This is a genomic window from Pseudomonas fluorescens, assembly GCF_001902145.1.
GTDB lineage: Bacteria > Pseudomonadota > Gammaproteobacteria > Pseudomonadales > Pseudomonadaceae > Aquipseudomonas > Aquipseudomonas fluorescens_BV.
In genome coordinates this window covers 230,686-284,762 of the sequence record NZ_MRST01000020.1, presented here as the reverse complement: position 1 = coordinate 284,762, position 54,077 = coordinate 230,686, and the positions used below count along the sequence as shown (strand labels likewise).

Sequence of the window (54,077 nt, the reverse complement as noted above, 5' to 3'; positions counted from 1 at the left end):
TTCGCTCGTGAAGTCTCCAACCGCATGGTGTTTATGGACGCCGGCCAGATTGTGGAAGCCGGCAGCCCGGAAGACATTCTAATAAGCCCACAAAACCCGCGTACCCAAAGCTTTATTTCTGCCGTTCGCACTTAACTAAAAAACTAACGAGAACGCCCCCATGAAAAAAATATTTATCCCTACCTTGCTTGCAGGCCTGATGGCCTCCTCGTGTGTATTCGCAGCCTTGCCGCAAGCCATCAAGGACAAGGGTGAGATCAGCGCGGCCATCGTGCCGAACTACCCGCCGATGGACTTCAAGGACCCGGCCACCAACAAACTCACCGGTTTTGATTTCGACCTGGGCAACGCCCTGGCCGAGCGACTGGGCGTGAAGATCAAATGGCAGGAAACCGGTTTCGAACAAATGCTCAGCGGCCTGACCACCAAGCGCGTCGACATCGTGCTGTCGGGCATGACCGACACCGCCGAGCGCCAGAAGGCCGTGACCTTCATCGACTACTTCACCAGCGGCCCGCAGCTGTACACCCTGGCCAAGCGCGAAGAAATCAAGGAATTGACCGACCTGTGCGGTAAAAAAGTCGGCACCAGCCGCCGCACCACCTGGCCGTCGGAAATTACCGCCTGGAGCAAGGCAAACTGCGAAGCAGCGGGTAAACCGGCAATCGTGGTGATCGGCACCGAAGGCTCGGCAGATGCGCGGGCACAGTTGCAGCAGAACCGCCTGGATGCGGCGATGCAGGGCAGCGAGACCATTCCTTATTTGATGTCGCTGGACAAGGGCAAGTACAAGCCGGTGGGCCTGGCGATTTCCAAGCAATTCACCGGGCTTGGGATTGAGAAGAGCAATACCGAGTTGGTCACGGCGATCAGTGAGGCGTTGCAGGGCATGATTGATGACGGGACCTACGGCAAGATCCTGAAGAAGTGGGATCTGGAACAAGGTGCGGTCGAGAAGATCAGCATAAACGCAGGCCAGTAAACACTGCAAAACCCTGTGGGAGCTGGCTTGCCTGCGATAGCGGTAGATCAGCCAATGACGATGCAAACTGGCCTACCGCTATCGCAGGCAAGCCAGCTCCCACATTGGATCGGTGTTCACATTCAAGTTGTGTTGTCGTGAAGGTATAACAAGGATCCCCACCCCACCGTGGCCACCTACTCCCTGGTAATCCGTCGCTTGATGATCTGCTCGGTGACCATCGTGGTCAGCCGTGCCATGACCAGCCCGTTGCTGGCCCTCTGGCTGAGCACACGCCTGGGCCTCAACCAGCAGGACATCGGCCTGCTGATGGGGGTTGCCGTATTCATCGCCACGCTCCTGGGGTTGTACGGCGGCTACATCATCGACCGGCTGGAAAAGCGCAAGCTGTTGATCCTGGCCATGCTCTCCAGCTCCATAGGTTTTTTGTTGCTGACCTTTGCCAGCAACCTCTACCTCACCACGCTGACCCTTGTTGTGACTGAAGCCGCGTCGGCGCTGTTCCTGATCGGCTCCAAGGCGATTATCAGCGAGAACCTGCCGGTGGGTGAGCGCGCCAAGGTGTTTTCCCTGCGCTACACCTTGACCAATGTCGGCTATGCAACGGGCCCGATGTTGGGCGTGGTGATTGCCGGTCAATTGCCGTGGGCACCGTTTTTGATCGCCAGTGCCATTGCCTTTGGCAGCCTGTTCCTGATGATCGGTATTGCGCCGACTCAACGGGACGAGCGTCATAAACCCCAGAGTTTTCTCAGCACCCTGCGCACCTTGCGCAGCGACCGCACACTGATCCTGTTCACCAGCGGTAGCCTGTTGAGCACCATTGTCCATGGGCGCTACACCCTGTATCTGTCGCAGTTTTTGCTGGTAGCCTACAAACCCGAGCAGGCACTGAAAATTCTGTCTGCGGTGCTCGCCTGCAACGCCATCACCGTGATTGTGATGCAGTACCAAATCGGTCGTTTCCTCAAGCGCGAGCAACTGCGCCATTGGATCGTGCTGGGCACCCTGCTGTTTATTGCCGGGTTGGTCGGCTTCAGCCAGGCGCACAGTCTGCTGACCTGGTGCCTGGCGATGTTCGTGTTCACCCTGGGCGAGATGATCATCTACCCCTCGGAGTTTCTGTTTATCGACACCATCGCGCCGGATGCGCTACGGGGCAGTTATTACGGCGCACAGAACCTGGCCGCGTTTGGCGGGGCCATGAGCCCGGTGATTTGTGGCTATCTGCTGATCAATGCGGCGCCCACCAGCATGTTCTTTGCCTTGGCCGCACTCACGGCCATGGGCGGCACCCTGTGTTTCTTGAGCGGGCGACGCGTGGCAGGTTCTTGCTGATATTTACGCAAGATCCGGCTATTAATAGCCAAACCCCTGACGGACCCGAGCCCCATGAAATTCGACACGGCCTACAGCCTGAGTCTCGACGACAAGGTGTCGATCTACGACGTGCGAGATCTGAATTTCGACGAAACCACCGCCTTCGATTCCGACAAGGACAGCTTCCTGTGCCCCAACGACGCCTGCCGCGCGGCGTTCGATAGCGCCACGTTGAGCACCTTCAACGCCAAGAACGTCAACTACCAGCGCACGCCGCACTTCAAGAACAAACCTGGCACGCGGCATATCGACGGCTGCCGCTATGCCGGCAGCCATAAACCTGCGACGGGTGAAAGTGACGACGAGCGTGAGGAAAGTTTCCCATCGGAATTTGTGCTGACGCGGCGACTGTACGAGCCTAGAACGCCGGTAGTCGGCACCGCTGGAGGCGTCCTGCAGGAGCCGACGAAAGCGCCCGCAAACCGCGCTACCACATCTTCTGGCAGCAATGACTCGATCCCGGACAAAACCAGCGTATTCGCACACCCAGTGGAGTGCTACGTGTCCAACATCGATGACAAGGAAAAGCTCAAGGCCATGCCCTTGAAGATAGGTGAGCACACGGCGACCTACTGGGCATTCTTCAAGAAGATCGAATACCTGCAAGACAACAAGGGTTTGATTTACTGGGGCAAGATCAAGACCATCAAAGACTACACCAGCAGCTTTCGCATCGACTTCGAAAAGAAGGTGTGGCTCGACAAGAAGCCCTATTCGGTAAATGTCTACCTGAGCAAAAAGCTTATCGAAAACTACCGCAAGCGCACGGCATTCCTGGAACAGATCAAGGCGGCGGCCAGCAGCGAACGGCCGCTGTATTGCTTTTTCTATGGGGTCACGCCGCAGCTTGTGCAGGTGCCCAGCCAGAAAAAACCCGAGCAGACGTTCGGGGTATTCAGCGCCAGGATCGAGAACCTGGATCACCTGATTATTCGCGAGGCGCCGGGGCTGGAATCATGAGGGGTTGCACCGCCAGTAGATGAGCGGTAGAAACAACTGTACAAAAACACAGTATAGTTGCACCTCCCCTGTCGAACCTGGAGAAACCCCATGTCCTCTCTGGCAATGAGTTCTTTCGTAGAACAACAGATCGTCCTGCATCAATTCACCACCAAACACTGCGCGCAGGCGCGCGTCATGCTGGGCTGGAGCCGCGAAGAGCTGGCTCGCCAGGCTGGCGTGACGGTGCAAGCCATTGAGCAATTGGAAGGCCACGGCGACGTGGACGATGAAACCCGTTTGATCCTGGCATTCCGCCTGGAAGCCGAAGGGCTGGTGTTTTTCCCGGGATTCGCGCCGGGGTGGGGGATGAGTGCACGCCGGTTTGATACCGTCGCAGCGCAACCTTCTGCGCAAGGCCTCATTTCCCGGTTGATGGGTTCAACCACCGCAACCATCGACTCACAAACGCCTCAACCCAATGGTGCGTAGAGTCCAGGCGTTTCTCCGGGCGCCTCAATGGTTTCAAATGTACCCGTGGCGGTCGATTGAACCCTGGCACAACCTCTGCGAGGCAACTGTCTGCAGAGGCTGATTCAAACTCAAGCTTCAGTAGTCTCAACCACGTCATCTGTACTGGCAGGTGTCGGTGTGAAGGGAGCACCTGGGAGAAAAGCCGGTTTTTGAATGGCCTTTGAGGCTTGTTCATAACCATAGGCGACTGACAGCAAGGTGGCTTCACTGTTCGCGGAGCCAGACACGTAAAGTGCCGTGGGCATGCCTTCCTCATCCATGCCTGACGGAACGGATATGCCTGGGTACCCGGCCGCAGCACTGAAAAAGTAATTGTGGGATTGGAAGTTCGACACCATGGCGTCGAGCTTGTGCTCCTTCATGGGGTCATCAATGACTTTCTGAAATATAGGAAGGATGGCTTCCCACAGCGCATCGCGTTTTTCCTGGGTGGTCTCCAGCTCATTGATCATTTCCAGCAGTTTCTGGTCAGGCTCACCAGGTTTCTGGGTGCGGTTGATAAACGCAATCAGCTCAGAGAGTGATTTGACCGGCAGACCTTCTCGCCCAGCCAGGTAGTCTTCAAGCTGTTGCTTGACCTCCGAGAACAGCGCATCGTTATAAACCTCATAGGCTTGATCGGGGACGCCAGCATCCAACCGCTCCATCGGCACCAGAATCGCCCCCTGGGCCGTCATCACTTCGAGCGCCGCCGCATAGTGCTTGCGGTCTGCCCGCTTGGCTGGGTCCTTGGCCTCCTCTACGGACAGCTCGGGTAAAGGGGTGTAGCCAATTCGCTTGCCCTTCAAGGCATCAGAGCGCAGACCCTGGGTGTAGGCAGTGGTCTCGGTCATCGCGTTAAGCGCTTCTGCTGCATCACAGATATTGCGGGTGAAAGTCCCCACCGCATCCATGCGGGTACTGGTCATGACGCCTTCAGTACTGACCAGGCCCGTCGTTGTTTTCAGGCCAAACACACCGTTGTAGGCGGCGGGGCTGATGATCGATCCGTTGGTTTCCAACCCCAGTGCCACAGGCACATGCCCTTGGGCGACCGCCACTGCCGAACCTGAGCTCGACCCCGCCACCGGCCCTCCGAGTCGATGAGGGTTCAGCGTCTGGCCACCTCGGGAGCTCCAGCCATCGGCAGGTGAAAGTGAGCGAAAGTTGGAGAGCTCACTCATGTTGGTTTTCCCCACAATCACCACTCCGTGCTTCAACAAATTGTCGACAACCTTGGCGGTTTTAGTAGCCGGTGCGCCCACCAAGGCCTTCGAACCTGCACTGGTCTGCATGCGGTCGTTGGTTTCAAAGACATCCTTCAGCGCTATCGGCACGCCATGCAAGTGCCCGCGTACGCGGCCATTGGCACGTTCCTGGTCGCGGGCCTTCGCCTCCCTGATGGCATCCGGGTTGGTTTCCAAAAACGCATTGCCGCCCTGTAGCCCACGATCAATATTGGCAATCTGCTTGAGCGAGTCCCTCAACAGTGACTCTGAGGTAACGCCGCCTCCTTGGCCCATCTCCACTGACATCTGGCAGGCACTCTTGAAACCTTGCACAGGGTTTGAAAGCTCCTGAAGCAGGCCTGTCGCCCATCCACTTACCGAAACTGGTCCGATCATGAAGTTCCCCTCTGTTTAACTGGATGTGAGAGTTATCGGTCGATAACACCGCACCAGTCTAAGAGGCGACACCCCATCACTGTTTCGGGCGAATCCTGCTGCTGCGTCCTACTCTTCCCAGCCCGACGTAGGCTTCAATAACGTCTATGGGCGTAGCTGGCGGTAAGCGCGTACCAGTGCCGCCAAACGATCACCTGCCCAGCGTGCACCGTAAAACCAGATTCTGGAGCCACCCTCCAGGGTTTCACACACCGTGGGGTATCCGCTTCTGGAGGCGTTATGAAAGGCGGCTTCGGGATCCTCCGACACCAAGGCATCCAGGCGAAGGCCCGCCACCAGCTCATCGATTTCACGACAGGCCTGCTGACTGTCGCCGCTACGCTGCATGTCCACCGCTACCCATTGGACACCGGCCTTGCGCAGAGTGTCGAAGACTCGATGCAAGGCCTCACTGTGTTCGACCCGCTCAACGTGATTGCCCTGCACATAGCGCTCGACATAGCCGATCCGATACCCCGTCAACGCCCGCGTGGCGGTGAACGTGGTGTTATTCAACACGAGCGGTACCTCCACCATCACCGGTTCGGTAGGGTCCTCACCGCTGAGGGCGACAAGTGATAGCGCGGGGTCACGCACCGGCCGTATATGGGGCGCCAGGGCGTTATACCCAGGAACGAGCATGGCGCCCGCAGCCTGTTCGGTGCCGAAGACAATAGAAGTGGGTGCTGCATGGGGTGGTGAAGCCGGCACGTCGGCGGCGTTCATTGGCGGGGGTAGCGGCTGGGCTGTGGCACAAGGTACCCCCATCTTCCAAAGCTTCTTACAGTGGCTGTCCATCGAAACATCCTCCCGGAAATAAAATTCCCGCGGGATCATCGCACTCTCATTTGACCTTTGTCGCAGAGCAGAAATTCGCTGAAAAACTCTTTTCCAAGCGGGCTTTCGGCTCAGCCTGCCGCGTGCTCGTTGACCGGTTGAGGCTCCACTTCCAGCCACCAGGCATGCCCGCGTTCGGGCTGGTTCAGGCGGAACGCCTGGCCCATTGCCGGGGTGGTGATCGAGATATTGCGCTCCCAGGCCAGGGCCATGATGCGGTCGAACGGTTCGTGCCAGGCGTGGAAGGCCAGATCGAAGGTGCCGTTGTGAATCGGCAGCAGCCAGCGCCCTTTCAGATCGATATGCGCCTGCAACGTTTGCTCCGGCTGCATGTGCACATGGGGCCAATCGACGTTGTAAGCGCCGGTTTCCATCAGGGTCAGGTCAAACGGCCCGTACTGCTCGCCGATGCGTTTGAAACCGTCGAAATAGCCGGTGTCGCCGCTGAAAAAGATACGTCGCGTAGCGTCGATCATTACCCATGAGCACCACAGGGTTTGATTGCCATCAAACAGGCCGCGCCCGGAAAAGTGTTGCGCCGGCGTGCAGACAAAACGAACGCCATCGACTTCGATGCCCTGCCACCACTCCAACTGGCGCACTTTGCTGGCGTCTACGCCCCATTTGACCAGCGTGTCACCCACGCCCAGGGGCGCCAGGAAGTAGCGGGTCTTTTCGGCCAATTGGACCACCGCTTTGCGGTCGAGATGGTCGTAATGATTGTGGGAAAGGATCACCGCTTCCAGCGCTGGTAGCTCATCAAGACTGATGGGCGGCTGATGAAAACGCTTGGGGCCGGCCCAACTGAATGGCGAGGCGCGTTCGGCAAACACCGGGTCGGTGACCCAGAATTTACCGCGCATTTTCAGCAGCACGGTCGAATGGCCCAGGCGATACACGCTGTGATCAGGTGCGGCCAGTAACTGCTCGCGGGTCAGTGGCTGCACCGGAATCTGCCCCACCGGCCGGGTCGTGCGCGGTTTGTTGAACAGCATGTTCCAGAAAATACGCAGGGTCTTGCCCAAGCTACCGTGTTGCACGGGGGCGTCGTTGCTGAAATGCCCCAGGCCCTGTTCGGCAGGCTTGGGCGCCGAGGGCGCAGGGTCGAGACGGGTTGAAATAGTGGCCATGACGAAGTGACTCCTGCGGTCCGCTCAAGTATTACACTGCACAGTGTAGTTTCTAGATTGCAACAAAATCCGGAGCAAGTAAACTGCCCGGTGTAATTTCATTGTTGAGTCGAATGCCTTCCATGACTGCCCCCAAACGCCTCACCGAGCGTAAACGCGAAGCCATCGTGGCTGCGGCGATTGCCGAATTTCGCGAGAACGGCTTCGAGGTCACCAGCATGGACAAAATCGCCGCCACTGCTGGCGTTTCCAAGCGCACGGTGTACAACCATTTCCCCAGCAAGGAAGAACTGTTCGCCGAAATTCTCCACCAACTGTGGGCCAGCAGCGTTGCCCAGCTGGACGTGATCTATACCAGCGACCGCCCGCTGCGCGACCAGCTGCGCACGTTGCTGGAAGCGAAAATGCAGATGATGTCGGACGCCAACTTCCTCGACCTGGCACGCGTGGCCATTGCTGCCACCATTCATTCACCGGAACGCGCTCAAGACATGGTCAACCGCCTCAGCGCACGAGAAGAAGGCTTTACCCAATGGGTGCGCGCCGCCCAGGAAGACGGCCGCCTCACCTGCACCGACCCGGCGTTCGCCGCCCACCAGATCCAAAGCCTGCTCAAGGCGTTTGCATTCTGGCCGCAGATTACCCTCGGCCAACCCACCCTCGACCCTGCCGCCCAGGCTGGTGTCATCGAATCGGCCATCGACCTGTTCCTGGCCGGCTACGAAGTCAGCACTCCACCCTCACACTAAGACGAGTTATTGCACAGCGTTTTGGCGTATTCCACCCGTTGCGTGGTCGCCCATCCGACCTGAGTTGTCTGATGACACCTCGTCTGAAACGTCATGCGCCGGCCTGCCGCAATAGCATAATGCCGCCATTGGTCGGCTGGTCAAAATAGTCCTGCCTGACGGGCGAACTTCCAGGTCGGTTGATCACTCTGACACCGTTGTTCTACCCCCTCTGCCAGCATCAGGAAGCTGGCAATGAGCAAGTCAACCGTAAGGCCAGGGGCCCTACGGGGTCAGGCGCAAATACATGGACCCCGCATACGCTTGCATGCCCGAGCCCTCCACCATGCTATTCAACGCTCACAAGAAAACCATCAATACCCTGCAACACAGCCTTGCCCAACAGACCAGCCTGCTGGACGCCATCGAGCGCTCCATGGCCGTGATCGAATTCGACCTGCAAGGCACCGTGCTGCGCGCCAATGACAACTTCATCAAGACCATGGGCTACCGCGCCGAACAGATCCTGGGCCAGCCCCATCGGATGTTCTGTACCCCGGCGTTCGCCCGCAGCACGGACTACAACCTGCTGTGGACGCACCTGCGCAACGGCCAATTCCAGTCGGGCACCTATGAACGAGTAGGCGCCAACGGCGCCTCGGTGTGGCTGGAAGCCAGCTATAACCCGGTACGGGATGAAACGGGGAATGTGATCAAAGTGGTGAAATACGCCATGGACGTCACCCCGCGCCTGCAAGCCGAAAGCGAAGCCAACGCCAAGCTCGAAGCCATCGACCGCGCCATGGCGATGATCGAGTTCAACCTCGACGGCACCATCATCACCGCCAACGGCAATTTCCTGCAGCGCATGGGCTACAGCCTGACGCAGATCCAGGGCAAGCAGCACCGCCTGTTTTGCACGCCCGAGCTGGCCAACAGTGCGGCCTACAGCGAGTTCTGGAAGCGCTTGAACCAGGGCGAGCTGTTCAATGGCCAGTTCGAGCGGGTGGACAAACACGGTCAGGTCGTGTGGCTGGAAGCCAACTACAACCCGGTGTACGACGCCAGCGGGCGCCTGTGCAAAGTGGTGAAGTTCGCCTCGGACGTCACCGCCCGCGTGCTACAGCATGCCGCTGACGCACAGAGCGCCGCCCAGGCTTATCACCTGTCGTTGAATACCCAGGAGATGGCGGAAAAAGGCGCCGAGGTGATTCAGAAGACTGCCAGCGGCATGCGCGAAATTGCCGTTGATATCGACACCTCTTCGCAACTGATCGCCAAGCTGGGCGAACGCTCGCAACAGATCACCGCCATCGTCAATACCATTCGCGGCATTGCCGACCAGACCAACCTGCTGGCCCTCAACGCCGCCATCGAAGCCGCCCGCGCCGGCGAGCAGGGCCGTGGCTTCGCCGTGGTGGCCGATGAAGTGCGGCAACTGGCGGCGCGCACCAGCGGCTCCACCGCCGAAATCTCCGGCATGATCGCCATGATCCAGGACGAAACCCGCCAAGCCATCGACAGCATGGACGCCACACGCGACCGCGCCGCCCAAGGTGTGGAACTGGCCAACCAGGCCGGCACGGTGATCCTGCAGATTCGCGAGGGCACCGGCGAGGCAGTACAAGCGGTAAGTGCGTTTGCCAATGAGCGGGGCAATCGCTGAGCCATTGGCGCTGGCTGTCTGGAGGTTAACTTCGCAGCCAGCGCACATGCCGCCCCAGCTCATCAAACAGCGTCACCACCGAGCGTAACGCCCGGCAATCAGGCCGCGTCAACAACCACAGCGCCGTATCGTGCCCTGCCAGCGCAGGGCCCAGCGGTTGCAGGCCATCGCCCATCAGAAAATCCGGCAGCGCCGCCACGCCCAACCCCGCGCGCACTAATTCGGTCACCGACTGCATGCTGTTGCACCGATAACGGGGGCGCACACCCGGCAAATGCTCACGGCGCCAGATGACGGTGGGGTGATCGGGTAAAAAATCGTCCGGCGCGATCCAGGCCAGGTCGGCCCACTCATGGTCTGGGTGCAGGCGCGCATAGTCGGCACTGGCACACACCTGATAGGTCACCGCCCCCAGGCAACGTCCGACAAGATGCGCTGGCGGCGTCTTGGTCAGGCGCAGGGCGATATCCGCATCGCGGCGGCTGAGGTTGGCGAAGTCATTGGAGGTGCTCAGTTCCAGGGTCAACGCCGGGTAGGCCGGCATGAACTGCGCGAGGGCCGGCAGCAGCAAGCCTTGCAACACCGAGTCGGTGCAGGTCAGGCGCACGGTACCGCTGATCACTTCACCGCCCTGCTCCACGCCAATGCGCGCGGCCTCCAGCGCCTGCTCGGCACGCTCGGCCTGTTGTGCCAGGTTGCTCGCCAGGCTGGTGGGCAGATAACCGGCGCGGCTTTTTTCAAACAAGGTCTGGCCCAGCGCCGCCTCCAGCCGCCGCACCGCACGGAACACCGTGGACACATCGACCCGCAGCAGCGCCGCTGCCCGCGCCAGGGTACCGCCGCGCACCAAGGCCAGGATCAACGACAGGTCGGCGTAGTCGATTTGATAGTGCATGGCTGCATTGAACATGTGGGCAAACGCCAATATTGATTGCGTGAGCGCCAATCTATAGTGGGTATCAACCCACCACAAGTCATGGGACGTACATGATGCCAACCCCCGCGCTGCACCTTGCCCTGATCGGTGACTACAACCCTGATGTGACCGCCCACCAGGCGATTCCCATTGCCCTGCAACAGGCCGCCGACGCTCTGGGCCTGAACGTCCAAGTGCAATGGCTCGACACCGACACCCTCGCCTCCACCTCTGCCCTGCACGACTTTGACGGCTTCTGGTGCGTGCCCGGCAGCCCCTATCGCGATGCCGACGGCGCCCTGCGGGCGATACGTTTTGCCCGTGAACAAGGCCGTCCTTTCCTCGGCACTTGCGGCGGCTTTCAACATACCGTGCTGGAATATGCCCGCAACGTGCTTGGCTGGGCCGATGCCCAGCACGGCGAATTAATGCCGGATGCTGAGCGCACCGTCATCACGCCGCTGGATTGCTCCCTGGTGGAAGTGAGCGACACCGTGCGCCTGGCCCCGTACACGCGCATTGCCCACGCCTATGGCCGCCAGGATATCCACGAGGGTTACCGCTGCCGCTACGGCATCAACCCCACCTTCGCCGACGCCCTGCTGGACGCCAACCTGATCCCCACCGGCCACGATTCGGCGGGCGACCTGCGCGCGGTGGAACTGCTCGACCACCCGTTCTTCGTCGCCACCCTGTTCCAGCCCGAACGCGCCGCACTCAAGGGCATCACGCCGCCGCTGGCGATTGCGCTGCTCAAGGCCTGCCAGGAGGTACCGGCATGATCGCCAAGACACCCGCCCCACCCTATTACGCGGTGATTTTCAGCTCGCTGCGCACCGACGCTGACTTAGGTTATGGCGAGGCCGCCACACGCATGCTGGAACTGGCCAGGCAACAACCGGGGTTTCTTGGGGTGGAATCGGCGCGGGAGGATGGGCTGGGGATCACCGTGTCCTACTGGGCCAGTGAGGCGGCGATCCTGGCCTGGAAACAGCAGGCCGAGCATCGGCAGGTGCGTGAGCAAGGGCGGGCCACCTGGTATGCGGCGTTTCACACAAGGGTATGCAAGGTAGAGCGGGCCTACGCCTTCCCCCGTTGAAACACTGAACCCCTGTGGGAGCGGGCTTGCTCGCGAATGCGGTGTGTCAGCCAATAATCCAGAGACTGACACACCGCATTCGCGAGCAAGCCCGCTCCCACATTTGGATCTTCACACGCCAGAAAAGGGTGCGGGTCTAGCTCACCAAACTGCGCAACGCGCTGATCTGCGGGATCTCTACCCGGCGCATATACACGCGTAGCGGCTCGGTGATGTTGATGCGGTCATCGATATTCTGGTCGAGCAACAACTGCAGGCGCGCTCGGCACAGGGTCATGGTGTGGTCGGCGGCCGGCAACCAGACGAACTCGGCCGTGGGGATGATGCCGTCATCAGCCACGTCCATGCCGAATGAGTCTTCGCTGAAACGTACGATGTACTGGCCGGTCTTGCGGTTGAGGCCGACAAATCCCTGGAGTTGGTCGGCGGCTTGGCAGATAAGCTCGGAAGTGATGCGCATGGTAAACCTCACTGAAAAGTCCCACATGGACTGGAAAGATGGTTTACACGCGTGGCGGAAATTACCGCCCTCTGACGGGGCAGCTACCCGTAAGAATACTGCAACACCCTGCAAAAAAGTCGACAAAATTGGCCGGTGCGCACGTTAATGTCGGTTTGGTGATAGCGCCGTTCGCAATCAATTGTTAAAAAGGACACCTTCTCAAAGTTACCTCCACGAAAGGACTTCGCATATGCCTGTCACGTTTTCCAAAAGCGCCTTGCTGCTGGCGTTGATGCTCGGCCTTGGCCAGGCACAGGCTGCCGAGCCGGTCAGCCCGGCTGAATTGGCGACAAACGAAGGCATACCCTACCCTGCCGTGATCGCTCACCGTGGTGCTTCCTACGATGCGCCTGAATCCACCGCCGCTGCCTACAAGGTTGCACGCGACCTGGGCGCCGACTACTTGGAACTGGACCTGCAACGCAGCAAGGACGGCGTGCTGTTCGCCCTGCACGACAACAACCTGCAGCGCACCACCGACGTGGCCTCCAAGTTCCCGGAGCGCAAAGACGCGCCGGCCAACGAGTTCACGTGGAAAGAACTGCAAACTCTCGACGCCGGCAGCTGGTTCAACGCCGCCTACCCGGACCGTGCGCGCCCTGGTTTCGTCGGCCTGAAGATTCAGAGCCTGGACGACATCATCAAGATCGCCGAAGGCAACCCCTCGCACAAACCCGGCCTGTACATCGAGACCAAGGAGCCCAAGCAATTCCCGGGCATCGAAGCCGACCTGAAAAACAAGCTGCTGGACAAAGGCTGGCTGAGCTCCGCCGGCTCCAAGCTGGGCAAGAGCAACACCGGCGTCGGCCAAGGCCGTGGCCGCGTGGTGCTGCAAACCTTCGAGGTAGCCAGCCTGCAAGAGCTGCAGAAAGAAATGCCCAACACCCCGAAAATCCTGCTGTTGTGGGTGGGTGAAGGCAGTATCGAGCCCAAATCCAAAGTGACCTTTGCCGAGTCAGGCGAAACCACCAAGGCCGCCTACTATGCCAAGCAAGAGCCGAAAGACCCCGCCGAGTTCGAAAAGTGGGTCGACCAGGCCAAAAGCCTCGGCGCCATCGGCACCGGCCCGTCGGCAGAGCTGACCGACCACGGTGACCAGAGCTACACCGACCTGGTGAAGCCGGAAATGAACAAGCTGACCCACGACAAGGGCCTGCTGGTGCATGTGTATACGGTGGATGAGCCGGTGGACTTCGAGAAGGTAATGAAGGCCGGCGTCGATGGCATCTTCACCAACCGCGCCGCCGAACTGTTGAAGTTCTACAAGCGCTGGCCGTCGTCCAGCGTGCAAGACCTGCTCAACGACCATAAATACTAAAAGCGCTAGTGTCAGTGAGCCATTAAGGATGAGTTAAGTTGCGCCGGTTAATCTGGCGCCACTTAAACAGCTCAACCTAAGAAGGACACACACGATGAAAACCTTGACTGCCCTGTTCGCTGCTACTGCCCTGACTTTGACTGCCGGCCTGGCCCAGGCTGATGTTCGTCCGGACCAGATTCCTAGCCTGCTCAAGTCCGGTGAAGTGATGGCGTTCGAAAAGCTCAACGCCGCTGCCGTCGCTAAACATGCCGGCGCGACCATCAACGATACCGAGCTGGATCACGAAGCGGGCAAGCTGGTCTACGAAGTGGACCTGACCGACACCACCGGCAAGAAATGGGATGTGAAGCTCGACGCCAAAACCGGTGCGGTGCTGGAAGACAAGCAAGACACCTGAGTTGAACCTTGAAAAACGCGCCACCTTCGGGTGGCGCGTTTTTTATGCCTCCTCAAATCGTCACATAATCGTCATCGCGCCTTGCAATGATTCGCGCAGGGAGCCTGTGAAATGTCCTACAGGCCCTTTCTCTGCGAGTCGCCATGAACCACAGCATCGACCACGGCCATCAGGACTCCGATCTGTTTGGCCTGCTTTACGGTTTTCGTTTTCGCCCCGGCGAGAAAGGCCAGCAAATTGATTCCGCCACCGCCCTCGCCGCCTTGCAGCAACCGCCAGATCCGGAAGAATTCCTGTGGCTGCACCTGAACCTGGCGCACGCCGCCTGCGAGCGTTGGATGCAGGCGCATTTGTCACTGCCAGAAGAGTTTTTTGAAGCCTTGCATGAGGGCTCACGCTCCACGCGCATCGAGCATGTGGACTCGGCCTTGTTGGCCGTGGTCAACGATGTGGTGTTCAACTTCAGCAGCATGGTGTCGTCGGATATTTCCACGCTGTGGGTATGCGCGCGCAGCCGCTTGCTGGTGAGCGCACGCCTGCAGCCGTTGCACTCGGTGGATAAATTGCGCTCGTCGGTGAAGGCCGGCGAACACTTTCGCTCCCCCTTGGAGCTGTTGGTGCACCTGCTGCGCGACCAGGGCGAAGTGCTGACGCAGATCGTGCGTAAAACCAGTATCAGCGTCGACCATATCGAAGATCAGTTGTTGTCTTCGCGCCTGTCCACCAACCGTGCCGAACTGGGTGCCGCCCGCCGCGTGCTGGTGCGCCTGCAACGCCTGCTGGCGCTGGAACCGGGTTCGCTGCTGCGCCTGCTCAATCGCCCGCCCCAATGGCTGCAAAAGGAAGACGTGAAGGAGTTGCGCAAATCCACCGAGGAGTTTGCGCTGATCATCAACGACCTGACCGCCCTGGGCGAACGCATCAAGCTGCTACAGGAAGAGATCGCCGCCAACCTCAATGAGCAGAGCAACCGCACACTCTTTACCCTCACGGTGGTGACGGTGCTGGCGCTGCCGATCAACATCATTGCCGGCTTTTTTGGCATGAATGTGGGTGGGGTGCCGCTGTCTCAAGACCCGGAAGGCTTCTGGATATTGGTGGCGCTGGTCGCCACCTTTACCGTGATTGCCGGGCGGTGGGCCTTTCGCAAATTCTCAAATTGAAGTGAGATCCAAAGGTGGGAGCTGGCTTGCCTGCGATTGCGGTGTATCAGCCAAGCCAGCTCCCACAGGAGTTTGCGTTTATTCCGTGATGGAAGCGTCCAGCCATCGCCCTCACGATGCTGGCGCGGCCTTGATCGCCGGGCGGTGGGCATTCCGCAAATTCTTAAGCTGACCCACCGCTATCGCAGGCAAGCCCCAGGTTTTTTGTAGGAGCGAGCTTGCTCGCGAAAAACTCGCAGGCGCCGCGTTCATTCAGCAAGCACGCGTTATCGTTGACGTTTTTCGCGAGCAAGCTCGCTCCTACAGTAGGCGATGACCGCTTAACTGACTGGTATTGAGGTAAGCCAGCTCCCACAGAAGTTTGCGTTCATTCAGTGATTAAAGAGTCCGGCCATGGCTTTGAGGCGCTTTTTGTACAGCCGCCGCGCCTCCAGAGCCTCCTCCAGGCTCACCGCCACAAACCCCGCCCGCTGGTTGGGCTGCATCTGCCCGATCAAGTCCAGGTCGGCGCTGATCACCGTGCCGATCATCGCGTAGCCACCGCCTGACACCGCATCGCGATGCAGCACAATCGGTTCCAGCCCCGCCGGTACTTGAATCGAGCCAATCGGGTAGCAACTGTCCACGATGTTGGAAGGATCGGAGCCGGCACCGAACGGCTGTTCCCGTGGCTGGAAACTCAACGCGCTGCCGCCCTTGAAGCGATAGCCAATGCGATCGGCCTCGGAGCCGACCGTCCACGGCTCGGTGAAAAAGCTGCTTTTGGCCTCCAAGCTCAAGCGTTCGTAATACAACCCCGGCACCACCCGCAACGTCACATCGCCGCCGACCGAACGCCGCAACGCCATCGGCAAGCTGTTGCCCGCACGCCCCCTACCGCTGGCGGTACCGATCGGCAATTGATCGCCCTCCTGCAAGCGCCGGCCATTGAACCCGCCGAGGGCGCCGAGGGTGTAGGTGGAGCGGCTACCGAGCACCAACGGCACATCGATTCCGCCGGCGACAGCGAGGTAGGTGCGGGCGCCGGCCTTGGGAAACTCGAACCGCAGCACCTGCCCGGCGCGTACGGCAAAGGCGGTGTCCTGGTGCACCACTTCACCGTCCAGGCGCGGCGACATCAAGGCGCCGCTCAAGGCCACCAGCGCGTCCTGCTGGAACTCCAGCTGCGGCCCGATCAACGTGCATTCCAGGCCCGCCGCGCCCACGGGATTGCCCACCAGGTGGTTGGCCGCACTCAACGCGTATTGGTCCAGCGCCCCCGACGGTGGGATGCCCAAGTGGTAATAGCCTTCGCGACCCAGGTCCTGCACGGAGGTGGCGAGGCCAGGTTTAAGGACCTTGATCATGCCAGCGCCTCCTGCAGGGTTTTCGGATAGCCGATGGGGTCGGCGAGAAAGGCATCCAGGGAAAATTCCACCGGGCGAATGCGCAAGTCGAAACGCCCGGCGTCCACCTCGGCGACCGCCCGGTCATAAGCCTCGCGGTCCATCGGCTTGAACTGCACGATATCGCCAGGGCGGAAGAACACCATGTGCTCCTTGAGGTACGCCAACTGCTGCGCCGGGTCGTAGATCGGCGCCGGGGTAACGCCGAACATCTGATAACCGCCCGCGCCACGCACTGAGTAGATACAGCCAAAGCAGCCGCCATGGCCCAGGGTCAATTTCGGCGTGTCGGTGCGTGGCCGCAGGTACTTGGGTACCTGCAATTGCCGCTCGCGTTCGACCATCTGGAACATGAACGGCAAGCCCGCGACAAAGCCGACCATCGACACAAACCACGGCGCCCCACTGTGGGCGGCGATGAACGCGTCCACGTCGGCCAGGCCATTGATGCGTGCCGCGTATTCCAGGTCTGTGCCGCTGGGGTCTTGGTGGCGGTCACGAAAACGCATCAGGGTTTCGTGGGTCCAGGGGTCGTTATAGAGCACCGGGATTTCGATGATGCGCGTGCGCAAGGTGCGCTCGGTCACCGCCTGGGCTTCGGCGCTTTGCACAGCGTCGAGCAACGTGTGGGGGGTAATGCGGTCAGGGTCGAAGCGAATCTGGAACGATGCGTTGGCCAGGCAGACATCCAGTACGCCTTCCAGCGCCAGGCGCTCCACGGCGCGGGTCACCGCCATGCCCTTGAAAAAAGCCTCCAGGGACATGCTGTCGCTGACCTCGGCAAACAGGTGTTCATCACCGCCGAAGCTGTAGCGGATGGGGGACGTTTCAGCCATGTCTGTTCCTCTTGGAATCATTGTAGAAAGGCAGGCAAAAAAGTAAGGGTTGGATCTTATTGGGGTGTTCTGACGTCGATACCCGCCTGGTCCAAGGCTTCACGGGTGGCCTCCACCAGCTCCAGGGCACCGGGCGTGTCACTGTGCAGGCAGATGGAATCGAATTCGATCGCCAGGTCTTCGCCTTCGACGGTACGTACCAGGCCGGTTTGGCAGGCACGCAAGACCCGCGCTGCGACCGTGGCTGGGTCGAGCGCCCGCACCTGGCGGGTAAACACGATGGAGCCACTCAGGTCGTACTCACGGTCGGCATAGAACTCGCGCACCACCGGCTGCCCCAGTTCCTTGGCAATGCGCCAGATCACCGAGTTGGGCATGCAGTACAGCAACAGCGTGGGCTCGATGATTTGCAGGTTTTGCACCAACAGTCGGGCGGCCTCTTCATCGCGGGCCAGGTGCATATAGAGCGCGCCGTGGGGCTTGATGTGTTGCAGGGTCACGCCTTGGGCGCGGGCCATTTCGCGCAGGGCACCGAGCTGATAGAGCATGTCGTCCACCAGTTCCTGGGCCGGTGCGTTGATATGCCGGCGACCGAAACCCACCAGGTCACGAAAGCCTGGGTGCGCGCCGATGGCCACACCCAGTTGCTTGGCGCGCTCGACGGTGCGGCGCATGGTGCCAGGGTCGCCGGCGTGAAAGCCGGTGGCGATATTGGCCGAGCTGATAGAGGCCATCAGTTCTGCGTCGACGCCGTCGCCGATGGTCCAGGGGCCAAAGCCTTCGCCCATGTCTGAATTGAAATCCACTGCCTGCATCGAGGTCGCTCCGCCAAAGGTGATGCCCGCAAAGTAGGCCGGGGCTTGACCCCTTGGGAAGATCTATTATCAGATGGCCCATCTTCTGAAAATCAGATATCGCTCATGTCCCTCACCTTGCGCCAGATTCGCTACTTCGTCGCCACTGCCGAGATCGGCCAGATATCCCAGGCGGCGATTCACTTGAATATTTCCCAATCGGCGGTGACCACGGCGATCAAGGAGCTGGAAGCCATGCTCGGCGTGCAGTTGTTCGTGCGCTCGGCCCAGGGCATGAACCTCACCGACGCCGGCCGGCATTTTCTCAACCGTGCCTATGTGATTGTGCGCAGCGTGGAGGACGCCCTCAACAGCCCGTTGCCGGACTACCGCGCCAGCGGCGTGCTGCGGGTGGCGGCCAGTTACACCGTGCTGGGTTATTTCCTGCCGCACCATTTACAGCGCATGGAGCATTGGCATCCGGACGTAACCATCGAGGTGTTCGAACAGGAGCGCCAGGCCATCGAACAGGGCCTGCTCGACGGCCAGTTCGACATGGCCGTGGTGCTGACCGCCAACCTTACCCACGCGGATATCGTCTCGGAAATTCTGTTCAACTCCGAGCGCCGCTTGTGGCTGCCCAGCCATCACCCGTTGTGCGAACGCGGTGCCGTGAGCCTGGCCGACGTGGCACAAGAACCCTACATCCTGCTCACCGTCGATGAAGCCGAACACAGCGCCATGCGCTACTGGGAACAGGCCGGGCAAACCCCCAAGGTACGGCTGCGCACCAGCTCGGTGGAGGCGGTGCGCAGCATGGTCGCCAACGGCAGCGGCGTGGCGATCCTGTCAGACCTGGTGCACCGGCCCTGGTCCCTGGAAGGCAAACGCATCGAAACCCTGACCGTGACCGACCCGGTCACGCCCATGAGCGTCGGCCTGGCCTGGCACCGCGAACGCGCCTTTACCCCGGCGATGCAAGCGTTCCGGGATTATTTCCACGACGCGTTCCTGGCGCCCCAGCAGTTGTCGGCACGCCGCTAAAGATGGGCTTGCAGGGTGGCGGCCAACCAGTCCATGAACACCCGCACCCGCAAGGGCAAATGCCGCTGGCCGGCATACAACAGCGACACATCCAGGGGCGGTGCCTGGTAATCGGGCAGCACCGCCACCAACTCACCGCTGGCCAACAAGTCGCGTATCCCAAGCTGGGGCACCTGGGTGATGCCAAACCCGCCCAGGCATGCCGAGTGATAGGCATCTGTGCTGTTGACCGTCACCCGGCCGGCCATCGGTAACCGCTGCACCTTGTTACCCACCAAGTACTCAAAGCCTGCCGAGCGTGCGCCCAGTGGCCGCACGTAATGCACCAGTTGGTGATTGGCCAGGTCCGCCAAGGTCTCGGGCACACCATAACGTTGTAGATACGCCGCGCTCGCGCAGTTGACCATCGGCATGCTGCACATCCGTCGCGCTACCACGGGTTGATCGGGCTGGGCGCCGACACGCACCACGCAGTCGAAGCCTTCGGCGATCAGGTCTACCTGACGGTCCGAACAGCTGATTTCCATGTCGATCAGCGGGTGGCGCGCCATGAAGGCGGGCAAGTTCGGCAAGATCACGCTGCGTGCCATGACGTTGGGCATGTCCACCCGAATGCGCCCGGCCAGTTGGGTCTCATCCTGGCGAAACAGGCCCTCGAGCTCTTCCATATGCGCCAGCAGGTCCTTGCTGCGTTCATACAACACACGGCCATCCTGGGTCGCCTGCACCTTGCGCGTGGTGCGTTGCAACAGTCGCGCACCGAGCAGCTCTTCCAGGGCCTGCACATGCTCGGACACGGTGGAGCGCGGCAGGCCGAGGCTTTCACCGGCCTGGGTGAAACTCGACAATTCGGTCACCCGTACGAAGGTGCGCAGCAGCTCTAGCTTGTTCATGGATTGTTCGCCTTATCCGGCCAGTGATTCCGCAATAGCACTGTTTATCACGTTATAGGCGGACAAATACACTCACTCCCACTGACCCCCACTGAGGACTGCACCATGACCCGTAAAATCGCACTCATCACCGGCGCCAGCCGTGGCCTGGGCAAAAGCGCCGCGCTGCACCTGGCTGCGCAAGGTATCGACATCATCGGCACTTACCACAGCGCAGCGGCCGAAGCCCAAGCCGTGGTTGCCCAGGTAGAGGCCTTGGGCGGTCGCGCTGCCATGCTGCAACTGGACGTCAGCCAGAGCGCAACCTTCGATGCATTCGTTGGCCAGATCGGCACCCTGCTCAAGGATGTGTTCGCCCAGGATCATTTCAACTTCCTGATCAACAACGCCGGGGTTGGCACCTATGCAAGCTTCGCCGAAACCACCGAAGCCCAGTTCGACCAGTTGGTGGCGATCCATGTGAAGGCACCGTTTTTCCTCACGCAAAAACTGCTGCCGCTGATCAGCGATGGCGGGCGCATTATCAATATCTCCAGCGGCCTGGCGCGCTTCAGCCTGCCGGGTTATGCCGCCTACGCGTCCATGAAAGGCGCGGTGGAAGTCTTGTCGCGCTACCAGGCTAAAGAGCTGGGCCCACGGGGTATTACCGTGAACACCCTGGCACCGGGCGCGATTGCCACTGACTTCGGCGGCGGCGCGGTACGCGATAACACCGATGTGAATGCGATGGTTGCCAATAACACCGCCCTGGGCCGCGCTGGCTTGCCGGACGACATTGGCGGGGCGATTTCGATCTTGCTGGCCGATGGCAGTCATTGGATCACCGGCCAGCGGATCGAGGCGTCGGGCGGGATGTTCCTCTAAACGGCTGCCCCCTCTGTAGGAGCGAGCTTGCTCGCGAAAAACTCAAGAACGCCGCGTGGTTCCAGGGGCCCCGCGTTATCGTTAGCGATCTTCGCGAGCAAGCTCGCTCCTACCGTTGACAGGGGTTTTACCGGCGAATTTCTCGCGCAATACGTCATAACCCCAGTGGTACACGTAGGTGTACGGCAGGAAGAACAGCAACACGCCAATGTCGAGGATGAAGGCTTCCAGCAGGCTGATCTTCATCAAGGCGGCAATCAACGGCACTGCCAAGAGAATCAGGCCGCCTTCAAATAGCAGCGCGTGCAGCACACGGGTCCAACCACCGTTGGCCAGTTGCAGGCGGGCTTTAAGGCGGTCGAACAGGCTGTTGAATATCACGTTCCAGCTCAGTGCCAACAGGCTGATGCCCAAGGTCACTGCGCCCATCTCCAGAGCCGGCCGGCCGGTGATCCACACCAACAGCGGCGTGCAAATCAATAAGGCCAGCCCCTCGAAACCAAGGGCTTGGAACACGCGTTCAATAAGGGATTTGGTAGGGTTCATGACCCGGCTCCGTGTGTGACGATGGTTGCCATGATCAGGCTTTGTCTCGATACTTCATAACCAATAACCATCGATCAAGGCGATAGTCATGGCCTCCCATGAAGTGCTTCAGGCGTTTGTCCAGGCTGCCACCCAAGGCTCGTTTTCCGCGGCGGCGCGCAAGCTGGGCAAAAGCCAGTCCACCGTGAGCGCGGCAGTGGCCAGCCTTGAGATTGACCTGAACGTGGTGCTGTTTGACCGCAGCAGCCGCAAGCCGACCCTCACGCCGGCGGGGCAAGTGTTGCTGCAACGGGCAGAACAGGTGCTGGAAGCCAGTAGCCGCCTGGAGCTGGCAGCCAGTCAGTTATCGCAAGGCCTGGAGCCGAAGTTGAGTATCGCCATGTCCGATACTTATCAATCCGATCGATTCGAGGTCGCCCTCACGGCCTTCGAGCAACGCTACCCGGACCTTGAGCTGGAATGCCTGATCGCGGAATGCGAAGACTTGATCGCGCTGGTGCAAAGTGGCCGGGCGCAGATCGCGTTTATCGAGAAACAAGAAGCCTACCCACCGGACCTTTCCTTCTCCACCGTGGAGGAGCGCACGGAGATCGCGCTGTTCGCCTCGCCTGGACACCCATTGGCGACTCTGGACAAGGTTCACCCGCACACCTTGCAACAACACCGGGAGTTGCGTTTGGCGAGCATCATCAGCCCCAATGAAAACCGCGGCACGCAGCGAGTATGGTCGGCGCCGAGTTACCTGATGCTGATGGAAATGGCACAGCTGGGGTTTGGCTGGGCACCGATTCCACGCTGGCTGGTGGAGCGTTTTGGCGGCAACCAGTTGGTTGAACTCAAGGTGCGCAGTTGGCCGCGTTCGGTGGCGGTGGATGCCCTGTGGTCTCGGCACCAGCCGCCGGGGCCTGCGGGGAGCTGGTTGTTGGGCAAGATGCTGGAATGAGCCTGTAGGAGCGAGCTTGCTCGCGAAGAACGTCAACGATAACGCGTGCTTCCTGAAGAAACGCGGCGTCTGTGAGTTTTTCGCGAGCAAGCTCGCTCCTACATTTGGATCCTCACTGTCTGGGGGAATTGAGTTCGGCGAGGCGTCGCGTGATGAAGCGTTTTTCTGGCGCCTGTTGGGTCAGGGACAAGGCTTTTTCGTACGCGCTGCGGGCTTCATCAAACCGCCCCAACTGCCGGCAAAACTCCCCACGCGCCGAATGCGCCAAGTGGTAGTCCTGCAACTCACCGCGCTGCAAAAGGTTGTCTACCAGCGCCAACCCCGCCAACGGCCCCTGCTCCATCGCCACCGCTACCGCACGGTTCAACTCGATCACCGGCGACGGCACAGCCCTGAGCAATACATCGTAGAGCCCGACAATCTGCCGCCAATCGGTTTGCACCGCGCTGGGTGCCTCGGCGTGCACGGCGGCAATCGCAGCCTGCAAGCAATACGGCCCGAAGCGTGGGGTAATCAGCGCCTGCTCCACCAATGCGCAGCCTTCAGCGATCAAGGCCCTGTCCCAAAGCGTACGATCCTGAGCGTCCAGCAGCACCAGTTCGCCGCTGGCAGAAGTGCGGGCAGGCCGACGCGACTCGTGCAGCAACATTAACGCCAGCAAGCCCATGACTTCCGGCTCGGGCAGCAACTCCAGCAGCAAACGCCCCAGGCGAATGGCCTCCAAGGTCAGGTCCTCGCGGGTGAGGTCGGCACCCGCTGAGGCCGAATAGCCCTCGTTGAACACCAGGTAAATGACCCGCAAAACACTGTCCAATCGTTCGGGCAATTCGGCGCGGGACGGCACTTGATAGGGAATTTTCGCCTCACGGATCTTGCCCTTGGCGCGCACGATGCGTTGGGCAATGGTGGTGGGCGTGGCAAGAAAAGCGTGAGCGATGGCCTCGGTGCTCAGGTCGCAGATCTCGCGCAAGGTCAGCGCAACCTGGGCGTCGGCTGCCAACGCTGGGTGGCAGCAAGTGAACATCAGGCGCAGGCGGTCGTCTTCCACGTCTTCATCACTCCACGGCGCGGCCTCCAACGCCTCGGCCTGCTCCTCCAATAACGGGGTAAACCGCGACTGCCGACGCAGGCGGTCGATGGCTTTGAAGCGGCCGGTGGACACCAGCCACGCCCGTGGATTATCCGGCACGCCATCCTCGGGCCAGCGCTGCAGGGCGACGAAAAACGCTTCGTGCAGCGCCTCCTCGGCCAGGTCGAAATCCCCCAGCACACGAATCAACGTCGCAAGCACGCGGCGTGATTCGCGGCGGTAAATAGCGTCGATCTGCGCGGTCAATCGACCACGTCCTCGGTCACCAACTTCACCAGGCGGTCCAGGCTCTGGCCCCAGCCGTCATGAAAGCCCATGGCTTCGTGGGCCTGCTTGTCCTCGGCACTCCAGTGCATGGCGCGCGCGGTGTAGAGCGTCTTGCCGCCGACATCTTCAAAGGTGACTTCGGCGCTCATGAACGGCTTGCCCGAAGGCACCCAGCCCGGCATGAACGCGTCGGTAAATACCAGGCGGTTGGGCGCGTCGATTTCCAGGAAAACGCCCTGGGTCGGGTACTCGCTGCCATCGGGCGCACGCATCAAGGTGCGGAACAAGCCGCCGACCCACAGGTTCATCTCGCATTCAGGGGTGGTCATGCCGTGGGGGCCCCACCATTGTTGCAGCAGGGTTGGCTCGGTCCAGGCGCGAAACACCCGGCGGCGCGGCGCATCGATCAAGCGGCTGATGGACAGTTCAAATTGGGCGGGTTGAGTGTTCACGGGGAAACCTCCTCAAGTCTTTTGATTATTGTGTTGAGAGATTCAGTTGGCGCACGGGGCGCACTTCCACACTGCCGACCCGGGCCGCCGGAATGCCGCCAGCCACCTGGAGCGCTTCATTGAGGTCCTTGGCGTCGATCAGGTAGAACCCGGCGAGCTGCTCCTTGGTTTCGGCAAACGGCCCGTCGGTGATCGACAGCTTGCCGTTGCGCATTCGCACGGTGGTGGCGGTGGTCACCGACTCCAGGGGTTCGGCGGCGAGCATGCGCCCGCTGGCCTGGATGGCCTCTGCGTAGGCCAGGCACTCCGAGTCGTGGGGGCTGTCGGGCGAGGTGTGCAACACCTGTTCGTCGCTGTAGATCAGGCACAGGTATTTCATGGCGTTCTCCGTTTTCGGACTACTGACTATAGTTCGCGGTGCTCAAGGTTTCAGGTCGAACAACGCCGTGCCGCTTTGCATATCAAACGGCGCCGACCAGTGCTCGTGCACCACCTTCCATTGGCCATCGATACGCTGGTAGCCGGCGGTCACGCGCATCCAGCAGGCCTTCACCTCGCCATCCGGCCCGGCGCCGCCACAGTGGGCCAGCCAGTGAGCGAAGGCGCTGTCTGGCGCTTGGACGATATGCAGTTCATGAAATTCGAAGATACCGGGGCCGGGGCAGTGTTTCATACAGTCTTCCCAGTGCGTCCGGTAGGCCGCCTTGCCCTTGAATTGCAGAGCGGTTACGGCGTCGAACGAGACGATATCGTCGGCGTAAAAGCTGACAATCTTGTCGATATCGCGACTGACGACGGCGTGTTTCCATTGTTCGATCAGGCTTTTGATTGCAGTGCTCATGGCGATGACTCCTTGGGGTGGAAAATCACGGAAGACACCCTTAGTCGAATGGCCCCGAGGGAAATCGACATCCCCCTGAAAAATAATTTCCCGTGGCTCAAACCCGATAAACTGCCACTTCCCTTGCAGCCGTTCGGATAGCCCCATGCAAACCCGCCTCGTTGCCTACGAGGCGCTGAACGCTGTGCAACAACAGCAAGTCGGCGCCATCGAAGTTCACCCTGAACAACTGCCGTTTTGCGGTGATATGTATTGCGCCCTCAATACCCTGCTCGCCAACCCGAGCCCTGGGGTCAAGGGCTTTGCGCTGCTGGCCGACGACCTTCCCGTGGCGTTCCTGCTGCTCAAGCGCCCACCGTGCCTGCCTCATTGGGCGGATGAACACAGCGCCACACTCCACGCGCTACAGGTAGACCGGCATCAGCAGGGGCGTGGATACGGCAAGGTGTGTTTGCAGGCGTTGCCCGCCGTGGCGCGCGAGGCGTGGCCGCAGATCAAGGGGTTGGAGTTGTCGGTGGATGCCCACAACCTGGCGGCAATGGGGTTGTATCTGGGGGCGGGATGGGTGGATCGCGGTGAGGCGTACAAGGGCCGGGTGGGATTTGAACGACGACTGAGTTGGACGTTTGGTCAGGAAACACTTGACGCACCCAAAATGTCACGTATACATGACTTATGAACATCAATGTAATGTATATGTGACATGGACACTTCAATGATCACTCAGCGCTTGGGCAATCAGATCCGGGCGATGCGCATCAATCGTGGCTACAAACAAGCGGACCTCGCGGCGCTGGCGGGCATCACTCGTCAGAAACTCATCGAGATCGAAAAAGGCAGCCTCTCGGTTGCCATGAATGCCTATGCACGCGTCATCGCAGCCCTGGGCAGTGAGGTCAAATTGGTGCCCGTCACGATGCCCACACTGGATGAGCTGGAGGACTTGTTTGATGAATAGGCATAGCCTGCGTGTGCATACCCCTCAAGGAGAGAGCGGTAGCGTCTTGAGGAGCACCGACAACTACCTGTTTCGCTACAGCGACCACGCACTCGCAAGCAGCGCACTCTGCCTGGCGATGCCAGTGCGGGCAGAAGAGTATGCCCGTCGCGAACTTCACCCCATCTTTCAAATGAACCTGCCAGAAGGCTACGTGCTTGAGCAATTGCGCAACCGCCTTGCCAAGACGGTAAAAGTCGACCCGATGCTGCTACTGGCGTTATCGGGTAGCAGTGCACCTATCGGGCGAGTATTTGTGTCTTCGGATCAAGTCAATGAATTGGTCCAACGCAACAGCCCTCAGGCCACAGGGGAGAACCTTAACGAAATTCTCGCCTGGGATGGTGCAGAAGACCTGTTCGCCAACCTCGTAGACCGCTATATCTTGCGAGCCGGCATTTCCGGCGTGCAGCCTAAAGTGCTGGTGCCCGAAAAAGCTCAAACACCCGAGCAGAAATTCACGTCGAAGACCGATGACCTGATTATCAAGAGCGGCCGTGAAGAGTTTCCGGGGTTGGCTATCAATGAATACCTGTGCATGTCCATTGCCCAGGAGGCGGGCCTGCCCGTACCACCGTTTTACCTGTCGCAAAACCATAAGCTATTCATCATGCGCCGCTTTGACCGGGACGAGCAGCTCAACCCGCTGGGCTTCGAAGACATGACCACGCTGATGGGCCTGTCCGCCGAACAGAAATACGCTAAAAGCTACACCGCCATCGCCAAGGCGGTAAGGATGTTTTGTTCACCGCAAAACCAGCGCAGTTCGTTGGACCAATTGTTCGACAGTGTGGCGCTGAGCTGCATCGTGGGTAACGGCGATGCTCATCTTAAAAACTTTGGTGTGCTCTACAGTGACCCGGTGAAGCTCGATGCGTGTTTGGCACCGGCTTACGACATCGTAAACACCACCTGCTATATCCCCGAGGACACGCTTGCGTTGGACCTCGGCGGCAATAAATCATTGTTTGCTTCACGCCTGGGCATTCTCGAATTTGCCCGAACCTGCGAAATCGAAAACCCCAAGAGGCGCATTCAGGCGCTGCTTCAAGCCCTTGAAACCGTGCTCAAGCGCGAAGACGATTACTGCCGGTTAGCACCTGATGTCGCGAAAGCCATTCGGCAATCCGCACAGAGCTATCTTCAGAGTTTCGGCGGCTGAAAAATCCTTCTTCCAAAAAAGGCCGAAGAACATAAACGCTCTTCGGCCGATAGCTCAGCCCCGCTCCCCGATCGGCAACCAGATTTCCACCGTCCCCGTGCCCTTCCTGGCATCGAAATCCGCGCTATAGCGCTCGAAATCCGCGCCCATGACCTTGTAGCCCGAGTGCGGCAGCCATTCGAACATGATGCGCTCGTAGGTTTGCTCCAGCGCCTGCACCGGCCCGTAGTGGGGGAACACGGCATAGTTGAGTGGCGGGATTTCGATCACCTCGAAATTGCTCGGCACGTCCTTCTTGGCCGGGACTTCAACACCTGCCAGGTAATCGAATTCGCCGTGATGCGGGTTATGGCACACCCCGTAGGTCACACCGCCAACGCGCTTCTTGATGTCCTTGATGCAGGTATCGAACAACTCCCACAGCCGTGGGATATCGCCCACGGTGGCCTTCGAATATCGCCCTTGTACCCCGGCGATCACCAGGGCCTTGCCGGCTTCCAGGCGTGGCTCCAACGGTTGTTTTGTCTGCTGATCCATACGAACAGTCTCCTTCTTATAAGGGAACAAACCCGCATCGAGTATAGGGGCATATCCGCGTTGTACTCCATGTAGAAAAATTTCCTACGCATCTGGACAACTGGCCATCATCGCCCGTATTGTCTGCCCCGCAGGCCACCGCAGTGGCCGACGTCGCTCGGACGGTTCCGGGCGCTTACGTACCTCGAGGCAACAATGGCAGACCAAGGTTCGCCGCGCCGCTTTGCGCGCATAGATCGACTCCCCCCGTATGTTTTCAATATCACTGCCGAGCTGAAGATGGCTGCGCGTCGGCGCGGCGAAGACATCATCGACTTGAGCATGGGTAATCCTGACGGCGCCACGCCACCTCATATCGTGGAGAAAATGGTCACCGTCGCCCAGCGTGAAGACACCCACGGCTACTCCACCTCCAAAGGCATTCCGCGCCTGCGCCGGGCGATTTCGCGCTGGTACAAGGACCGTTACGCGGTGGATATCGACCCGGAGTCCGAAGCCATCGTGACCATCGGTTCCAAGGAAGGCCTGGCGCACTTGATGCTGGCCACCCTGGACCAGGGCGATACCGTGCTGGTGCCCAACCCCAGCTACCCGATTCATATCTACGGCGCAGTGATTGCCGGCGCCCAGGTGCGTTCGGTGCCGCTGATACCGGGCGTGGATTTCTTCGCTGAGCTGGAGCGCGCGATTCGTGGCTCGATCCCCAAGCCGAAGATGATGATCCTCGGCTTCCCGTCCAACCCCACCGCGCAGTGCGTGGAGCTGGATTTCTTCGAACGGGTGATCGCCCTGGCCAAGCAGTACGACGTGCTGGTGGTGCACGACCTGGCCTACGCCGACATCGTCTACGACGGCTGGAAAGCCCCCTCGATCATGCAAGTGCCCGGCGCCAAGGACATTGCGGTGGAGTTTTTCACCCTGTCCAAGAGCTACAACATGGCCGGCTGGCGCATCGGCTTCATGGTCGGCAACCCTGAACTGGTCAACGCCCTGGCACGCATCAAGAGCTACCACGACTACGGCACCTTCACCCCGCTGCAAGTGGCGGCGATTGCGGCGCTGGAAGGCGACCAACAGTGCGTGAAGGACATCGCCGAGCAGTACCGCCAGCGTCGCAATGTGCTGGTCAAGGGCCTGCATGAGCTGGGCTGGATGGTGGAGAATCCGAAAGCGTCAATGTACGTCTGGGCCAAGATTCCCGAGCAGTATGCCGCCATGGGCTCGCTGGAGTTTGCCAAGAAACTGCTGCTGGAAGCGAAGGTGTGTGTGTCGCCGGGGATCGGCTTTGGTGAGTATGGTGATGATCATGTGCGCTTTGCGCTGATCGAGAACCAGGACCGGATTCGCCAGGCCGTGCGTGGGATTCGCGGGATGTTCAGGGCGGATGGGTTGGTGACCAAAGCCTGACCTGATCCACCTGAAGAAATGCGGTCAAACATGTGGGAGCGGGCTTGCTCGCGAATGCGGAGTGTCAGTCAATGTATTTGGCGACTGATCCACCGCATTCGCGAGCAAGCCCGCTCCCACATTTGGATTGGGTTTTCACCTCTGTTTTGTCAGACCACCAACGACAGCAACATGATGAAGATCAGCGCAACGATCGACAGAATGGTCTCCATCGCCGTCCAGGTCTTGAACGTCTCGGCCACGGTCATGTTGAAATACTGCTTGACCAGCCAGAACCCCGCATCGTTGACGTGAGACAGGATCAACGAACCCGCGCCCGTCGCCAGTACCAGCAACTCGCGGTTAACCCCTGGGATCATCCCCACCACCGGCACCACAATGCCCGCGCCGGTAATGGTCGCAACCGTCGCTGAACCGGTGGCAATCCGAATCACCGCCGCCACCAGCCACGCCAGCAGGATCGGGTTGATCTGCGCGTTCACCGCCATATGGCCGATCACGTCGCCCACGCCGCTGGTCACCAGCATCTGCTTGAAGCCACCACCGGCGCCGATAATCAGAATGATCGCAGCAGTCGGCGCAAGGCTGGCGTCAAGCAACTTGAGGATCTGCTTGGAATGGATGCCCTGGCGATGGCCAAAGGTGTACAGCGACAGCAGCAAGGCCAGCAGCAGTGCGGTGATCGGGTGGCCGATCATGTCCATCCAGTTGCGTACCACGTTGCCTTCGGCGAACGCGATGTCGGCAAAGGTTTTGAGCAGCATCAGGAACACCGGCAGCAGCACGGTGACCAGGGTAATGCCGAAGCTTGGCAGCGACTTGTTATCGGTCTCGCGGGCCAGTTGGTCCACCAGTTCCTGGGACGGGTTGCCCGGGATGTACTTGGCGATGAACGTACCGAAGATCGGGCCGGCGATGATGGCGGTCGGCAGTGCAACGATCAGGCCGTACAGGATGGTCTTGCCGATATCGGCGCCGAACACGCCGATGGCCAGCAGCGGGCCTGGATGCGGTGGCACCAGGCCATGCACTGCCGACAGACCGGCCAGCAGCGGGATGCCGATCTTGATCAGCGACACGCCGGTACGGCGGGCGACGATAAACACCAGCGGGATCAGCAACACAAAGCCGATCTCGAAGAACAACGGGATGCCCACCAGGAACGCGGCGAACATCATGGCCCACTGGACCTTTTCCTTGCCGAAGGCGCGGATCAGGGTCTGGGCGATCTGATCGGCACCGCCGGACTCGGCCATCATCTTGCCGAGCATCGTGCCCAGCGCGAGGATGATGCCGACAAAGCCGAGCACCCCGCCGAAACCGTCCTGGAACGCCTTGATGATCTTGTCCACGGGCATGCCCGAGGTCAGGCCGAGGAAACCGGCCGCGATGATCAGTGCAATGAACGGGTGCACCTTGAACTTGGTGATCAGAACGATCAACCCGATGATAGTGACTACTGCATCTAGCAGCAGGTAAGACTCGTGGGACATGCCAAACATGGGGGGTCTCTCCTGTTTGTTGTTGTTATTAAAGCGGGTGTTGAACTTCCTGCCGGGGATAGCGCTATCTTTCCGGCAAAAAATTAATGAGTAGGTTCAAAGCCGTGCTTGCGCCACCAGGTATTGGTCTGCGCGGCCAGCGCCTCGACGCTGTCTTCACTGGCGTTGAGGGCCAGGGTCAGCGGCTCGCCCTTGGGCGATTCAAGGGTGGCGAACTGGCTGTCGATCAGGCTTGCCGGCATGAAATGGCCGGGGCGGTGAGACACGCGGTCGGCGGCGACTTCGCGGGTCAGCTCCAGGAAGACAAAACCCAGGCCCGGCGCGGCTTCGCGCAGGTGGTCACGGTATTTTTTCTTGAGGGCCGAACAGGTCAGTACAGGATGCTCGCCGGCTTTCAACGCGCGGCGCAGTTCATCGCACAGGATGTCGAGCCAGCCGGCGCGGTCGTCGTCGTTGAGGGGGTGGCCGGCGCTCATCTTTTCGATGTTCGCGGCAGGGTGAAAGCTATCGCCTTCAATGGCAGTGGCGCCATTAAGGGCGCACAGGGCTTGGCTGACGCTGGACTTGCCACAGCCGGAAACACCCATGATGACCAGGGCGGTAACAGGTTGACTCATGAAACACCTCAGGACGCAGATAGCGCTACCTTTGCATAGCGTAAGGCTAGTGCAAAAACAGGCTTTTCCCGCGCCGACTTGTCATTTTTATGGAGTGACGCGTGCATCCGTTCCAACAGACTGACTTCAAGAGCTGGACAGGATCAGGCAACCCTTTATCCAATAATTTGCAGCCCCTTGGAGACAGCGCTACCTTAGTGCCTCGATTTTTGTTTGGCAAGCCGCCTGATGACCTCCAAGAACGATAAAAATACCCGCACGACGGGTCGCCCTACCCTCAATGAAGTTGCGCGCCTGGCTGGCGTCAGCCCGATCACCGCCTCCCGCGCCCTGCGCGGTATCAGCACTGTGGCCACCGAACTGGTGGAAAAAGTGCAACAGGCCGCCGCCGAACTGAGCTACGTGGTCAACCCCGCCGCCCGCGCCCTGGCCTCGGCGCAGAGCCACTCCGTGGTGGTGCTGGTGCCGTCATTGTCCAACCTGCTGTTTATCGAAACCCTGGAAGCTATCCATCAAGTACTGCGGCCCAAGGGCTTTGAAGTACTGATCGGCAACTCCCATTACTCGCGCGATGAAGAAGAAGACCTGCTGCGCAACTACATGGCCTACCAGCCACGGGGTTTGTTGCTGACCGGTTTTGACCGCACCGAAAGCGCGCGACGAATGGTCGAGGCCAGCAATGTGCCCTGTGTGTACATGATGGATCTGGACCCCAATGCCGGGGTGAACTGTGTGGGCTTCTCACAACTGGCCGCCGGCGAGACCGCGGCGGCGCACTTGCTGTCTCGGGGGCGCAAGCGCCTGGCCTATATCGGCGCACAACTGGACCAACGTACCTTGCTGCGTGGCGAAGGCTTTCGTCGCGCCTTGCAGCAAGCAGGCATGTACGACCCGGCACTGGAATTGCTGACGCCACGCCCGTCTTCCGTGGGCCTGGGTGGCGAACTGTTTTTGCAACTGCTGGCCGCCCACCCGGATGTGGACGCGATCTTCTTCGGCAACGACGACCTGGCCCAGGGCGCCCTGCTCGAAGCCCTGCGCCACGGCATCAAGGTGCCGGAACGTGTAGCGGTGCTGGGCTTCAACGACCTCCCCGCCTCGTCATTCATGGTGCCGCGCCTGAGCAGCATCAGCACCCCACGGGAAGCCATCGGGCGCCGGGCGGCAGAGCATTTGCTGACGATCATGGCAGGCAACAAGGTGGCCAAGCCAGTGGTGGACATGGGGTTTGAGTTGCAAGTGCGCGAGAGCACCTGAGCGCCTCGTTTTAATCAGACGCAGGGAGCCGGTAACCACTGCCCTGCGCACCTTCGTGCAACGCTGCCTGGACACGCTCATAGAGCGCGTTGGCCTCCTCTGAACTGATGGAGCGCGAGCAATCGCGCAACACGATGCGAAGCAGGATGTTTTCCTGCCCAGGCAATAACCCCAGGCGAGCAATTGCTTGCGCCGGCAACTCATCTCGAGACCAGCGCCCCTTGATCTGCATCTCTTCCACCCACACAGCATCCTCCCCGGCTGCGAGCAGCATCTTTTCGGTGATGGTTTCTTCGCTTTGCCCTGGCGTGACCGCGAGGGAGATGTCCCGAGTGATACACGGCAGTCGAGAGATCGGTTGCCAGGGTTTCAAATCAAACATTTGGGCCCTGACACGGGGATGGGTATCACGCAGGAGCCGAATATCCGGAATGCCCTTGCGCAGCATGGTCAACCGGTCCAGCCCCATGCCCAATGCCAAACCACCGTGCTGCAGAGGATTGATGTTCAAGCGCTCAAGAAGTGATTGAGCAATACAACCACATTCCAGTACCTCAATCGGTTTCCCATCAAGCATCAGGTTCACCTCGATACCCCCCTCGGTGTAATGGTGAGGGCTGTCCGAGAAAACCCAGGCCATACCGGGTACCGCAGCGTCCAGAACATCCCCAACCAAGCGCAGGAGGTGATTTTGGGTAGAAAGCTGCGGGTCACCTAATACCCAGATGTCCATCTGGTGGGGCTCAGCACAGTGCCAGCGGTCTCGGCTGTCACGTCTGAACGTCATGCCTGGCGCAGCCAACATCATAATTTGCCCAGGTTGGCGGACTGCGCTTGACTGCTGCAATGCGGCGGGAATCAAGCTGGTGGTTTGCGTACGGAGCAGGCTCAAGTTGTCGACCCAGCGCGTATGAGCGCTGCCCAATGTAATTTCATCCCCGTCATAACCAAGCAAGCCATAGTTATCTTGAGCCGTTACCACTCGCGGCCCCTCAAGGAGTTGAGGTTCAGGCCAGTGACGCCGAGTCAGCTCGCAAAGTATTTCATCGAGCAGTAGTCGGACCGCATGAGGTTCAGGCGTCACATCGGTGAGGTCCGTAAGTGTAAGTGCCTTATGTAGCTCGCTGGCAGTTATTACCTTTTTGAATAAACGCATGATCACCCCTCCACTATCCGCGCCATCCAACTGCGCAAACGAAAGTTAAAAACTACGCTTAAAAAACAAACAAGATCAACAACCCACCCTATAAAAACTACATTATCAGATCGAACTTACAGACAACGCCTACAGAAACCCTCACTCCTTATAAAAAATCTCCCCTTAAAAATAATCGATATAAAAAATACAAATCAACAGTTTCCTCTCCACCTATCTAGCGCTTTAATGATCTCGCCCTACCATCAGGGCATCCAATCAATTCCTACGGGAGGAAAAAATGAAAATTTCAGAAGCTGCTTCAGTAATTGAGCCATTCGAACCAAAGCTCAATCACATAACATCCGACGCTGAAGGATTTACTTGGCCACCACTCTCATGGCCTTAACTAGAGCACGAACGCGCCAAGGCCAATGCCTTGGCGCCCTCGCCCAGGAGGAGTGAACATGACGCGTTCCCAACCACAATTTTTGGACATAACCAGCTTTGAAGTATTCTCAGATTCCGAACCGTTCTTGAAACGCTGCGCTCAACAAAACTTCGTTACGCAAAACATTATGGCGGCTGAGTCACTGGCTCGAAACAGCATCGTGTTTTCGTTCACTGACAGCGCTGCAAAAAAAACGTTTGAACTGGCGAAACTTACTAGTCAAAAACGCTGCATCTTTTGCCCCGTACATGTATTTGAGGCATCCATAGATAACGCCCTTTATGGCTTAGAACGACTCAACAAAAGCAACATCGCACATGCCTTGACCGAACAGAGAAAAATGGTAGAGCTGGTTAACTGCAAGACCCCGCTAAAACTGTCTGGCCCCATGACGCACTCGAACGTAACCCTTTCAAACGATGCCGTTCCTTATGCTGTATTTGAAGAAGACTTGCAGGGTGATTTCGTTCATTCAGTTGCAGAGCTTTTCGAGGTTCATTTCGCCCATATGAAACCTCAAGCCCCATGTCCGTTTTATGTAGATGGCGATTTTTATGTTGCGGGAATTCTGACGGTGTGCAGGAAGACAGAGAATAGGGACCGGGCTTTTAAAAACTCACTTGATAGGTTGCTCGAAGAGGTTGCCTCCAAAAAAGCCTCACTCAAAATCAGTGGCAACACGGTCACGTCATTCAAAGTAGGTGACCGAGACTACATAGACCTCATTCAAAACGCGGCGGGGCCCAGGGCTGCGAAGCTCACTGAGTTCGCAATCGGCGTAAACCAGGCAATCGCCCCACTGATTGATTTCAAGGTCAACTCCCAAATGAACGAAGGCATCAGCGGAGTCCATGTGGCAGTTGGGGATGGAACAACGGGGTACCACATTGACTTCCTATGCCCGGGAGTCGCTGTTCATTCATCATAAAAATGAGTTGATGCCATTCCCCCCTCGGCAGAACTTATTTCCCACGGAGAGCCGTGAGAATGATCAGACGAACGTAGGATCATCGTAGGACGCAGCTTACATTGCGGTAAGCGCCTTGCTCCGCTGCCTACGCTTACGTCAGAATCCGCCGGCTTGTGCGCCTCGGTGGCGGTCTCTAAGGTTTGACGATCGCTGAATTTCTCGGTGATCGGGTTTAGTAGCCTGAGCTTCCTCACACAAGATGCATGAGCCTATCGATGTTTGATGGTGGCTGTGCGCAGGGCGCCTTCGGGTGCGCCGGGTTTGTGTGGGATACCGGTCTACTAACCTGCGTACAGCTGCCACCCTTCGTTTAGTAGCGATGAGGTATCAGCCCAAAACAGGTATTTCAACAATGCAAAGCATCCATCCCACGCATACGCTTTTCACCGTCATCCCTGATACTTCCCTCGAATCTTTACTGAGCAACAGCTACGAAACCGTCTGCTCCGTCAGTACCCTACTGCTCGACCTGTCCGATGACCTCACCGGCAAACACCGCGATGTAGCCCTGGCCATTCATCAATTGAGCGAGCTGAGCGTATTGCTGGTGGGCAAGGCCATGGACCAGCACGCACCACGCTGCTGAAGCAATACACGATCCCTGTGGGAGCTGGCTTGCCTGCGATAGCGCTGTGTCAGTCAATAAGGTGTTGCCTGATACGACGCTATCGCAGGCAAGCCAGCTCCCACATTTTCGACCGTGCCCGCTTCACACCCTCGCCGCCGTGCCCGGCCCCTGCTAGATTGGTCATTCTCCAAATGCCAGGGAAGCACCATGGGCCATTCACTGAAAATCTTGGGTCGTACCTCCTCCATCAACGTGCGCAAAGTGCTGTGGACCTGCCAGGAACTGGGCATCGACTACGTGCGCGAAGACTGGGGCATCGGTTTCAAGCCTACCCAATCCCCCGATTTCCTCGCCTTGAACCCCAACGCCCAGGTGCCAGTGCTGATCGACGACCATGGCGTGCTGTGGGAGTCCAATACCATCTGTCGCTACCTGGTCGGCCTTTATCAGCGCCATGACCTTCTACCCATCGAGCCGGCACCACGTGCCCGCGTCGAGCAATGGATAGACTGGCAAGCCGTCGAACTCAACCGCGCCTGGGGCGACGCGTTCACCGCGCTGGTACGCAATAATCCGGACGGCCTGGATGCGACGCAGATCGCCGTCGCAGTAAAGGTCTGGAACGATAAAATGGGCATTCTGGAACAGCAGCTGATTAAGACAGGCGCCTATGTGACCGGCGATGATTTCACGCTCGCCGATATCCTTATCGGACTCTCGGTGCATCGTTGGCAGGTGACACCCATGAAGCGGCCGCTCTACCCCGCCATAGCGGCGTATTACCAACGGCTCGGCCAGCACGCCGGTTTCAAGGCCTTCGCTCTCGACGGGCATAATTAGAAAGCAGTTATGCGCTTCAAGCTTGAAGCTAAAACTCGCCGCGAACTGAAGGTGTTCATGTCCACACTTACCGCCTCCGCCATCGACCCCACCCGCGCCGCCCACATCAGCGCACGCATCGACCGCTTGCCCGCCGTCGCCACTGTTTGGCGCCTGGTGGCGTTGCTCTCCATCGGCGGTTTTTTCGAGCTGTATGACCTGTTCCAGACCGCCTATATCAGCCCTGGCCTGATCAGCGACGGGATTTTTCATACCGGCAGCGAAGGCGTGTTTGGCTTCTCGGACCAGGCCGCTTTCGCCTCGGCCACGTTCCTGGGCCTGTTCCTCGGCGCCAGCCTGCTCAGCCCCATCGCTGACCGCTTCGGACGACGCGCGATTTTTACCTTTGCGCTGGTCTGGTACACAGTGGCCACGGTGTTGATGGGCATTCAAACCTCGGCCGTGGGCATCATCTGCATGCGCTTTCTGGTGGGCATTGGCCTTGGCATCGAACTGGTGACCATCGACGCCTACCTCTCGGAACTGGTGCCCAAGCGCATGCGCAGTTCGGCGTTTGCCTTTGCGTTTTTTATCCAGTTTCTGTCGGTGCCGGCCGTGGCCTTGATGTCGTGGTGGCTGGTGCCACAGGCGCCCTTCGGCATCGCGGGCTGGCGCTGGGTGGTGCTCTCAAGTGCGGTGTTTGCGCTATTTATCTGGCAACTGCGCAAGCGCCTGCCGGAGTCACCGCGCTGGCTTGCACAAAAGGGACGCTTCGAAGAGGCCGACACGATCCTGAACAACCTGGAGGCACGCTGCCGAAAGGATCACGGCAAGCCGCTGGACGAACCCGAACCCGAAGCGATCAGTGTGCAGGGCAGTGGCCGTTTCGCCGATATCTGGCAGCCGCCCTACCGTCGTCGTGCCTTGATGCTGATCGTGTTCCATGTGTTTCAGGCCATCGGCTTCTTCGGCTTTGGCAACTGGCTGCCGGCCTTGCTCTCGGGCCAGGGTGTCAGCGTGACCCACAGTTTGCTCTACGCCTTCATCATCACCCTCGCCTACCCGCTGGGCCCGCTGTTGTTCGTCAAGGTGGCCAACCGCTTTGAGAACAAATGGCAGATCGTCGGCTCAGCCATGGGTGCGGTGATCTTCGGCAGCCTGTTTGCCCTGCAAACCACAGCGTTAGGGCTGATTTTCTGCGGGGTGATGATCACCTTCTGCAACGCCTGGCTGAGCTTCAGTTATCACTCCTACCAGAGCGAATTGTTCCCCACCAATATCCGTGCTCGGGCGGTCGGGTTCTGCTATTCGTTCAGCCGTTTATCCACGGTGTTCAGCAGCCTGTTGATCGGCTTTATCCTCGAGCACCTGGGCACGCCGGGCGTGTTGGCGTTTATTGCCAGCAGCATGTTGATCGTGATGATTACCATCAGTTGGTTTGGGCCGCGCACGCGCAACCTGGCGCTGGAGAACATCGCTCACTGACGGCAACGGTTGGCCGCACAAGGAGAAGGCTTGCCGCGCCGACGACGCCAGCCCCAGTAAACACTGGGGTCTGGCAACCGGCACAGTATTTGCTCCAGCTGTCGCACCGTCTGTTTTCATAGGTGACCGATCATGCTGGTTAACAACACTCAAGCGGCGTCGAACGTGCAACAGATCACGCGACCCGACATGGACCCCGCCAACGCCGCCGCCAGTGCGCTGTACAGCGGCGCCCTGCAGGCTGCGCAACACAGCGTGACAGTGCCCGCCGCGCAGAGGGAATTGGACAAGGCCAGCGATCGCATCGACGAAGCCTTCGCCCAAACCCGCGTGCAATTACAGGCCACGACCACCAAGGCGCGTACCGAGTTCACCGAGTACATGAGCAAGACCCCAGCCGAACGCATTCGTGAACAGCTGCTCAAGGAACAAGGGCTGACCGAAGAACAAGTGCAGGCGATGCCCCAGGACAAACAAGACGCCATCGCCAAGCAAGTAGCCGAGCGCTTGAAGGAGCAGCAACAGCAGCAGGTAGCGGCGAAGGCTACTGCCTCGCCAGCCCAGGCAGTGAAAGAAACCCTGGCCGCGATCTAAACAGGTGGGAGCTGGCTTGCCTGCGAAAGCATCACCTCGGCCCAACTGATACACCGAGGTGTCTGCATCGCAGGCAAGCCAGCTCCCACACTGTTCGGTTCAGGGGTCTGACTCATGGATGACCAAGAGGCTTGAAGACAGCCTGCTGCACATCGACTTTTTTCGGGATCAGGCCGTTGGCAAAAAACAAGTCGGCGGTGCGTTGCTGGTTGGCGATGTCGATGGCCGCCAAGGGTCGGATCGGCTCAGGCGAGCGATGTTCGAAGTAGCTTTTGACCACAGCCGGTTGCAGGCCCAGGGTACCGGCCATCAGCGCGATGCTCGCGTCGGGCTGGTCAAGGGACAGGCGCTGCGCTTTACCAAGCGTCTGGATAATCGTGGCGATGGCCTCTGGGTACTGCTTGGCAAACGGGTGGTTGACCACGAAAAAACTGCCCGCCGGGTTCAACCCTTGCCCGTCCCGCAGCACACGTGCCGAGCCGTCGATCACGGCGGCCGAGTAGTACGGGTCCCACACCACCCAGGCGTCCACCTTGCCTTGTTCAAACGCGGCGCGGCCGTCGGAAGGCGACAGGTACACCACGTTCACATCCTTCCACTGCAACCCGGCGTGCAGCAGGCTTTTGAGGAACAGGTTGTGTGCACTGGAGCCCTTGAGCAATGCCACGCGCTTGCCCTTGAGTTCGGCCATGTTCTGCACGCTACTGGCCTTGGGCACCAGCACTGCTTCGGCCTTGCCCTCGTTGGGCTCGACGGCAAAATACTGCAAGTCGATCCCGGCCGCCTGGGCGAAGATCGGCGGGATATCGCCAATATTGCCGATGTCCAGGCTGCCGGCGTTGAGCGCTTCGATCAGCGGCGGGCCACCGAGGAATTCGGTCCACTGCACCTGGGTACCCGGCAGTGCGGCTTCGAAAAGCTTGTGCTCACGGGCGAGCACCATGCTGACCGAGCTTTTCTGGTAGCCGATGCGCAGCGTGGAAGGTTCGGCCGCCGAGGTGGGTTGCGCCAGTACCGCCAATGCCAGCAGCGAACTGCCCAGCAGGTGTTTGATTGCTTTCATAAGTTGCCTCTTGGTGGTTCGATTCAGATTCAAAGTGAGCACCGTCAGTGTGGGATTCGAGGCCGGTAACAGCACGGGCCATGTAGTCACTGACCGAGCGCTGGGAAATCCCCAGTTCGGCGGCGATCTGGGGGTACGTCAGGCCGTTGACGCGGGACAACAGGAACGTGGTCTTGACCTTGGCCGGCAAGCGGTCGAGCGATAGATCGATGGCTTGCAGGGCTTCGAGTACCTGGGCACGGTCCTCGGCGCAGGCTGCATCGTTATCCAGCGCAGCGAGGTAGGCACGCTCCAGGTCACGCCGGCGCCACACCTGGTACACCAGGCGCTGGGCAATGGTGGTAAGCAATGCGCGCGGCTGTCGTATCGGCGCTACCTGAGGCGCACTCAGGAGCTGGACAAACGCGTCGACGGCGATGTCTTCGGCGTGGGCACGGGAGTTGAGGTAGCGGTGCAAGCGGCTGCACAGCCAAGGGTAATGAATGCGAAACAGTGAGCCCACGTAGTCGCTGTGAGCACTATCGGCGCCGGACATGGTGGCTCCTTCTGAGTAGGTTGCGCGGTATGTCCGGTGTTCCGGTGAAGCGATCCTAGCAAGGCCTCTTATGCTTTAATAATATTTAAAACGCATTTTTATATAACCTTATTGAAGTACCGGATAGCCGATGCTGGTGGCTTTGCGCTGGTAATCCAACACCACCTGGTAGTCATCTTCGCTGGCAGGAAGCACAGCTCGCACACCGAGGGTTTGCGCCACCTGCGGCAGGTCCTGCAACGCCAGGTTCATCGCCTCACGAATCTGCGCTACCTGCGCATCGCTCAAGCCCAGCGCGCCTATGTAGGGCAAAGTCGGGCTCGGCGCGCTGCGGGTGACGATACGCAGGCCCGCCACTTCTTCGCGGGCAAATCGGGCGAGGTAGTCGTAGGTGACGCTGTCGATGGCGGCGAGGTCGCCGCGGTCTTCACGCAGCCAGCGCAAGCTCTCGCGGTGGGCACCGCTGATGCCGACGCTGGCGAAGAACCGCCCGTCGCGCTGCAACGGCGCCAGGCAGTCACGCAGCAGGTTCATGCCGCTGTTGGAGTCGTGGCCGTTGATCACGCCGCGGCTCTGGTAGAACTGCGCCAGGCGGGTACGCAGGTTGTCAGCGCGGGTCAACAGCAGGCTGCAATGTTCGCCGTGGCGGCTGTGGGCCAACTCGTAACGGGGGCGCCCAATGATACGCACCTGGCCGCGCAGTTGGGTCATCAGTGGGTAGCCGCAGGTTTGGCTGACGAGCAATTGCGGCGCCAGCCACAGGCCGGGCAAGTCGAGGTGGTCGGCGTCAAGACGATGCAGCTTCAAGCGCTCGAGGATGCGCGCCAGCCAATGTTGATTGGCCTGCTGGATGGCCTCGGGCGCAACGTACATGCGCAGGTCGGCGTAGTGCTCACTCATGGTCGTCTCTCAGGCAAACGGGTGCCGGGGACTGTCGATGGCCTTGAGGCCGTGGCGGCTGATCAACTGGCCGTACCCTTGCACCAGGAAACCACCGCTGCGCGCCAGCCACTGTTCGCGCCGGGCACGGTACACCCTGGGCAACAGGTACCACGGCAACATCGGCAGATCGTGGTGTACCAGATGCAGATTGTTGTTGAGAAACAGCCAGGCCCAGGGCCAGGACGCTTCGTTGAGCACTGTGCGCTGTTCCGGCCGAGGATGGGGTCGGTGCTCATAGTAGGAACGGATCGAGGCCAGGGACAAGGCTGGCACGCTGACTAGCAGCAGGTAATGCCAGACCGCAAGCGCACTGTAGTAGGCGATGAAACTCAGCATCAGCACAGTGACGGCGCCGTGGGCCAGCCACATTGGCCATACCTGGGGCAGGCGTTGAAACTCGTGACGCGCCAACCGGCCAATCGCCAACGGCGCAGCCAGCAGGAAGCGGCCAAGCACGGTCTTGGTCAGCCAATGCACGCCACGTTCGAACAGCGAGCTGTTGTCCCATTGCTGCTGATTGAGGTAGCGGCTTTCCGGGTCGATGCCCGGTAGGGTCAGGTCGTGGTCGTTATGGTGCAACAGGTGGCTGTCGCGGTACAGCGTGTAGGGGTACCACACCGCGAAAGGGGCATAGCCGAGGAGTTTATTCAGCCATAACGAACGGGTCGGGTGGCCGTGGAGCAATTCGTGCTGCACCGATAGCCACAGGGTCACCAGCGGAATCAGCAGCAACATGCTTAGCAACATGCCCAGCCACCGGCTGCCAAGGATCACCGCAAACCAGCCGGCATACAAGCCGATCAACAGCAGCCAGGTCGGCCACTCGGTTCTTGCCACAAAGGTCGTCGCCAGGGCTTCGATTTCCCGGCGGTGGGTCGGATCAAGGTAATTGGCCATCGGCAGCTCAGAGCAGGTGTTTCCTGCTCTGTGCAATGAGGCGGGAAAATCTTGCAGATCGTTTGGTTCTAAGCTTGTAACTCAGTGACCGAACAGGCCTGCTTCGGATTTTTTGGTCTTCTTGTCCGCGCGTTTTTCATCCGCGGTCTTTGCCGGTTTTTTCTTCGCGGCTTTCTTTGAATCCATACCTTTGGCCATGATGCATGCTCCACTAACAGGGGATGTAGCACTGGGTATACCACCTATTGCCCGGCAGAAGGCGCTTATAATCCCCTGCCCTGGATAACGCTTGTCTGAACCCCATGCCCCCATTGCACATCGAACCGCTGGCCGAGCCTCTGTGGCCACTGCTGAACAAGTTTTACCGCAGCCACAATTCATCGATGAAGGCGCTCAAGGGCGGCCGTTTGTGGGTAGTGCGAGATGGCGAGATCGTGGCCGGCTTGTGCTTGAGCCCGGTGGTGGGTGGGCAGTGGCTGACGGGGGTGTTTGTGGCGCCGACTTATCGTGGCCAGCGGCTAGCGGCGCGACTGATTGGCGAGGCGGTGGCGAGTCGTGAGGGGACGGTTTGGTTGCTGTGCCATCCGGATCTGGAAGGGTTGTATCAACGCATGGGGTTCAGCCAGGACACGGTTTTGCCGCAATCGCTGAGTGAACGGTTGGTGCGTTACAAGCGCAATAAGCCGATGATTGCAATGGGGCTCAATACCCCAGTCCTGAATAAACACTGATCCAATGTGGGTTCAGAAGGGCTATTCGTCAGCCGTTGGGTCCAGCTCCGGGAACATCACTTCAATAAACCCGAATTTGCTGAAATCGGTAATCCGCGATGGGTACAGCCGGCCAATCAAATGGTCGCACTCATGCTGCACCACCCGCGCATGGAAGCCGTCGGCAAAACGTACGATCGGCTCGCCCTTGGGGTCGAACCCTTCGTAGCGGATCTGCTGGTAACGGTTCACGGCGCCGCGCAGGCCGGGCACCGACAGGCAACCTTCATAGCCCTCTTCCAGCACCGGGCTGAGCGGTGTGATCAGCGGGTTGATCAGGATGGTCTGCGGCACCGGCGGCGCGTCCGGGTAGCGTTCGCTGGCCTCGAAACCGAAGATCACCAGTTGCAGGTCCACGCCAATCTGCGGCGCGGCCAGGCCAACGCCGCCCACGTGCTCCATGGTCTGGAACATATCGTCGATCAGTTGCCACAATTCTGGGCTGTCGAACATTTCCGGCGGCACCGGCGGGGCGATACGCAGCAGGCGCTCGTCGCCCATTTTCAGGATTTCACGGATCATTGTTCAGGCTCGGTCATGGGCTTGGAGTGGTCCCGGCCTAGGCCTGAGACGTGTTGTTTTTCATCGGTGTGGCCCGGCTCGCCTATTTCCTTCTCACCGGGGTCCTTGCCCTCGGCAGACATGTGCTCGATCACCGCGTTCATCTCCGCGCCCAGCAGCAGTACGGCAGCAGAGATGTAGAAATACAGGAGCAAGACAATGATCGCACCGATGCTGCCATACATGGCGTTGTAGTCAGCGAAGGTCTTGACGTAATAGCCAAAGCCCAGGGATGCGACGATCCATACCACCACCGCCAAGACGGAGCCGGGGGTGATAAAGCGAAATTCCTGCTCGACGTCCGGCATCACGTAGTACATGAGGGCCACGGCGAACATCAGCAAGATGACAATCAGCGGCCAACGCAGGATGGTCCACAGCGTGACCACGAATTCCTGCATGCCAATCTGCCCGGCCAGCCACTCCATGACTTGCGGGCCCAGCACCATCAGCGCGGCGGCGGCCAGCAGCATGCCGGCGATGCCCACGGTGTAGAAAATCGACAGCGGGAAACGCTTCCAGATCGGCCGCCCTTCAACCACGTCGTAGGCGGCGTTCATAGCGCTCATCATCAGGCGCACGCCCGCGGAGGCCGTCCACAGTGCGATGACAATACCCACCGAGAGCAAGCCGCCCTTGGACTGCTGCAACTGATCGATCACCGGGTTGACTTGCTCTAGCGCCTGGGGCGGCAACACCAGTTCCGACTGCAGGCGCAACCAGGTGAAGAAGTCAGGCAGGTGCAGGAAACCGATCAGGGCGATCAGGAACAGCAGGAAGGGGAACAACGAGAACAGCATCTGGTAGGCCAGTGCCGAGGCGTAAGTCGGCATCTCGTCATCGAGAAATTCAGTGACGGTGCGCATCAGCACCTTGTGCAGCTTGAGACCATCGAGTACCGGAAAAAGCATAGCGTCTCCTTTCGCCGCAAAGAGGTTGAGTTCGTGGGCGACTCAGGGGCCGTTTTCTACATCAAAGTAGCCCATTTGGCGACTTTGAAACAATTTCGAAAGTTTAGTTGCACCGCCAGATACAAAAACGGCCATCCGTGGATGGCCGTCGGGCTGCTGGGGTCAGCCAGCCGGGACGTGTTACTCAGTGGCTTTTTTCACTGCGTCCTTGGTCTTGCCCACTGCTTGCTGCGCTTCGCCTTTTTTCTCTTGGATCACGCCTTCAGCACGCAGTTTATCGTTGTCTGTGACTTTACCGACGCCTTGCTTGATGTTACCGACAGCTTCGTTCGCCAAGCCCTTTACCTTATCGGAAGTGCTGCTCATGGTATTACTCCTGATAACAATCAAATGGTTTTTGGTCACTACGTAGCGGTTGACCTGAAGCGCAGCGGCAGAGTTTCAATTATTTTTGCACGAGCATTTCATCGAAAGCGGCAGGTTTGGCTTTATGTTTTGCGGCCAACCCACGAGAATGCCCGGCACATTCAGGCTGCAACGCTGAATAACAGATCCCGTAGGAAGGTTATGAAACTCAATAAAGCACAGGCCATCGCCCGCAGAAACCAGGAACTGGGCGGTGCCGTACTCGGCGTCAACAACTGCCATTTCACCGACCTGGACCACAAACGCAACATCTGGTGGTTCGACCTGCCGGTGGGGCGCATTGCCGTGGGCCAGTACGAGTGGATCCACCTGTTGATGCACAACGCCGACACCGACCAGTTGCTGCACCTGAAGGTGCCGACCGTGTTCCTGCGTGAAAAACTCGAAGGGCTGGTGGTGCGCAATGCGGGCAAGCGCAAGCCAGAAATTACCCTGGAGTTGAGTGCCGACAAGGATTCGTTCTTGAAGGATGTGCGCCCCGCCGGTGCGGGTGTGAGTTTCGCGCAGTTCGCCCTTTAAAAACCGTGCGGGCTGCCCTGACAGGACTTTTGTAGGAGCGAGCTTGCTCGCGAAAAACTCACAGGCACCGCGTTTTTCCAGGAAGCACGCGTTACCGTTGACGTTTTTCGCGAGCAAGCTCGCTCCTACAGAAGGCGATGAACGCGCCCCCATAAAAAACCCCGCATCAGCGGGGTTTTTTATGGGTTACTTTTTAAGACCGAGTTTCTTCAGCTCTTCATCACGCAATTCACGCCGCAGGATCTTGCCCACGTTGGTGGTCGGCAGCGCATCACGGAACTCGACGGCCTTGGGCACCTTGTAGCCGGTGACGTTGGCGCGCATGTGTTCCATCACCTGGTCCTTGGTCAGGGTAGCCCCTGGCTTGACCACGATGAACAGCTTGATGTGCTCGCCGGATTTTTCATCCGGTACGCCGATGGCCGCACACTGCAGCACGCCCGGCAGGCCCGCCAGTACGTCTTCCAGCTCGTTGGGGTACACGTTGAAGCCGGAGACCAGAATCATGTCCTTCTTGCGGTCGACGATACGCATGTAGCCGTCTGGCTGGATGATCGCGATGTCGCCGGTCTTCAGCCAGCCCTCGCTGTCGAGCATCTCGTCGGTGGCGTCCTGGCGCTGCCAGTAGCCCTTCATCACTTGCGGACCTTTCACACACAACTCGCCGGTTTCGCCCAGTGCAAGCTCGGTACCGTCGTCGGCGATGACTTTACACGCGGTGGAAGGCACCGGAATGCCAATGGTGCCGATCTGGATGTGCTGGATCGGGTTGACCGTGGCCACCGGGCTGGTCTCGGTCATGCCGTAGCCTTCGCAGATCGCGCAGCCGGTCACGGCCTTCCAACGCTCCGCCGCTGCCAGTTGCAAGGCCATGCCGCCCGACAGGGTGACTTTCAGTGCAGAGAAGTCCAGCTTGCGGAAACCTTCGTTGTTGCACAGTGCCACGAACAGGGTGTTGAGGCCGACGAAGCCGCTGAACTTCCACTTCGACAGTTCCTTGACCATCGCCGGCAGGTCGCGCGGGTTGCTGATCAGGATGTTGTGGTTGCCGATCAGCATCATCGCCATGCAATGAAAGGTGAAGGCGTAGATGTGGTAGAGCGGCAGCGGCGTGATCAGGATCTCGCAGCCTTCATTGAGGTTGGAACCCATCAGCGCCTTGCACTGGAGCATGTTGGCAACGAGGTTGCGGTGGGTCAGCATCGCGCCCTTGGCCACGCCGGTGGTACCGCCGGTGTATTGCAACACAGCCACATCGCCGCTGGCCGGGCTGGCATCGTTGACCGGCTGGCCATGGCCCTTGGCGAGTACGTCGTTGAACTTGATGGCCTGGGGCAGATGATAGGCCGGGACCATTTTCTTCACGTACTTGATCACGCTGTTGATCAGCACGCGCTTGAAGGGCGAGAGCAGGTCGGCGACTTCGGTGACGATCACGTGCTTGACGGCTGTCTTGGGCACGACTTTTTCAGCCAGGTGCGCCATGTTGGCCAGGCAAACCAGGGCCTTGGCCCCCGAATCATTGAATTGGTGTTCCATTTCCCGCGCGGTGTACAGCGGGTTGGTGTTGACCACGATCAGGCCGGCGCGGATGGCACCGAATACAGCGACGGGGTATTGCAGAACGTTGGGCAGTTGCACGGCGATTCGATCGCCAGGCTTCAAGTCGGTATGCTGTTGCAGATACGCGGCAAATGCGCCGGACAATTCGTACAGTTCACCATAGGTGATTGTCTTGCCCAGGTTGCTGAAAGCCGGTTTGTTGGCGAAGCGCTGGCAGGACTGCTTCAGTACCGCCTGAATATTCGGATACTCGTCTGGATTGATTTGTGCAGCAATCCCGGCGGGGTACTTATCCTTCCAAAAGTCTTCATTCATGGAAGCCCACTCCTCAGCGACGCGAATTCATCATCGCATTTGATGCGATTATTATTGGTGTATGTTTTTAGGTGAATCTGGCGCTTTCAAGCAGGCCTAGAAGTCACAAAGCGCGCCGAGAGTAGCAGCTTTGCCAAGGGCCGCCTAGAGCCAAAAGAGGGCCCTACAGTCATAAACATGACTCAAGAATATCCAATGGTCACTTTTAGAGCAAAAATTCTATAACGCCAGAAATGGCTCTAGAACAGGCTCTCAAGGGCGAAAAATACAGTGTGGGAGCTGGCTTGCCTGCGATAGCGGTGGATCAGTCAATTCAACAGGCGACTGAAACACTGCTATCGCAGGCAAACCAGCTCCCACATTTTTGTACCCTATTTCAATTCAAGCGATGTCGCGCAGCTCCCGGCGCAGAATTTTCCCCACCGGCGTCATCGGCAACGACTCCCTCAACACAATATGCTTGGGCACCTTGTACCCGGTGAAGTTGGCCTTGCAGTACGCCTTCAGTTCCTCAAGGCTCACCCCCTGGGCCCGTGCCACCACGAACAGCTTTACCGCCTCCCCCGTGCGCTCGTCCGGCACGCCGATCACGGCGCAGTTGGCCACGGCCGGGTGGGCCATGATCACGTCTTCGATTTCGTTGGGGTACACGTTGAAGCCCGAGACGATGATCAAATCCTTCTTGCGATCCACAATACTGATGTAGCCATCGGTATCGATCACCGCAATGTCACCGGTTTTCAGCCATCCTTCGGCGTCCAGGGCCTCGGCGGTGGCGGCCGGTTGCTGCCAGTAGCCCTTCATCACTTGCGGGCCCTGGATGCACAGCTCGCCACGCTCGCCCAAGGGCAGTTCATGGCCCTGATCATCAACGACTTTCATCGCCGTACCCGGCACCGGGATGCCCACGGTACCCAGGCGTGACAGGCCGCCGTAGGGGTTGGTACTGGCCACTGGCGAGGTTTCGGTGAGGCCGTAGCCTTCGCCGATGGCGCAGCCGGTCACCGCCTTCCAGCGTTCCGCCGTGGCCTTGACCAGGGCGGTGCCGCCGGAGTTGGTGATCTTCAGGTGGGAGAAATCCAGGGTCTTGAAATCCGGGTGGTCCATCAGCGCCACAAACAGTGTGTTCAGCCCCAACAGGCCGGAGAACTGCCACTGCTTGAGCTCCTTGATAAACCCGCCGATGTCCCGTGGGTTGGTGATCAGCACGTTGTGGTTACCGGAGACCATCATGCACATGCAATTGGCCGTGAATGCATAGATGTGGTACAGCGGCAGCGGTGCAATCATCACCTCCTGCCCTTCCTTGATCAGCGGATGGCCATCGTCGCCCAGTTGCGACATGCACGCGCGCACCTGCTGCATGTTCGCCACCAGGTTGCCGTGGGTGAGCATCGCGCCCTTGGCCAGCCCGGTGGTGCCGCCGGTGTATTGCAGCACCGCGATATCGTCCAGGGTCACCGGATGGCGCGTCACCCCCAGGCCCGCGCCCATGCGCAGGGCGCGCTTGAACGACACTGCCCGCGGCAGGTGGTAGGCCGGGACCAGCTTCTTGACTTTATCGACCACGGTGTTGACCAGCCAGCCTTTGGCGGCGGGCATGAAGTCCCCCATCCTGGCTTCGATCAGGTAGTCGATCTCCGTGTCGGCGCACACCTCCTGCACACGTGAACCGAACAGGTTGAGGTAGACCAGCGCCCGCACACCGGCATCCTTGAACTGGTGGCGCATCTCGCGCGGAGTATAGAGCGGGTTGGTATTGACCACGATCAGCCCGGCGCGCAGTGCGCCGAACACCGCAACCGGATAATGCAGCACGTTGGGCAGTTGCACCGCGATGCGCTCGCCGGGCTTGAGGTCGGTGTGCTGCTGCAGGTAACCGGCAAACGCCGCACTCTGGCGCTCAAGCTCGGCGTAGGTGAGGGTAATGCCCATGCTGCTGAATGCCGGACGGTCGGCAAAGGTCGTGCAGGAACGCTCGAAGACCTCGATCACCGACTTGTAGGTGCTGAGGTCGATGGCATTGGGGACTCCCGCCGCGCGTTTGTCATTCCAGAAATCAGGTTGCATTATTCTTGTCCTCTTTACCTGAGTGTGTCCGGCCGCTGCCATGCAAATGTGCAGCAATAAGAAGCGGAGCCTTGGGGAAGTTAGCAGCTATGGCCAAACAGGCAAGACGCTGAACTGTGTCATTGATTGTATGAATCTTGCACCTAAGGCGTAGGCAGATACCCCGCCCCACGCCGGATGAGCTATACAATGCAACCACCCTGAGCAAAGGAAGCCGCCATGAACCACAGCACCTTCTGGCTGACCGCGAACGACCACACCCGTCTGTACGTCAACCAATGGATGCCCGATGGCCCGCCCAGCGCCGTGGTGATGATCTCCCATGGCATGGCCGAGCACGGCGGTCGCTATGCGCGCCTGGCGCAAGCGTTGTGTGGCGCAGGGTATGGCGTATATGCGCTGGACCAGCGCGGACATGGCCGTACCGCCGAGGCCGGCACCGTTGGGCTGTATGCTGAAACGGATGGCTGGAACAAAGTAGTGGGCGACCTGGCCAGCCTTAATCAGCACATCGGCCAACAGCACCCCGGGCTGCCGATCATCTTGCTGGGCCACAGCATGGGCAGCTATATCTCCCAGGCGTATTTGCTGCATCACAGCGCCAGCTTGCATGGCGCAATACTCAGCGGTTCGAATTTCCAGCCGGTGGCCCTTTACCGTACAGCGCAAATCATTGCGCGCATCGAGCGAGCACGCCAAGGCCTGCGAGGACGCAGTGCGTTGATCGACTTCTTGTCGTTCGGCTCATTCAACAAAGCCTTCAAACCCAATCGCACCAAGTTCGACTGGCTCAGCCGCGATCCGGTTGAAGTGGACAACTACATCAACGACCCACTCTGTGGCTTTCGTTGCACCAATCAACTGTGGATCGACCTGCTGGGTGGCTTGCAGCAAATCAGCAAAGTCTCCAACCTGGCGCAGATCGATCCAGGCCTGCCGATCCTGGTGATGGGCGGCGATTGTGATCCGGTGAGTGAAGGCAAGCGTCTCAAGAACCTGGCCCACGCCCTGCGTGAGGCCGGTTGCCAGGACGTGCAATTGACGCTTTACCCGCAGGCGCGCCATGAAGTGTTCAACGAAACCAACCGCGATGAAGTCACCGCCGACCTGCTGGCCTGGCTCGAACAGGCGCTGGCGTTGCGCAGGCCCGCCCGCTGCGAATAGTTTTTGCTTTAAAATCAGCCGATTAATTACCGTTAAGCCACAGGATGCACCTTGAGATGACCCAGGTAACCAACACCCCGTACGAAGCGCTTGAAGTGGGCCAGACTGCCAGCTTCAGCAAAACCGTCGAAGAGCGCGATATCCAGCTGTTCGCCGCCATGTCGGGTGACCACAACCCGGTGCACCTGGACGCTGAATACGCCAAGGCGACCATGTTCAAGGAGCGGATTGCCCACGGCATGTTCAGCGGTGCGCTGATCAGCGCGGCAGTGGCCTGCGAGCTGCCTGGGCCGGGCACGATTTACATCGGCCAGCAGATGACCTTTCAGAAGCCGGTGAAGATCGGCGACACCCTGACCGTGCGCTTGGAAATCCTCGAGAAACTGCCGAAGTTTCGCGTGCGCATTGCCACCCGGGTGTTCAACCAGCGTGATGAGTTGGTCGTCGATGGCGAGGCGGAGATTCTGGCGCCGCGTAAGCAGCAAGTCGTGACCTTGACCGAGTTGCCACCGATCAGCATCGGCTGACATGCACGCAGTACCAATGTGGGAGGGGGCTTGCCCCCGATAGCGCAAGTCAAATCACAGCTGCAGTGACTGATACTCCGCCATCGGGGGCAAGCCCCCTCCCACATTCTTCAGGGCTTTTCCAGCAAAGGGCTTACGACTGAGCGCGAGCCTGGTTACGCAGGGCTTTTACCTGGTCGTGGTTGCGCTGTACACCGTGGTACTGACGCTCAACCAAGTCACGAATGCCCACCAGGTTGTGCTTGTTGATCTTCTCGATCGCTTCCTTGTAAGCCTTCAGTGCGTGGTCTTCACCGCGCTCGGCTTCGTTCAATACGGCCTCTTCGTCCTTTCCAGTAACCATCGACTTCACGTCGACCCAGCCACGGTGCAGCGCGCCGGCCATGCTGCCGGAATCTTCAGGATCGCCACCCAAGGCACGCACAGCAGTTTTCAGTTCAGCGGCGGCTGTCGCGCAATCAGCGGAGCGCTTGGCAAACAGGGCCTTGAGTTCTGGATGCTTGATATCTTCAGCGCATTCCTTGAAACCCTTTTGGCCGTCGATGCTGGTCTCGATCAGGTCGTTCAGTACGGAGATCGATTCTTTGTTGATATCAGTCATTTTTCAATTCCTTATACGGGTTAGAAGGTTGTATGGGTTATTGCAGCGCCCGTGCCAGGTTTTCATAAACAATTTTTATCTTTACTTTCAATAAGTTACGAATTATTGAACCATCTGTATGGCGGTTATTTGCATGATCTGTCATTTGGCCTTCATGCAGAATGCCTGTATTTTCGAAAGCCTGGCCTCAACCCTACGACGCTCATGAATCCCGAAAAACTCGAACTGCTGATCACCCGCCAAATGCCCTTCGGCAAATACAAAGGCCGGATCATTGCCGACCTGCCTGGGCCCTACCTGAATTGGTTCGCCCGTGAAGGTTTCCCCCACGGGGAACTGGGCGGCTTGCTGGCCTTGATGCAGGAAATCGACCACAACGGCCTGTCCGAATTGCTTGAACCGCTGCGCGCCAAACACGGTAAACCTGCCCCCCGTCACTAAAGAGATCGCCATGCCAAGGAATGCTGATAACGAACCACACTGGCACGCCATCGCTCAGCGCTATGAGTGCGAGCCCGGCCCGATCAACCTGGAAAACGGCTACTTCGGGCGCATGAGCCGGGCGGTGCAGGCCCAGTACCTTGAGCACATCAGCTTTATCAACCGCAGCAACGCGGTGCATGTGCGCCAGCGCTTTGAGCAAGGTGAAAACAACGAGATACGCCGCCAGTTGGCCAGGTTGATTGATGTCGACCCCGAATCGGTCGCTTTCACCCGTAACGCTACCGAAGCCTTGCAGTCGCTGATCCGCAACTACAACCGCCTGCAACCGGGCGACCAGGTGCTGATCAGCGACCTGGAGTACGACACGGTCAAAGGCGCCATGCGCTGGCTGGCAGCGACTCGCGGCGTGGAAGTGATAGAGGTGGCCCACACCCACCCGGCCAGTTTCGACAACCTGGTGCAGACTTATCACGATGCGTTTGTGCAGTACCCGCGTCTGAAATTAATGGCCTTGACCCATGTGACCCACCGTACGGGCCTGGTCATGCCGGTTGCAGCCATTGCCAAGGCCGCGCGCGAACGCGCAATCGACGTGATCCTCGACGGCGCCCACGCCCTGGGCCAGATCGAATTCAACTTGGCCGAACTGGGCATTCAGTTCGCAGGCTTCAACCTGCACAAGTGGATCGGCGCGCCGCTGACCCTGGGCTTTTTGTACATCGCACCGGAGCGCCTGGCCGATATCGACCCGGATATGGGCGAGTTTCACTACCCAGCCACCGATGTGCGAGCGCGTACGTCCTACAGCACGCCGAACTTTCCGGCGCTGATGACCTTGCCCCTGGTGTTTGAAGAGCATCGACAATTGGGTGGCGCTGCGGCCAAGGGCGCACGCGTCAATTACCTGCGCAACCTGTGGGTGAACCAGGTGCGGCCGTTGGTGGGGATTGAAGTGCTGACTTCGGATGACCCGCGACTGTATTGCGGGATCACAGCCTTCAAGTTCATCGGGCGTGATCAGCAGGCGATGGTGGACAGGTTGCTCAAGGAGCACGATCTGTTCGCCACCACGCGCACGGGGGCCGCGTTTGGCACCTGTATCCGGGTGACGCCAGGGCTGGTGACGTCGGCGGCGGACATCAACGCGCTAGTCCACGCAATTACCGAACTAAACACCGTTTAAAACTGTAGGAGCGAGCTTGCTCGCGAAAAACGCACAGGCACCGCGTTTATTCAGAAAGCACGCGTTATCGTTGACGTTTTTCGCGAGCAAGCTCGCTCCTACAGCTAGAATTACAGGCAAAAAAAAGCGGCACACCGACCAAGTGCGCCGCAAAAATGCCGTTAAGCACAGCAACAACGATTCGATAAATCCGTTCAGTCCAGCAGCGCCAGCGCCTGGGCAGTGACTTCCTGGATACGTGCCCAGTCGCCGTTCTTGACCCACTCCGGATCAAGCATCCAGCTCCCGCCCACGCACATCACGTTTTTCAACGCCATGTAGCTCTTGATGTTGGCCGGGCCAACACCGCCAGTCGGGCAGAATTTCACTTCGCCGAACGGGCCGCCGAGAGCCTTGATGGCAGCAACGCCACCGCTGACTTCAGCCGGGAACAGCTTGAAACGGCGATAACCCAGGCCATAGCCTTCCATGATGCCGGAGGCGTTGCTGATGCCCGGCAGCAGCGGGATCGGGCTGTGCACCGAGGCTTCCAGCAAGTCACGGGTGACGCCAGGGGTGACGATAAATTGCGAGCCTGCCACTTCTGCCGCTTCGAGCATGTGACGATCGAGCACGGTACCGGCACCGGTGCACAGCTCAGGACGTTGCTCGCGCAAGACCTGAATGGCCTTGAGGCCGAACTCGGAACGCAGGGTCACTTCCAGCGCGGTCAAACCGCCGGCTGCCAGGGCGTCGGCCAACGGCAGGATGTCCTGCTCGCGGGCGATGGTGATCACCGGCAGGATCCGCGCCTTGGCGCAGAGGCTGTCGATCAAGGCAACTTTATCCGCCATGGACACGGTCGGTTGAGGGCTTTTCATAGCGGCTGATCCTTGGCTCATGGGCACCAGTAA

At 59.4% G+C, this 54,077-nt stretch carries 61 protein-coding genes (2 of these 61 only partly in view); 31 read left to right on the top strand and 30 right to left on the bottom strand.

Annotation, left to right across the window (positions count from 1 at the left end; all coding sequences use genetic code 11):
- From BUE92_RS08610 to BUE92_RS08590, 5 genes are all read left to right on the top strand, one after another.
- A protein-coding gene (locus BUE92_RS08610; protein WP_003193648.1) for an amino acid ABC transporter ATP-binding protein crosses the window boundary here: on the top strand, positions 1-135 show its final stretch. It extends 630 nt beyond the left edge of the window; 135 of the gene's 765 nt are visible here — the last part of the coding sequence; the start codon falls outside the window, past its left edge; it ends in the stop codon at positions 133-135.
- Positions 136-160: 25 nt separating this feature from the next.
- Positions 161-982, top strand: coding sequence for an ABC transporter substrate-binding protein (locus BUE92_RS08605; protein ID WP_057975149.1), 822 nt, complete (start codon positions 161-163; stop codon positions 980-982).
- A 168-nt stretch (positions 983-1,150) separates the two neighbouring features.
- Entirely contained in the window at positions 1,151-2,320 is a 1,170-nt protein-coding gene (locus tag BUE92_RS08600) for an MFS transporter (RefSeq protein ID WP_073523086.1), read from the top strand.
- A gap of 54 nt (positions 2,321-2,374) precedes the next feature.
- Complete coding sequence (locus BUE92_RS08595) at positions 2,375-3,322, top strand: hypothetical protein (protein ID WP_073523084.1); 948 nt, start codon at positions 2,375-2,377, stop codon at positions 3,320-3,322.
- A 90-nt stretch (positions 3,323-3,412) separates the two neighbouring features.
- Complete coding sequence (locus BUE92_RS08590) at positions 3,413-3,793, top strand: helix-turn-helix transcriptional regulator (protein WP_073523082.1); 381 nt, start codon at positions 3,413-3,415, stop codon at positions 3,791-3,793.
- Between the two features lie 110 nt (positions 3,794-3,903).
- Here BUE92_RS08590 and BUE92_RS08585 read toward each other — a convergent pair whose 3' ends face one another.
- From BUE92_RS08585 to BUE92_RS08575, 3 genes are all read right to left on the bottom strand, one after another.
- Positions 3,904-5,439 carry an amidase family protein gene (locus tag BUE92_RS08585; RefSeq protein WP_256673942.1) on the bottom strand — a complete coding sequence of 512 codons (1,536 nt, stop codon included), beginning with the start codon at positions 5,437-5,439 and terminating at the stop codon, positions 3,904-3,906.
- Between the two features lie 144 nt (positions 5,440-5,583).
- Positions 5,584-6,120, bottom strand: coding sequence for a hypothetical protein (locus BUE92_RS08580; protein ID WP_256673941.1), 537 nt, complete (start codon positions 6,118-6,120; stop codon positions 5,584-5,586).
- 266 nt (positions 6,121-6,386) lie between these two features.
- A complete protein-coding gene (locus BUE92_RS08575) occupies positions 6,387-7,445 on the bottom strand; it encodes an MBL fold metallo-hydrolase (RefSeq protein WP_073523080.1) in 1,059 nt (352 codons plus the stop codon).
- A gap of 122 nt (positions 7,446-7,567) precedes the next feature.
- Between BUE92_RS08575 and BUE92_RS08570 the strand changes: the two genes are divergently transcribed.
- The gene (locus tag BUE92_RS08570) at positions 7,568-8,194 is read left to right on the top strand and encodes a TetR/AcrR family transcriptional regulator (RefSeq protein WP_072448476.1); all 627 of its coding nucleotides are present in this window, start codon (positions 7,568-7,570) and stop codon (positions 8,192-8,194) included.
- Positions 8,195-8,519: 325 nt separating this feature from the next.
- Positions 8,520-9,839 carry a methyl-accepting chemotaxis protein gene (locus tag BUE92_RS08565; RefSeq protein ID WP_073523110.1) on the top strand — a complete coding sequence of 440 codons (1,320 nt, stop codon included), beginning with the start codon at positions 8,520-8,522 and terminating at the stop codon, positions 9,837-9,839.
- A 25-nt stretch (positions 9,840-9,864) separates the two neighbouring features.
- Here the strand turns inward: BUE92_RS08565 and BUE92_RS08560 are convergent, their stop codons facing one another.
- Entirely contained in the window at positions 9,865-10,749 is an 885-nt protein-coding gene (locus BUE92_RS08560) for a LysR family transcriptional regulator (protein ID WP_073523078.1), read from the bottom strand.
- An 80-nt stretch (positions 10,750-10,829) separates the two neighbouring features.
- Here BUE92_RS08560 and BUE92_RS08555 point away from each other — a divergent pair, with 80 nt between their 5' ends.
- Together BUE92_RS08555 and BUE92_RS08550 are read left to right on the top strand one after the other, a co-directional pair.
- The gene (locus BUE92_RS08555) at positions 10,830-11,537 is read left to right on the top strand and encodes a CTP synthase C-terminal region-related (seleno)protein (RefSeq protein WP_073523109.1); all 708 of its coding nucleotides are present in this window, start codon (positions 10,830-10,832) and stop codon (positions 11,535-11,537) included.
- On the top strand, positions 11,534-11,854 hold the full coding sequence (locus BUE92_RS08550) for an antibiotic biosynthesis monooxygenase family protein (protein WP_073523076.1): 321 nt from the start codon (positions 11,534-11,536) through the stop codon (positions 11,852-11,854). Before BUE92_RS08555 ends, BUE92_RS08550 begins: the two co-directional genes overlap by 4 nt.
- Positions 11,855-11,990: 136 nt before the next feature.
- On the opposite strand, the gene BUE92_RS08545 is transcribed toward BUE92_RS08550, so the two are convergent.
- The gene (locus BUE92_RS08545) at positions 11,991-12,314 is read right to left on the bottom strand and encodes a DUF2025 family protein (RefSeq protein ID WP_032895610.1); all 324 of its coding nucleotides are present in this window, start codon (positions 12,312-12,314) and stop codon (positions 11,991-11,993) included.
- 232 nt (positions 12,315-12,546) lie between these two features.
- On the opposite strand from BUE92_RS08545, the gene BUE92_RS08540 reads away from it, so the two are divergent.
- From BUE92_RS08540 to BUE92_RS08530, 3 genes are all read left to right on the top strand, one after another.
- The gene (locus BUE92_RS08540) at positions 12,547-13,674 is read left to right on the top strand and encodes a glycerophosphodiester phosphodiesterase family protein (protein WP_073523075.1); all 1,128 of its coding nucleotides are present in this window, start codon (positions 12,547-12,549) and stop codon (positions 13,672-13,674) included.
- A 94-nt stretch (positions 13,675-13,768) separates the two neighbouring features.
- Complete coding sequence (locus BUE92_RS08535; RefSeq protein WP_073523074.1) at positions 13,769-14,074, top strand: PepSY domain-containing protein; 306 nt, start codon at positions 13,769-13,771, stop codon at positions 14,072-14,074.
- Positions 14,075-14,217: 143 nt separating this feature from the next.
- The gene (locus tag BUE92_RS08530) at positions 14,218-15,237 is read left to right on the top strand and encodes a transporter (RefSeq protein WP_073523073.1); all 1,020 of its coding nucleotides are present in this window, start codon (positions 14,218-14,220) and stop codon (positions 15,235-15,237) included.
- Positions 15,238-15,608: 371 nt separating this feature from the next.
- Here BUE92_RS08530 and BUE92_RS08520 read toward each other — a convergent pair whose 3' ends face one another.
- From BUE92_RS08520 to BUE92_RS08510, 3 genes are read right to left on the bottom strand one after another with little or no spacing between them, the layout of a single operon-like run.
- Complete coding sequence (locus BUE92_RS08520) at positions 15,609-16,583, bottom strand: biotin-dependent carboxyltransferase family protein (protein ID WP_073523071.1); 975 nt, start codon at positions 16,581-16,583, stop codon at positions 15,609-15,611.
- The gene (locus tag BUE92_RS08515; RefSeq protein WP_073523069.1) at positions 16,580-17,458 is read right to left on the bottom strand and encodes a 5-oxoprolinase subunit B family protein; all 879 of its coding nucleotides are present in this window, start codon (positions 17,456-17,458) and stop codon (positions 16,580-16,582) included. The genes BUE92_RS08520 and BUE92_RS08515 overlap by 4 nt, the downstream gene beginning before the upstream one ends.
- A gap of 56 nt (positions 17,459-17,514) precedes the next feature.
- Positions 17,515-18,273 (bottom strand): 5-oxoprolinase subunit PxpA, encoded by a 759-nt coding sequence (locus BUE92_RS08510; RefSeq protein ID WP_073523067.1) that lies wholly within the window; start codon positions 18,271-18,273, stop codon positions 17,515-17,517.
- A 105-nt stretch (positions 18,274-18,378) separates the two neighbouring features.
- Between BUE92_RS08510 and BUE92_RS08505 the strand changes: the two genes are divergently transcribed.
- A complete protein-coding gene (locus BUE92_RS08505; protein ID WP_073523066.1) occupies positions 18,379-19,296 on the top strand; it encodes a LysR family transcriptional regulator in 918 nt (305 codons plus the stop codon).
- On the opposite strand, the gene BUE92_RS08500 is transcribed toward BUE92_RS08505, so the two are convergent.
- The gene (locus BUE92_RS08500) at positions 19,293-20,189 is read right to left on the bottom strand and encodes a LysR family transcriptional regulator (RefSeq protein ID WP_073523065.1); all 897 of its coding nucleotides are present in this window, start codon (positions 20,187-20,189) and stop codon (positions 19,293-19,295) included. The two genes, BUE92_RS08505 and BUE92_RS08500, sit on opposite strands and share 4 nt — an antisense overlap.
- Before the next feature lie 105 nt (positions 20,190-20,294).
- Here BUE92_RS08500 and BUE92_RS08495 point away from each other — a divergent pair, with 105 nt between their 5' ends.
- The gene (locus BUE92_RS08495) at positions 20,295-21,053 is read left to right on the top strand and encodes an SDR family NAD(P)-dependent oxidoreductase (protein WP_073523064.1); all 759 of its coding nucleotides are present in this window, start codon (positions 20,295-20,297) and stop codon (positions 21,051-21,053) included.
- 81 nt (positions 21,054-21,134) lie between these two features.
- On the opposite strand, the gene BUE92_RS08490 is transcribed toward BUE92_RS08495, so the two are convergent.
- Positions 21,135-21,599, bottom strand: coding sequence for a multidrug/biocide efflux PACE transporter (locus tag BUE92_RS08490; RefSeq protein WP_073523063.1), 465 nt, complete (start codon positions 21,597-21,599; stop codon positions 21,135-21,137).
- 88 nt (positions 21,600-21,687) lie between these two features.
- Between BUE92_RS08490 and BUE92_RS08485 the strand changes: the two genes are divergently transcribed.
- Positions 21,688-22,542, top strand: a complete 855-nt coding sequence (locus tag BUE92_RS08485; RefSeq protein WP_073523062.1) for a LysR family transcriptional regulator — start codon at positions 21,688-21,690, stop codon at positions 22,540-22,542.
- A gap of 112 nt (positions 22,543-22,654) precedes the next feature.
- Here BUE92_RS08485 and BUE92_RS08480 read toward each other — a convergent pair whose 3' ends face one another.
- From BUE92_RS08480 to BUE92_RS08465, 4 genes are read right to left on the bottom strand one after another with little or no spacing between them, the layout of a single operon-like run.
- Positions 22,655-23,878 carry an RNA polymerase sigma factor gene (locus BUE92_RS08480; RefSeq protein ID WP_073523060.1) on the bottom strand — a complete coding sequence of 408 codons (1,224 nt, stop codon included), beginning with the start codon at positions 23,876-23,878 and terminating at the stop codon, positions 22,655-22,657.
- Positions 23,875-24,351: an SRPBCC family protein gene (locus BUE92_RS08475; RefSeq protein WP_073523057.1), complete on the bottom strand. Its 477-nt coding sequence runs from the start codon at positions 24,349-24,351 to the stop codon at positions 23,875-23,877. The genes BUE92_RS08480 and BUE92_RS08475 overlap by 4 nt, the downstream gene beginning before the upstream one ends.
- A gap of 25 nt (positions 24,352-24,376) precedes the next feature.
- The gene (locus BUE92_RS08470; RefSeq protein ID WP_056791533.1) at positions 24,377-24,730 is read right to left on the bottom strand and encodes a YciI family protein; all 354 of its coding nucleotides are present in this window, start codon (positions 24,728-24,730) and stop codon (positions 24,377-24,379) included.
- 42 nt (positions 24,731-24,772) lie between these two features.
- Positions 24,773-25,192 carry a YybH family protein gene (locus tag BUE92_RS08465; protein WP_073523055.1) on the bottom strand — a complete coding sequence of 140 codons (420 nt, stop codon included), beginning with the start codon at positions 25,190-25,192 and terminating at the stop codon, positions 24,773-24,775.
- Positions 25,193-25,337: 145 nt separating this feature from the next.
- Between BUE92_RS08465 and BUE92_RS08460 the strand changes: the two genes are divergently transcribed.
- Genes BUE92_RS08460 through BUE92_RS08450 form a run of 3 tightly spaced genes read left to right on the top strand, consistent with a single transcriptional unit; the run spans position 25,338 to position 27,351 of the window.
- On the top strand, positions 25,338-25,871 hold the full coding sequence (locus BUE92_RS08460; protein WP_073523053.1) for a GNAT family N-acetyltransferase: 534 nt from the start codon (positions 25,338-25,340) through the stop codon (positions 25,869-25,871).
- 24 nt (positions 25,872-25,895) lie between these two features.
- Complete coding sequence (locus BUE92_RS08455) at positions 25,896-26,150, top strand: helix-turn-helix domain-containing protein (protein ID WP_073523052.1); 255 nt, start codon at positions 25,896-25,898, stop codon at positions 26,148-26,150.
- Positions 26,143-27,351, top strand: coding sequence for a type II toxin-antitoxin system HipA family toxin (locus BUE92_RS08450; protein WP_073523051.1), 1,209 nt, complete (start codon positions 26,143-26,145; stop codon positions 27,349-27,351). Before BUE92_RS08455 ends, BUE92_RS08450 begins: the two co-directional genes overlap by 8 nt.
- A gap of 54 nt (positions 27,352-27,405) precedes the next feature.
- Here BUE92_RS08450 and BUE92_RS08445 read toward each other — a convergent pair whose 3' ends face one another.
- Positions 27,406-27,888: a GyrI-like domain-containing protein gene (locus BUE92_RS08445; protein WP_047711634.1), complete on the bottom strand. Its 483-nt coding sequence runs from the start codon at positions 27,886-27,888 to the stop codon at positions 27,406-27,408.
- A 195-nt stretch (positions 27,889-28,083) separates the two neighbouring features.
- Here BUE92_RS08445 and alaC point away from each other — a divergent pair, with 195 nt between their 5' ends.
- Positions 28,084-29,295 (top strand): alanine transaminase, encoded by a 1,212-nt coding sequence (gene alaC, locus BUE92_RS08440; RefSeq protein ID WP_019819319.1) that lies wholly within the window; start codon positions 28,084-28,086, stop codon positions 29,293-29,295.
- 149 nt (positions 29,296-29,444) lie between these two features.
- Here alaC and BUE92_RS08435 read toward each other — a convergent pair whose 3' ends face one another.
- Both BUE92_RS08435 and BUE92_RS08430 read right to left on the bottom strand, forming a co-directional pair.
- The gene (locus BUE92_RS08435) at positions 29,445-30,797 is read right to left on the bottom strand and encodes a GntP family permease (protein ID WP_005790708.1); all 1,353 of its coding nucleotides are present in this window, start codon (positions 30,795-30,797) and stop codon (positions 29,445-29,447) included.
- Positions 30,798-30,880: 83 nt separating this feature from the next.
- On the bottom strand, positions 30,881-31,414 hold the full coding sequence (locus tag BUE92_RS08430; protein WP_073523050.1) for a gluconokinase: 534 nt from the start codon (positions 31,412-31,414) through the stop codon (positions 30,881-30,883).
- 225 nt (positions 31,415-31,639) lie between these two features.
- Here BUE92_RS08430 and BUE92_RS08425 point away from each other — a divergent pair, with 225 nt between their 5' ends.
- Complete coding sequence (locus tag BUE92_RS08425) at positions 31,640-32,671, top strand: LacI family DNA-binding transcriptional regulator (RefSeq protein WP_161793224.1); 1,032 nt, start codon at positions 31,640-31,642, stop codon at positions 32,669-32,671.
- A gap of 10 nt (positions 32,672-32,681) precedes the next feature.
- Here BUE92_RS08425 and srmL read toward each other — a convergent pair whose 3' ends face one another.
- Positions 32,682-33,827, bottom strand: coding sequence for a PheS-related mystery ligase SrmL (gene srmL, locus BUE92_RS08420; protein ID WP_073523049.1), 1,146 nt, complete (start codon positions 33,825-33,827; stop codon positions 32,682-32,684).
- A 446-nt stretch (positions 33,828-34,273) separates the two neighbouring features.
- On the opposite strand from srmL, the gene BUE92_RS08415 reads away from it, so the two are divergent.
- From BUE92_RS08415 to BUE92_RS08395, 5 genes are all read left to right on the top strand, one after another.
- Entirely contained in the window at positions 34,274-35,185 is a 912-nt protein-coding gene (locus BUE92_RS08415) for a hypothetical protein (protein ID WP_073523046.1), read from the top strand.
- Between the two features lie 394 nt (positions 35,186-35,579).
- Positions 35,580-35,813 (top strand): DUF6124 family protein, encoded by a 234-nt coding sequence (locus BUE92_RS08410; RefSeq protein WP_073523044.1) that lies wholly within the window; start codon positions 35,580-35,582, stop codon positions 35,811-35,813.
- A 189-nt stretch (positions 35,814-36,002) separates the two neighbouring features.
- Positions 36,003-36,635, top strand: coding sequence for a glutathione S-transferase family protein (locus BUE92_RS08405; protein WP_073523040.1), 633 nt, complete (start codon positions 36,003-36,005; stop codon positions 36,633-36,635).
- A 57-nt stretch (positions 36,636-36,692) separates the two neighbouring features.
- Positions 36,693-38,099 carry an MFS transporter gene (locus BUE92_RS08400; RefSeq protein ID WP_073523108.1) on the top strand — a complete coding sequence of 469 codons (1,407 nt, stop codon included), beginning with the start codon at positions 36,693-36,695 and terminating at the stop codon, positions 38,097-38,099.
- Positions 38,100-38,231: 132 nt separating this feature from the next.
- Positions 38,232-38,693, top strand: a complete 462-nt coding sequence (locus BUE92_RS08395; protein WP_073523037.1) for a hypothetical protein — start codon at positions 38,232-38,234, stop codon at positions 38,691-38,693.
- A 112-nt stretch (positions 38,694-38,805) separates the two neighbouring features.
- Here the strand turns inward: BUE92_RS08395 and BUE92_RS08390 are convergent, their stop codons facing one another.
- The 4 genes from BUE92_RS08390 to BUE92_RS08375 all read right to left on the bottom strand — a co-directional run bounded on the left by BUE92_RS08390 (position 38,806) and on the right by BUE92_RS08375 (position 42,130).
- On the bottom strand, positions 38,806-39,714 hold the full coding sequence (locus tag BUE92_RS08390; protein ID WP_256673943.1) for an aliphatic sulfonate ABC transporter substrate-binding protein: 909 nt from the start codon (positions 39,712-39,714) through the stop codon (positions 38,806-38,808).
- A complete protein-coding gene (locus BUE92_RS08385; RefSeq protein WP_256673940.1) occupies positions 39,620-40,291 on the bottom strand; it encodes a sigma-70 family RNA polymerase sigma factor in 672 nt (223 codons plus the stop codon). Before BUE92_RS08385 ends, BUE92_RS08390 begins: the two co-directional genes overlap by 95 nt.
- 108 nt (positions 40,292-40,399) lie before the next feature.
- Positions 40,400-41,191, bottom strand: a complete 792-nt coding sequence (locus BUE92_RS08380) for a phosphate/phosphite/phosphonate ABC transporter substrate-binding protein (protein ID WP_073523035.1) — start codon at positions 41,189-41,191, stop codon at positions 40,400-40,402.
- 9 nt (positions 41,192-41,200) lie between these two features.
- Complete coding sequence (locus BUE92_RS08375) at positions 41,201-42,130, bottom strand: fatty acid desaturase (RefSeq protein ID WP_073523034.1); 930 nt, start codon at positions 42,128-42,130, stop codon at positions 41,201-41,203.
- Between the two features lie 302 nt (positions 42,131-42,432).
- Here BUE92_RS08375 and BUE92_RS08370 point away from each other — a divergent pair, with 302 nt between their 5' ends.
- Positions 42,433-42,861, top strand: a complete 429-nt coding sequence (locus BUE92_RS08370; RefSeq protein ID WP_073523032.1) for a GNAT family N-acetyltransferase — start codon at positions 42,433-42,435, stop codon at positions 42,859-42,861.
- A gap of 21 nt (positions 42,862-42,882) precedes the next feature.
- On the opposite strand, the gene def is transcribed toward BUE92_RS08370, so the two are convergent.
- The 3 genes from def to BUE92_RS08355 all read right to left on the bottom strand — a co-directional run bounded on the left by def (position 42,883) and on the right by BUE92_RS08355 (position 44,738).
- Complete coding sequence (gene def / locus BUE92_RS08365; RefSeq protein ID WP_003193731.1) at positions 42,883-43,422, bottom strand: peptide deformylase; 540 nt, start codon at positions 43,420-43,422, stop codon at positions 42,883-42,885.
- Positions 43,419-44,372, bottom strand: coding sequence for a YihY/virulence factor BrkB family protein (locus BUE92_RS08360; protein WP_073523030.1), 954 nt, complete (start codon positions 44,370-44,372; stop codon positions 43,419-43,421). The genes def and BUE92_RS08360 overlap by 4 nt, the downstream gene beginning before the upstream one ends.
- Positions 44,373-44,552: 180 nt before the next feature.
- Entirely contained in the window at positions 44,553-44,738 is a 186-nt protein-coding gene (locus BUE92_RS08355) for a CsbD family protein (protein WP_003193737.1), read from the bottom strand.
- 201 nt (positions 44,739-44,939) lie between these two features.
- On the opposite strand from BUE92_RS08355, the gene BUE92_RS08350 reads away from it, so the two are divergent.
- The gene (locus BUE92_RS08350; protein WP_073523028.1) at positions 44,940-45,317 is read left to right on the top strand and encodes a hypothetical protein; all 378 of its coding nucleotides are present in this window, start codon (positions 44,940-44,942) and stop codon (positions 45,315-45,317) included.
- A gap of 186 nt (positions 45,318-45,503) precedes the next feature.
- Here BUE92_RS08350 and fadD1 read toward each other — a convergent pair whose 3' ends face one another.
- Entirely contained in the window at positions 45,504-47,195 is a 1,692-nt protein-coding gene (fadD1, locus tag BUE92_RS08345; RefSeq protein ID WP_032895580.1) for a long-chain-fatty-acid--CoA ligase FadD1, read from the bottom strand.
- 381 nt (positions 47,196-47,576) lie between these two features.
- Complete coding sequence (fadD2, locus tag BUE92_RS08340; RefSeq protein WP_073523026.1) at positions 47,577-49,265, bottom strand: long-chain-fatty-acid--CoA ligase FadD2; 1,689 nt, start codon at positions 49,263-49,265, stop codon at positions 47,577-47,579.
- Positions 49,266-49,484: 219 nt separating this feature from the next.
- Here fadD2 and BUE92_RS08335 point away from each other — a divergent pair, with 219 nt between their 5' ends.
- Together BUE92_RS08335 and BUE92_RS08330 are read left to right on the top strand one after the other, a co-directional pair.
- Complete coding sequence (locus BUE92_RS08335; protein WP_073523024.1) at positions 49,485-50,429, top strand: alpha/beta hydrolase; 945 nt, start codon at positions 49,485-49,487, stop codon at positions 50,427-50,429.
- Between the two features lie 56 nt (positions 50,430-50,485).
- Positions 50,486-50,956 (top strand): MaoC family dehydratase, encoded by a 471-nt coding sequence (locus BUE92_RS08330; RefSeq protein WP_003193747.1) that lies wholly within the window; start codon positions 50,486-50,488, stop codon positions 50,954-50,956.
- Positions 50,957-51,089: 133 nt separating this feature from the next.
- Here the strand turns inward: BUE92_RS08330 and BUE92_RS08325 are convergent, their stop codons facing one another.
- Positions 51,090-51,557 carry a ferritin-like domain-containing protein gene (locus BUE92_RS08325; protein WP_003193748.1) on the bottom strand — a complete coding sequence of 156 codons (468 nt, stop codon included), beginning with the start codon at positions 51,555-51,557 and terminating at the stop codon, positions 51,090-51,092.
- Positions 51,558-51,761: 204 nt separating this feature from the next.
- Here BUE92_RS08325 and BUE92_RS08320 point away from each other — a divergent pair, with 204 nt between their 5' ends.
- Positions 51,762-51,998 carry a DUF3820 family protein gene (locus BUE92_RS08320; RefSeq protein ID WP_008056784.1) on the top strand — a complete coding sequence of 79 codons (237 nt, stop codon included), beginning with the start codon at positions 51,762-51,764 and terminating at the stop codon, positions 51,996-51,998.
- 10 nt (positions 51,999-52,008) lie between these two features.
- On the top strand, positions 52,009-53,184 hold the full coding sequence (locus BUE92_RS08315) for an aminotransferase class V-fold PLP-dependent enzyme (RefSeq protein WP_073523021.1): 1,176 nt from the start codon (positions 52,009-52,011) through the stop codon (positions 53,182-53,184).
- A 194-nt stretch (positions 53,185-53,378) separates the two neighbouring features.
- Here BUE92_RS08315 and BUE92_RS08305 read toward each other — a convergent pair whose 3' ends face one another.
- Both BUE92_RS08305 and pgl read right to left on the bottom strand, forming a co-directional pair.
- On the bottom strand, positions 53,379-54,044 hold the full coding sequence (locus tag BUE92_RS08305; RefSeq protein WP_073523017.1) for a bifunctional 4-hydroxy-2-oxoglutarate aldolase/2-dehydro-3-deoxy-phosphogluconate aldolase: 666 nt from the start codon (positions 54,042-54,044) through the stop codon (positions 53,379-53,381).
- Between the two features lie 17 nt (positions 54,045-54,061).
- Positions 54,062-54,077, bottom strand: partial view of a 6-phosphogluconolactonase gene (pgl, locus tag BUE92_RS08300; protein ID WP_073523015.1) — the 3' portion only. The gene runs 698 nt beyond the window's last position; only the last 16 of its 714 coding nucleotides appear in the window; its start codon lies beyond the right edge, outside the window; its stop codon occupies positions 54,062-54,064.

What these genes read in the sequence shown, in the direction of transcription:
- BUE92_RS08445 (WP_047711634.1), bottom strand. Translation starts at nt 27,888, where the DNA reads ATGGATCAGCAGACAAAACAACCGTTGGAGCCACGCCTGGAAGCCGGC.
- BUE92_RS08305 (WP_073523017.1), bottom strand. Translation starts at nt 54,044, where the DNA reads ATGAAAAGCCCTCAACCGACCGTGTCCATGGCGGATAAAGTTGCCTTG.
- fadD1 (WP_032895580.1), bottom strand. Translation starts at nt 47,195, where the DNA reads ATGAATGAAGACTTTTGGAAGGATAAGTACCCCGCCGGGATTGCTGCA.
- BUE92_RS08490 (WP_073523063.1), bottom strand. Translation starts at nt 21,599, where the DNA reads ATGAACCCTACCAAATCCCTTATTGAACGCGTGTTCCAAGCCCTTGGT.
- BUE92_RS08605 (WP_057975149.1), top strand. Translation starts at nt 161, where the DNA reads ATGAAAAAAATATTTATCCCTACCTTGCTTGCAGGCCTGATGGCCTCC.
- BUE92_RS08435 (WP_005790708.1), bottom strand. Translation starts at nt 30,797, where the DNA reads ATGTTTGGCATGTCCCACGAGTCTTACCTGCTGCTAGATGCAGTAGTC.
- BUE92_RS08450 (WP_073523051.1), top strand. Translation starts at nt 26,143, where the DNA reads ATGAATAGGCATAGCCTGCGTGTGCATACCCCTCAAGGAGAGAGCGGT.
- BUE92_RS08495 (WP_073523064.1), top strand. Translation starts at nt 20,295, where the DNA reads ATGACCCGTAAAATCGCACTCATCACCGGCGCCAGCCGTGGCCTGGGC.
- BUE92_RS08370 (WP_073523032.1), top strand. Translation starts at nt 42,433, where the DNA reads ATGCCCCCATTGCACATCGAACCGCTGGCCGAGCCTCTGTGGCCACTG.
- BUE92_RS08530 (WP_073523073.1), top strand. Translation starts at nt 14,218, where the DNA reads ATGAACCACAGCATCGACCACGGCCATCAGGACTCCGATCTGTTTGGC.
- BUE92_RS08335 (WP_073523024.1), top strand. Translation starts at nt 49,485, where the DNA reads ATGAACCACAGCACCTTCTGGCTGACCGCGAACGACCACACCCGTCTG.
- BUE92_RS08315 (WP_073523021.1), top strand. Translation starts at nt 52,009, where the DNA reads ATGCCAAGGAATGCTGATAACGAACCACACTGGCACGCCATCGCTCAG.
- BUE92_RS08460 (WP_073523053.1), top strand. Translation starts at nt 25,338, where the DNA reads ATGCAAACCCGCCTCGTTGCCTACGAGGCGCTGAACGCTGTGCAACAA.
- BUE92_RS08355 (WP_003193737.1), bottom strand. Translation starts at nt 44,738, where the DNA reads ATGAGCAGCACTTCCGATAAGGTAAAGGGCTTGGCGAACGAAGCTGTC.
- BUE92_RS08485 (WP_073523062.1), top strand. Translation starts at nt 21,688, where the DNA reads ATGGCCTCCCATGAAGTGCTTCAGGCGTTTGTCCAGGCTGCCACCCAA.
- BUE92_RS08405 (WP_073523040.1), top strand. Translation starts at nt 36,003, where the DNA reads ATGGGCCATTCACTGAAAATCTTGGGTCGTACCTCCTCCATCAACGTG.
- BUE92_RS08590 (WP_073523082.1), top strand. Translation starts at nt 3,413, where the DNA reads ATGTCCTCTCTGGCAATGAGTTCTTTCGTAGAACAACAGATCGTCCTG.
- BUE92_RS08470 (WP_056791533.1), bottom strand. Translation starts at nt 24,730, where the DNA reads ATGAAATACCTGTGCCTGATCTACAGCGACGAACAGGTGTTGCACACC.
- BUE92_RS08500 (WP_073523065.1), bottom strand. Translation starts at nt 20,189, where the DNA reads ATGAACAAGCTAGAGCTGCTGCGCACCTTCGTACGGGTGACCGAATTG.
- srmL (WP_073523049.1), bottom strand. Translation starts at nt 33,827, where the DNA reads ATGCGTTTATTCAAAAAGGTAATAACTGCCAGCGAGCTACATAAGGCA.
- BUE92_RS08520 (WP_073523071.1), bottom strand. Translation starts at nt 16,583, where the DNA reads ATGATCAAGGTCCTTAAACCTGGCCTCGCCACCTCCGTGCAGGACCTG.
- BUE92_RS08325 (WP_003193748.1), bottom strand. Translation starts at nt 51,557, where the DNA reads ATGACTGATATCAACAAAGAATCGATCTCCGTACTGAACGACCTGATC.
- BUE92_RS08570 (WP_072448476.1), top strand. Translation starts at nt 7,568, where the DNA reads ATGACTGCCCCCAAACGCCTCACCGAGCGTAAACGCGAAGCCATCGTG.
- BUE92_RS08535 (WP_073523074.1), top strand. Translation starts at nt 13,769, where the DNA reads ATGAAAACCTTGACTGCCCTGTTCGCTGCTACTGCCCTGACTTTGACT.
- BUE92_RS08360 (WP_073523030.1), bottom strand. Translation starts at nt 44,372, where the DNA reads ATGCTTTTTCCGGTACTCGATGGTCTCAAGCTGCACAAGGTGCTGATG.
- BUE92_RS08595 (WP_073523084.1), top strand. Translation starts at nt 2,375, where the DNA reads ATGAAATTCGACACGGCCTACAGCCTGAGTCTCGACGACAAGGTGTCG.
- BUE92_RS08375 (WP_073523034.1), bottom strand. Translation starts at nt 42,130, where the DNA reads ATGGCCAATTACCTTGATCCGACCCACCGCCGGGAAATCGAAGCCCTG.
- BUE92_RS08515 (WP_073523069.1), bottom strand. Translation starts at nt 17,458, where the DNA reads ATGGCTGAAACGTCCCCCATCCGCTACAGCTTCGGCGGTGATGAACAC.
- BUE92_RS08550 (WP_073523076.1), top strand. Translation starts at nt 11,534, where the DNA reads ATGATCGCCAAGACACCCGCCCCACCCTATTACGCGGTGATTTTCAGC.
- BUE92_RS08395 (WP_073523037.1), top strand. Translation starts at nt 38,232, where the DNA reads ATGCTGGTTAACAACACTCAAGCGGCGTCGAACGTGCAACAGATCACG.
- BUE92_RS08555 (WP_073523109.1), top strand. Translation starts at nt 10,830, where the DNA reads ATGCCAACCCCCGCGCTGCACCTTGCCCTGATCGGTGACTACAACCCT.
- BUE92_RS08585 (WP_256673942.1), bottom strand. Translation starts at nt 5,439, where the DNA reads ATGATCGGACCAGTTTCGGTAAGTGGATGGGCGACAGGCCTGCTTCAG.
- BUE92_RS08320 (WP_008056784.1), top strand. Translation starts at nt 51,762, where the DNA reads ATGAATCCCGAAAAACTCGAACTGCTGATCACCCGCCAAATGCCCTTC.
- BUE92_RS08560 (WP_073523078.1), bottom strand. Translation starts at nt 10,749, where the DNA reads ATGTTCAATGCAGCCATGCACTATCAAATCGACTACGCCGACCTGTCG.
- BUE92_RS08330 (WP_003193747.1), top strand. Translation starts at nt 50,486, where the DNA reads ATGACCCAGGTAACCAACACCCCGTACGAAGCGCTTGAAGTGGGCCAG.
- def (WP_003193731.1), bottom strand. Translation starts at nt 43,422, where the DNA reads ATGATCCGTGAAATCCTGAAAATGGGCGACGAGCGCCTGCTGCGTATC.
- BUE92_RS08455 (WP_073523052.1), top strand. Translation starts at nt 25,896, where the DNA reads ATGGACACTTCAATGATCACTCAGCGCTTGGGCAATCAGATCCGGGCG.
- BUE92_RS08510 (WP_073523067.1), bottom strand. Translation starts at nt 18,273, where the DNA reads ATGCAGGCAGTGGATTTCAATTCAGACATGGGCGAAGGCTTTGGCCCC.
- BUE92_RS08385 (WP_256673940.1), bottom strand. Translation starts at nt 40,291, where the DNA reads ATGTCCGGCGCCGATAGTGCTCACAGCGACTACGTGGGCTCACTGTTT.
- BUE92_RS08380 (WP_073523035.1), bottom strand. Translation starts at nt 41,191, where the DNA reads ATGAGTGAGCACTACGCCGACCTGCGCATGTACGTTGCGCCCGAGGCC.
- BUE92_RS08540 (WP_073523075.1), top strand. Translation starts at nt 12,547, where the DNA reads ATGCCTGTCACGTTTTCCAAAAGCGCCTTGCTGCTGGCGTTGATGCTC.
- BUE92_RS08410 (WP_073523044.1), top strand. Translation starts at nt 35,580, where the DNA reads ATGCAAAGCATCCATCCCACGCATACGCTTTTCACCGTCATCCCTGAT.
- BUE92_RS08505 (WP_073523066.1), top strand. Translation starts at nt 18,379, where the DNA reads ATGTCCCTCACCTTGCGCCAGATTCGCTACTTCGTCGCCACTGCCGAG.
- BUE92_RS08580 (WP_256673941.1), bottom strand. Translation starts at nt 6,120, where the DNA reads ATGCTCGTTCCTGGGTATAACGCCCTGGCGCCCCATATACGGCCGGTG.
- alaC (WP_019819319.1), top strand. Translation starts at nt 28,084, where the DNA reads ATGGCAGACCAAGGTTCGCCGCGCCGCTTTGCGCGCATAGATCGACTC.
- BUE92_RS08415 (WP_073523046.1), top strand. Translation starts at nt 34,274, where the DNA reads ATGACGCGTTCCCAACCACAATTTTTGGACATAACCAGCTTTGAAGTA.
- BUE92_RS08465 (WP_073523055.1), bottom strand. Translation starts at nt 25,192, where the DNA reads ATGAGCACTGCAATCAAAAGCCTGATCGAACAATGGAAACACGCCGTC.
- BUE92_RS08565 (WP_073523110.1), top strand. Translation starts at nt 8,520, where the DNA reads ATGCTATTCAACGCTCACAAGAAAACCATCAATACCCTGCAACACAGC.
- BUE92_RS08545 (WP_032895610.1), bottom strand. Translation starts at nt 12,314, where the DNA reads ATGCGCATCACTTCCGAGCTTATCTGCCAAGCCGCCGACCAACTCCAG.
- BUE92_RS08575 (WP_073523080.1), bottom strand. Translation starts at nt 7,445, where the DNA reads ATGGCCACTATTTCAACCCGTCTCGACCCTGCGCCCTCGGCGCCCAAG.
- BUE92_RS08430 (WP_073523050.1), bottom strand. Translation starts at nt 31,414, where the DNA reads ATGAGTCAACCTGTTACCGCCCTGGTCATCATGGGTGTTTCCGGCTGT.
- BUE92_RS08350 (WP_073523028.1), top strand. Translation starts at nt 44,940, where the DNA reads ATGAAACTCAATAAAGCACAGGCCATCGCCCGCAGAAACCAGGAACTG.
- BUE92_RS08400 (WP_073523108.1), top strand. Translation starts at nt 36,693, where the DNA reads ATGTCCACACTTACCGCCTCCGCCATCGACCCCACCCGCGCCGCCCAC.
- fadD2 (WP_073523026.1), bottom strand. Translation starts at nt 49,265, where the DNA reads ATGCAACCTGATTTCTGGAATGACAAACGCGCGGCGGGAGTCCCCAAT.